The 57,671-nt window shown below is 39.4% G+C and carries 47 protein-coding genes and 1 other RNA gene (2 of these 48 cut by a window edge); 29 read left to right on the forward strand and 19 right to left on the reverse strand.

Annotation, left to right across the window (positions count from 1 at the left end):
* Window positions 1-222, reverse strand: the 5' portion of a protein-coding gene (locus ABEG20_RS01015; protein ID WP_406825562.1) for an alpha/beta hydrolase-fold protein. It extends 897 nt beyond the left edge of the window; only the first 222 of its 1,119 coding nucleotides appear in the window; its start codon is at window positions 220-222; its stop codon lies beyond the left edge, outside the window.
* A gap of 260 nt (window positions 223-482) precedes the next feature.
* Complete coding sequence (locus tag ABEG20_RS01020; RefSeq protein WP_406825563.1) at window positions 483-1,073, reverse strand: GIN domain-containing protein; 591 nt, start codon at window positions 1,071-1,073, stop codon at window positions 483-485.
* A 387-nt stretch (window positions 1,074-1,460) separates the two neighbouring features.
* Here ABEG20_RS01020 and ssrA point away from each other — a divergent pair.
* From ssrA to ABEG20_RS01035, 3 genes are all read left to right on the forward strand, one after another.
* Window positions 1,461-1,827, forward strand: a transfer-messenger RNA (tmRNA) gene (gene ssrA / locus ABEG20_RS01025).
* A gap of 389 nt (window positions 1,828-2,216) precedes the next feature.
* Window positions 2,217-3,023, forward strand: a complete 807-nt coding sequence (locus ABEG20_RS01030) for a type IV toxin-antitoxin system AbiEi family antitoxin (protein WP_406825564.1) — start codon at window positions 2,217-2,219, stop codon at window positions 3,021-3,023.
* Entirely contained in the window at window positions 3,020-3,802 is a 783-nt protein-coding gene (locus ABEG20_RS01035; RefSeq protein WP_406825565.1) for a nucleotidyl transferase AbiEii/AbiGii toxin family protein, read from the forward strand. The genes ABEG20_RS01030 and ABEG20_RS01035 overlap by 4 nt, the downstream gene beginning before the upstream one ends.
* A gap of 312 nt (window positions 3,803-4,114) precedes the next feature.
* On the opposite strand, the gene ABEG20_RS01040 is transcribed toward ABEG20_RS01035, so the two are convergent.
* Complete coding sequence (locus ABEG20_RS01040) at window positions 4,115-4,981, reverse strand: SDR family oxidoreductase (protein ID WP_406825566.1); 867 nt, start codon at window positions 4,979-4,981, stop codon at window positions 4,115-4,117.
* 112 nt (window positions 4,982-5,093) lie between these two features.
* Here ABEG20_RS01040 and ABEG20_RS01045 point away from each other — a divergent pair, with 112 nt between their 5' ends.
* The 13 genes from ABEG20_RS01045 to ABEG20_RS01105 all read left to right on the forward strand — a co-directional run bounded on the left by ABEG20_RS01045 (window position 5,094) and on the right by ABEG20_RS01105 (window position 24,470).
* Window positions 5,094-5,429 (forward strand): winged helix-turn-helix transcriptional regulator, encoded by a 336-nt coding sequence (locus ABEG20_RS01045; protein WP_406825567.1) that lies wholly within the window; start codon window positions 5,094-5,096, stop codon window positions 5,427-5,429.
* Between the two features lie 156 nt (window positions 5,430-5,585).
* A complete protein-coding gene (gene katG, locus ABEG20_RS01050; protein WP_406825568.1) occupies window positions 5,586-7,862 on the forward strand; it encodes a catalase/peroxidase HPI in 2,277 nt (758 codons plus the stop codon).
* Between the two features lie 910 nt (window positions 7,863-8,772).
* Window positions 8,773-11,973 carry a SusC/RagA family TonB-linked outer membrane protein gene (locus tag ABEG20_RS01055; protein ID WP_406825569.1) on the forward strand — a complete coding sequence of 1,067 codons (3,201 nt, stop codon included), beginning with the start codon at window positions 8,773-8,775 and terminating at the stop codon, window positions 11,971-11,973.
* Window positions 11,974-11,999: 26 nt separating this feature from the next.
* Window positions 12,000-13,556, forward strand: a complete 1,557-nt coding sequence (locus ABEG20_RS01060) for a RagB/SusD family nutrient uptake outer membrane protein (protein WP_406825570.1) — start codon at window positions 12,000-12,002, stop codon at window positions 13,554-13,556.
* A gap of 414 nt (window positions 13,557-13,970) precedes the next feature.
* On the forward strand, window positions 13,971-14,468 hold the full coding sequence (locus ABEG20_RS01065) for a phosphoheptose isomerase (RefSeq protein ID WP_025142534.1): 498 nt from the start codon (window positions 13,971-13,973) through the stop codon (window positions 14,466-14,468).
* Between the two features lie 141 nt (window positions 14,469-14,609).
* A complete protein-coding gene (locus ABEG20_RS01070) occupies window positions 14,610-15,338 on the forward strand; it encodes an acyl-CoA desaturase (protein WP_406825571.1) in 729 nt (242 codons plus the stop codon).
* A 469-nt stretch (window positions 15,339-15,807) separates the two neighbouring features.
* Window positions 15,808-16,137, forward strand: coding sequence for a DUF1475 family protein (locus ABEG20_RS01075; protein ID WP_406825572.1), 330 nt, complete (start codon window positions 15,808-15,810; stop codon window positions 16,135-16,137).
* 84 nt (window positions 16,138-16,221) lie between these two features.
* Window positions 16,222-17,031 carry a DUF1295 domain-containing protein gene (locus ABEG20_RS01080; RefSeq protein ID WP_406825573.1) on the forward strand — a complete coding sequence of 270 codons (810 nt, stop codon included), beginning with the start codon at window positions 16,222-16,224 and terminating at the stop codon, window positions 17,029-17,031.
* Window positions 17,032-17,146: 115 nt separating this feature from the next.
* A complete protein-coding gene (locus ABEG20_RS01085; RefSeq protein WP_406825574.1) occupies window positions 17,147-18,178 on the forward strand; it encodes an SAM-dependent methyltransferase in 1,032 nt (343 codons plus the stop codon).
* 100 nt (window positions 18,179-18,278) lie between these two features.
* The gene (locus ABEG20_RS01090; RefSeq protein WP_406825575.1) at window positions 18,279-19,523 is read left to right on the forward strand and encodes an NAD(P)/FAD-dependent oxidoreductase; all 1,245 of its coding nucleotides are present in this window, start codon (window positions 18,279-18,281) and stop codon (window positions 19,521-19,523) included.
* A 247-nt stretch (window positions 19,524-19,770) separates the two neighbouring features.
* Window positions 19,771-20,583, forward strand: a complete 813-nt coding sequence (locus tag ABEG20_RS01095; protein ID WP_406825576.1) for a DUF1365 domain-containing protein — start codon at window positions 19,771-19,773, stop codon at window positions 20,581-20,583.
* 10 nt (window positions 20,584-20,593) lie between these two features.
* Window positions 20,594-21,832: a class I SAM-dependent methyltransferase gene (locus ABEG20_RS01100; protein ID WP_406825577.1), complete on the forward strand. Its 1,239-nt coding sequence runs from the start codon at window positions 20,594-20,596 to the stop codon at window positions 21,830-21,832.
* A 193-nt stretch (window positions 21,833-22,025) separates the two neighbouring features.
* Window positions 22,026-24,470 carry a TonB-dependent receptor domain-containing protein gene (locus ABEG20_RS01105; protein ID WP_406825578.1) on the forward strand — a complete coding sequence of 815 codons (2,445 nt, stop codon included), beginning with the start codon at window positions 22,026-22,028 and terminating at the stop codon, window positions 24,468-24,470.
* 360 nt (window positions 24,471-24,830) lie between these two features.
* On the opposite strand, the gene ABEG20_RS01110 is transcribed toward ABEG20_RS01105, so the two are convergent.
* Both ABEG20_RS01110 and ABEG20_RS01115 read right to left on the reverse strand, forming a co-directional pair.
* Window positions 24,831-25,034 carry a DUF2683 family protein gene (locus tag ABEG20_RS01110; protein ID WP_406825579.1) on the reverse strand — a complete coding sequence of 68 codons (204 nt, stop codon included), beginning with the start codon at window positions 25,032-25,034 and terminating at the stop codon, window positions 24,831-24,833.
* Window positions 25,035-25,140: 106 nt separating this feature from the next.
* The gene (locus ABEG20_RS01115; protein WP_406825580.1) at window positions 25,141-26,775 is read right to left on the reverse strand and encodes an ABC transporter substrate-binding protein; all 1,635 of its coding nucleotides are present in this window, start codon (window positions 26,773-26,775) and stop codon (window positions 25,141-25,143) included.
* A 46-nt stretch (window positions 26,776-26,821) separates the two neighbouring features.
* Here ABEG20_RS01115 and ABEG20_RS01120 point away from each other — a divergent pair, with 46 nt between their 5' ends.
* Window positions 26,822-27,274 (forward strand): hypothetical protein, encoded by a 453-nt coding sequence (locus tag ABEG20_RS01120; protein WP_406825581.1) that lies wholly within the window; start codon window positions 26,822-26,824, stop codon window positions 27,272-27,274.
* 305 nt (window positions 27,275-27,579) lie between these two features.
* Here the strand turns inward: ABEG20_RS01120 and ABEG20_RS01125 are convergent, their stop codons facing one another.
* A complete protein-coding gene (locus ABEG20_RS01125; protein ID WP_406825582.1) occupies window positions 27,580-28,917 on the reverse strand; it encodes a sigma-54-dependent transcriptional regulator in 1,338 nt (445 codons plus the stop codon).
* 283 nt (window positions 28,918-29,200) lie between these two features.
* Between ABEG20_RS01125 and ABEG20_RS01130 the strand changes: the two genes are divergently transcribed.
* From ABEG20_RS01130 to ABEG20_RS01160, 7 genes are all read left to right on the forward strand, one after another.
* On the forward strand, window positions 29,201-29,812 hold the full coding sequence (locus ABEG20_RS01130) for an N-acetyltransferase (protein ID WP_406825583.1): 612 nt from the start codon (window positions 29,201-29,203) through the stop codon (window positions 29,810-29,812).
* Window positions 29,813-29,821: 9 nt separating this feature from the next.
* The gene (locus tag ABEG20_RS01135; RefSeq protein ID WP_406825584.1) at window positions 29,822-30,928 is read left to right on the forward strand and encodes a M20/M25/M40 family metallo-hydrolase; all 1,107 of its coding nucleotides are present in this window, start codon (window positions 29,822-29,824) and stop codon (window positions 30,926-30,928) included.
* 93 nt (window positions 30,929-31,021) lie between these two features.
* The gene (locus ABEG20_RS01140) at window positions 31,022-33,490 is read left to right on the forward strand and encodes a PIG-L family deacetylase (protein WP_406825585.1); all 2,469 of its coding nucleotides are present in this window, start codon (window positions 31,022-31,024) and stop codon (window positions 33,488-33,490) included.
* A gap of 100 nt (window positions 33,491-33,590) precedes the next feature.
* Window positions 33,591-35,282: a sodium:solute symporter gene (locus ABEG20_RS01145; protein WP_406825586.1), complete on the forward strand. Its 1,692-nt coding sequence runs from the start codon at window positions 33,591-33,593 to the stop codon at window positions 35,280-35,282.
* A gap of 212 nt (window positions 35,283-35,494) precedes the next feature.
* Complete coding sequence (locus ABEG20_RS01150) at window positions 35,495-36,013, forward strand: DUF2911 domain-containing protein (RefSeq protein WP_406825587.1); 519 nt, start codon at window positions 35,495-35,497, stop codon at window positions 36,011-36,013.
* Window positions 36,014-36,531: 518 nt separating this feature from the next.
* Complete coding sequence (locus ABEG20_RS01155; protein WP_406825588.1) at window positions 36,532-38,616, forward strand: glycoside hydrolase domain-containing protein; 2,085 nt, start codon at window positions 36,532-36,534, stop codon at window positions 38,614-38,616.
* A 70-nt stretch (window positions 38,617-38,686) separates the two neighbouring features.
* A complete protein-coding gene (locus ABEG20_RS01160; protein ID WP_090499394.1) occupies window positions 38,687-38,878 on the forward strand; it encodes a hypothetical protein in 192 nt (63 codons plus the stop codon).
* A 217-nt stretch (window positions 38,879-39,095) separates the two neighbouring features.
* Here ABEG20_RS01160 and ABEG20_RS01165 read toward each other — a convergent pair whose 3' ends face one another.
* Window positions 39,096-39,755: a hypothetical protein gene (locus ABEG20_RS01165; protein ID WP_406825589.1), complete on the reverse strand. Its 660-nt coding sequence runs from the start codon at window positions 39,753-39,755 to the stop codon at window positions 39,096-39,098.
* A gap of 105 nt (window positions 39,756-39,860) precedes the next feature.
* Between ABEG20_RS01165 and ABEG20_RS01170 the strand changes: the two genes are divergently transcribed.
* The gene (locus tag ABEG20_RS01170; RefSeq protein WP_406825590.1) at window positions 39,861-40,322 is read left to right on the forward strand and encodes an NUDIX domain-containing protein; all 462 of its coding nucleotides are present in this window, start codon (window positions 39,861-39,863) and stop codon (window positions 40,320-40,322) included.
* Here ABEG20_RS01170 and ABEG20_RS01175 read toward each other — a convergent pair.
* Window positions 40,311-41,414: a DNA alkylation repair protein gene (locus ABEG20_RS01175; protein ID WP_406825591.1), complete on the reverse strand. Its 1,104-nt coding sequence runs from the start codon at window positions 41,412-41,414 to the stop codon at window positions 40,311-40,313. The genes ABEG20_RS01170 and ABEG20_RS01175 overlap by 12 nt on opposite strands.
* Window positions 41,415-41,587: 173 nt before the next feature.
* On the opposite strand from ABEG20_RS01175, the gene ABEG20_RS01180 reads away from it, so the two are divergent.
* Window positions 41,588-42,442 (forward strand): NAD(P)-dependent oxidoreductase, encoded by an 855-nt coding sequence (locus ABEG20_RS01180; RefSeq protein ID WP_406825592.1) that lies wholly within the window; start codon window positions 41,588-41,590, stop codon window positions 42,440-42,442.
* A gap of 261 nt (window positions 42,443-42,703) precedes the next feature.
* On the opposite strand, the gene ABEG20_RS01185 is transcribed toward ABEG20_RS01180, so the two are convergent.
* Genes ABEG20_RS01185 through ABEG20_RS01195 form a run of 3 tightly spaced genes read right to left on the reverse strand, consistent with a single transcriptional unit; the run spans window position 42,704 to window position 44,611 of the window.
* Window positions 42,704-43,105, reverse strand: a complete 402-nt coding sequence (locus tag ABEG20_RS01185; RefSeq protein WP_406825593.1) for a DUF1634 domain-containing protein — start codon at window positions 43,103-43,105, stop codon at window positions 42,704-42,706.
* A 10-nt stretch (window positions 43,106-43,115) separates the two neighbouring features.
* Window positions 43,116-43,949: a sulfite exporter TauE/SafE family protein gene (locus ABEG20_RS01190; RefSeq protein WP_406825594.1), complete on the reverse strand. Its 834-nt coding sequence runs from the start codon at window positions 43,947-43,949 to the stop codon at window positions 43,116-43,118.
* Window positions 43,950-43,960: 11 nt separating this feature from the next.
* A complete protein-coding gene (locus tag ABEG20_RS01195) occupies window positions 43,961-44,611 on the reverse strand; it encodes a FadR/GntR family transcriptional regulator (protein WP_406825595.1) in 651 nt (216 codons plus the stop codon).
* Between the two features lie 287 nt (window positions 44,612-44,898).
* Here ABEG20_RS01195 and ABEG20_RS01200 point away from each other — a divergent pair, with 287 nt between their 5' ends.
* Genes ABEG20_RS01200 through ABEG20_RS01210 form a run of 3 tightly spaced genes read left to right on the forward strand, consistent with a single transcriptional unit; the run spans window position 44,899 to window position 49,690 of the window.
* A complete protein-coding gene (locus ABEG20_RS01200) occupies window positions 44,899-45,288 on the forward strand; it encodes a BlaI/MecI/CopY family transcriptional regulator (protein ID WP_406825596.1) in 390 nt (129 codons plus the stop codon).
* Between the two features lie 32 nt (window positions 45,289-45,320).
* Window positions 45,321-47,207 carry a M56 family metallopeptidase gene (locus ABEG20_RS01205; protein ID WP_406825597.1) on the forward strand — a complete coding sequence of 629 codons (1,887 nt, stop codon included), beginning with the start codon at window positions 45,321-45,323 and terminating at the stop codon, window positions 47,205-47,207.
* Window positions 47,208-47,242: 35 nt separating this feature from the next.
* Window positions 47,243-49,690: an outer membrane beta-barrel protein gene (locus tag ABEG20_RS01210; protein ID WP_406825598.1), complete on the forward strand. Its 2,448-nt coding sequence runs from the start codon at window positions 47,243-47,245 to the stop codon at window positions 49,688-49,690.
* A gap of 399 nt (window positions 49,691-50,089) precedes the next feature.
* Here ABEG20_RS01210 and ABEG20_RS01215 read toward each other — a convergent pair whose 3' ends face one another.
* The 8 genes from ABEG20_RS01215 to ABEG20_RS01250 all read right to left on the reverse strand — a co-directional run.
* Window positions 50,090-51,379: a gluconate:H+ symporter gene (locus tag ABEG20_RS01215; RefSeq protein WP_406825599.1), complete on the reverse strand. Its 1,290-nt coding sequence runs from the start codon at window positions 51,377-51,379 to the stop codon at window positions 50,090-50,092.
* A gap of 50 nt (window positions 51,380-51,429) precedes the next feature.
* Window positions 51,430-51,612, reverse strand: coding sequence for a hypothetical protein (locus tag ABEG20_RS01220; protein WP_406825600.1), 183 nt, complete (start codon window positions 51,610-51,612; stop codon window positions 51,430-51,432).
* A 281-nt stretch (window positions 51,613-51,893) separates the two neighbouring features.
* The gene (locus tag ABEG20_RS01225; protein WP_406825601.1) at window positions 51,894-52,868 is read right to left on the reverse strand and encodes an HlyD family secretion protein; all 975 of its coding nucleotides are present in this window, start codon (window positions 52,866-52,868) and stop codon (window positions 51,894-51,896) included.
* Window positions 52,856-53,176 (reverse strand): biotin/lipoyl-binding protein, encoded by a 321-nt coding sequence (locus ABEG20_RS01230; protein ID WP_406825602.1) that lies wholly within the window; start codon window positions 53,174-53,176, stop codon window positions 52,856-52,858. The genes ABEG20_RS01225 and ABEG20_RS01230 overlap by 13 nt, the downstream gene beginning before the upstream one ends.
* An 11-nt stretch (window positions 53,177-53,187) precedes the next feature.
* A complete protein-coding gene (locus ABEG20_RS01235) occupies window positions 53,188-55,395 on the reverse strand; it encodes a peptidase domain-containing ABC transporter (RefSeq protein ID WP_406825603.1) in 2,208 nt (735 codons plus the stop codon).
* A 49-nt stretch (window positions 55,396-55,444) separates the two neighbouring features.
* A complete protein-coding gene (locus ABEG20_RS01240) occupies window positions 55,445-56,839 on the reverse strand; it encodes a thioredoxin-like domain-containing protein (protein WP_406825604.1) in 1,395 nt (464 codons plus the stop codon).
* Window positions 56,840-56,900: 61 nt separating this feature from the next.
* The gene (locus tag ABEG20_RS01245; protein ID WP_406825605.1) at window positions 56,901-57,098 is read right to left on the reverse strand and encodes a bacteriocin-like protein; all 198 of its coding nucleotides are present in this window, start codon (window positions 57,096-57,098) and stop codon (window positions 56,901-56,903) included.
* Between the two features lie 148 nt (window positions 57,099-57,246).
* Window positions 57,247-57,671: the 3' end of a vitamin K epoxide reductase family protein gene (locus ABEG20_RS01250; RefSeq protein ID WP_406825606.1), read on the reverse strand. The gene runs 1,027 nt beyond the window's last position; the window shows 425 of its 1,452 coding nt (coding positions 1,028-1,452); its start codon lies off the right edge, out of view; it ends in the stop codon at window positions 57,247-57,249.

The raw sequence follows: 57,671 nt of genomic DNA on the forward strand, positions 1-57,671 counted from the left end.
TCCTCCCAGACCAAGACTTACCCGGATGCTATCTGCCTGCGGCGCTTTAATGCGGAACCGCGCGTAACCTTGCGAATTGACCTGCGGGAACTCCTGTCCGGGCTGGTTGGTTACCGCAGGTTTAAAGTCTTCTGTAATCGCCACTGGGTTGGTTTGAGCCTGGCACATACCATAGTTAAGGCTTGCGCCCAGCGCGATTATCAAAAATTTGAATTTCATCATATTTGGTTGATTAAGTTGTTTAGTACGCCTTACCTTCTATATGAAACGTTAAGCAGATTTATTAAAGATAATTGATTCACTCATTTTAGGTTGCGCAGATTGTTTAGTTTTATAGCAGAAATGTTTAATGGTATTCGGATAATGTTTAGCAAATCTTTTGAAGGAACAAATTCTCTTCAATTATGCCAAATGTTCGGCTTTCTTGACCAACAAAAAAAGCGGCCTGTAAACAGACCGCCTGAACCAAAATATAATTCTATTTATTTGTTAAGTAGGGCTAATGCATTCTCTGTGTTTAAGCTGGTTTTGGTATTCGTGGCAACAAATTTGTCCATTGTCAACTTTTGTCCCTTGCCCATTACCAGCATATGGTCATTGGTTGAGCCGCTTAAGGTTAAGTCAGCCTGATCTTCAATTACGGTATACAATCCTTCAGTCTGTGAGGTTAAGTTCAGTGATGCATTTCCGCTCAGAAAAACCTGCAGGTATTGCGTATTAATTTTACCCTGTGTTTTTACTTTAGCATGATCCATGGCATGGATGCGGTAAATATCATTTACGTAAATGGTCAGTTTCGCTGTGCTGTTATCCAGAGCGGTAATCTCTAAACCATCTCCGCTTTGCATAACCTTAACTTTTCCCGTATTTTCATCTGCATAGCTAATTCCCGTACGTTTCCCCTGTATAATGGTCAGCTCTACATTTCCTTTTACTTTAATGCGTTTGAAGCTCAATACCTTTGAAGCATGAACTGGGTTGATGGTTTCAGTTGCATGAGCTGATAATACTGCAGAAGTAGATAATACCAATGCTAAAGATGATGCGAATAATGTTTTGAATAAAGTTTTCATATGCTTTAAGTTTTAATTTTTTATAATGTTTTATATTGATTGTTCTGATATTAAGACGTGCAGGCACCGGAAACGTTTCAGCGTAAATCGTAGCATTATACCAGCTTGGGAAGCTGATCGACCAACGCCTGTAATTTAAAGACAAAAAGAGGATTGTCGCTGTGGATTTTTCGCGGTTTTCTTTCTTTGAATAGATGATTATATTTCTTTTTTGCCAGTGAGGATGAGTTTTATGGTTGCCTGTGTGGTTAAGCCTTTCCGTTTGGGCAATAATCAAATCGATGTTGATCCGGAGCATAGCTTTATATAGACGATAAAGGGAATTGTGATTCTACGCAGTTTTTAGTATATTTGTGGTCTGGTATTTGTATCAGAAAAACTTTCTCCGGGGCCGTTCTTGGATTTGACGGGGTGGCGAAAGTTATGTTAGCATGCAGTGCGTTGTTCGGAGAGCACTTAAAGTGAACGATCAAATTTTAGTTGGCGAAAATACTTACGCCTTAGCTGCCTAGTTTAGAACTAGCTTAGCTTTTGTCCCTCTAACTGCTGCATTGTTGGGTTAGAACCTGGGGCATCGAAACAACAAAGCTGGCTTTAAGGAGATGCGACTTAAAGTGAGATCAAGTATCTAAGGATTTAAATAAGGTCGGTTTTCAGCCCGTTTATTTCCCGAAAATCAACTGAAAAATAAGCATGTAGAAGGTATAATTTATCTCACAACTGGACAAGGGTTCGACTCCCTTCGGCTCCACTAAAAAAACCGAACCCTAAAAGTTCGGTTTTTTTATTTATATGTAATAATGTTAATTAATTGATTTTCAGTGTATTGTTTCTTTGTTGAGACAGCCAGGGTTCGGATCCATCGAATTCCCAAATAAGCGTCCAAAGAGCAAAATAAGCTATTAATAAACTGTTATATAGTGACTCGTATCATATTAATCAAATTGCAACTCTTTTATAAACTGTTCAAATTTTGTATCAAAATCAGGACTCATTTTTATGATAGAAAATAATGCAAATATTTTGTCTAGCTGTATACATATAAGAATTGTAGCAATTAAAACTTGTTTTAAATTAAATAATAATTAAGTTTACATCTGCAAAAAGGGATAGTTAACATCCCTTTTGTCAAACAAAAACTTAATGATGCGGCAATCCGGTTACTTAGAAGACTTTATTAATGACCTGCGTTCCAATGGAAAGTATGCCTTTTCATTGACGGAGGTACGGAACAAGTTTGCACAATCAGATGAGGCGATTAAGAAGGCGCTACAGCGGCTTAAAAAGAAGAAAGAAATTGCCTTGATAAGAAATGGGTTTTATGTAGTCATCACTCCTGAATATCGGCTTAAGGGCATTCTTCCTCCATCCTTATTTGTTTCAGAGCTGATGAAGTTTTTAGAGAAAGAGTATTACGTTGGCTTATTAAATGCAGCCGCTTATTATGGAGCCGCACACCAGCAGCCGCAATCTTTTTCGGTAATCACAATGAAACCAACCTTAAGGAATATCAATAATGACAACCTGAAAATAAATTTCTACATAAAAAAGGAATGGGCAAAAAGTGATATTGTTCAAAAAAAAGTTGACACAGGATATATAAAAGTATCATCTCCGGAATTAACCGCTTTGGACTTGGTTAATTATTTTGAACAGGCTGGCGGTCTTAATAGGGTTGCAACAGTGTTGGAAGAACTCTGTGAAAGTATAGATGCTGATAAAATGCTTGACATAGCAAAACGTTATTCTCCTGTAACTGCTGTTCAACGTTTAGGCTTTCTGCTAGAAGAGATTTTGAATATACGGGATTTAACCGAACCAATAAAAGATTATTTAAAAACGGTGAATTATTTCCCGATACTATTAAGACCGCAAAAGGAAAAGCCCGAGATGGTAACCGGTAACGACTGGAAAGTTGTACAAAATTTAGAAATAGAAACAGATTTATGATTCCACAGGCATATATAACAGCATGGCGTAAGAAAGCTCCCTGGCAGGAGGATTTCCAGGTAGAACAAGATCTGATTATTGAGCGGGCTTTAATGGCAATATATAGCAATGAATATTTAAAAGAGAGATTGGCATTTAGAGGTGGAACGGCATTACATAAATTATATCTTTCACCGGCCGCAAGGTATTCTGAAGATATCGATTTAGTGCAAATCACAGCTGAACCATTCGGGCCAATTATGGATAAGCTTCGTGATGTATTATCTTTCCTGGGTGATAAACCAATACGTAAACAAAAACAACACAATAACACATTGGTATACCGCTTTGATTCAGAAGGAGGAATTCCATTGAGATTAAAGGTCGAAGTTAATTGCCGTGAACATCATACCATTTTTGGTATTAAGGGTGTAAAATATGCTATGCAGTCTGAATGGTATAAAGGTGAGGTTTCAATACCTTCGTATCAGTTAGCAAAGTTATTGGGCACTAAAATGCGTGCGCTCTATCAAAGACGAAAAGGAAGAGATCTATTTGATATGTGGTTTGCGATAACCCAAGGTAATGTCGACCCAATGGCAATTATTGAAGCATGGGAATTTTACATGAGGGAAGAGGGTAATAATGTAACAAAGAAAGAATTTCTGGAAAATATGGAAAAGAAAATCTCAGATCAAGATTTCTTGGGAGATATGGAAGGGTTGTTAAGACCTAGTCTATCTTTTAAGGTTTCTGAAGCTTACAAATTTGTAAAAGCAGAGTTGCTGGAAAAGATATAAAATGAACAAAAAACGATAGATGTGCCTTAAGTACAAAGCTGGCTTTAAGGGGATACGACTTAAAGTGATACAAAGTATCTAAGGTTATAAATAAAATAAGGTCGGTTTTCAGCCCGTTTATTTCCCGAAAATCAACTGAAAAATAAGCATGTAGAAGGTATAATTTATCTCACAACTGGACAAGGGTTCGACTCCCTTCGGCTCCACCACGAATCCTCATCAATTGATGGGGATTTTGTTTTTTTAAAGCTTTTATTGCTCGGCCATGAGACCAACCAATAAGAGCTTCAATATAATATTTACGGCTATTAATTAACCGTATATTTTTTGTAAAAAATCTTTTAAACTGGTCGGATTTCTGCCTAATAGTTGCTTTACATCACTTTTATGGGTATCGAATTCTCCGTTAGCAATTGCTCCGGAGAACCTCGCAATGTACGCTGCATCATCCTTAGAAAGACCGCTCTGTATAAGCTGCGCAATGTATGAGCTGATCTCAGGTTGGTGATAAGTGATCTTTTTTCTGGTAACATCTGATAGTAGGTCTGCTATCTCCGCGAAAGAGAAAGCGGTTTCTGCGGCGATGACATATTCTTTGTTTTCGTGGCAAGGAGTAGTGAGTATAACAGCTATCGCTTCAGCCATTTCTGCTATAGGCAAAAAGGGCGTTTTGCCGTCTCCTGCAGGGATGGAAATACCATTGTTTAATATATCCTTTCCAGAAAGAAATGGAATCATGTCAGCATACATGGTATTATTCATTAAAGTATAAGGAATGGCCATTTGCTTAAGATAATCAGCTGTGTATGCGTGATAATTAACTTCCTCACCCATTACACTTTGCTGTAAGTTTTTCATTTCAAAGCTCGTATAGATCGTATGGCTAATACCTGTTTCCTTGGCTGCATTGATAACATTTTTGTGCTGCTCAAACCTTTTGGGAATAGGTGATGACGAAGATATAAGTAGCAGCTTTTCCACGTTCTGCAAGGCCCTTTTTAAAGACTCAAAATCCTGATAGTCGCCAATTTTTATTTGAATTCCTTTTGATTGCAATTCTACCGACTTAGTTTCATCTCTTACCAATGCAGTAATATCGTTTGGGGATACTCCTCTGTTCAATAATGTATTAATGGTTGCTTTGCCTAAATTACCTGTAGCACCGGTTACTAAAATCATATTTTTTGTTTAAGATTAATTACTTTTGTGATGTAAAGAAACAAATATTGATTTTGAAAAGTTACCCTTGCCATTGATAACAAGACAAAAAGTGGTAACCTAAAAGTGACTAATGGAAAATGAATTAGATCATGCAGACTGTCCTGTTACAGCAACCATAGCGCTTTTTGGAGGGCGGTGGAAACTGCCCATTTTATATATACTTTCAAAAAATACCAGGCGATTTGGCGAAATCCAGGTAAGGATACCTGCAATTTCAAAAAAGGTGTTAACCAATCAATTGAGAGAACTAGAAGCTGATGGCCTGATCAGCAGGACACAGTATAAGGAGCTGCCTCCCCGGGTAGACTATACACTCACTGATTTTGGAAAAACCCTTTGCCCGTTGTTGATTGATATAGCAGCCTGGCAAAGGAAAAGTATTGACACGCTTACGAAGGTGAAATAAAGCTCCCATAAAATCCCTGAGCCATCAGCTTAATAGATTCTAACTATTTCATTATAGAATTAAATGATTGTGATTAGTTATTTCTATTCTTTAATTTTAATCATCGGTTAATTTTTAATAACAGATCAGATTTTTACTAACAAAATATTATACATAATGGAAAAAGAATCGAACGATATCAGCAAATGCCCGTTCCATAACGGCAGCATGAAGAGTAATGTAGCAGGTGGCGGAACCAGAAATGGAGATTGGTGGCCCAAACAGTTAAAGTTGAGTATTTTACGTCAGCATTCCAGCTTATCTAACCCAATGGATGACGGATTTGATTATGCTGAGGCTTTTAAAAGTTTAGATCTCGCTGCCTTGAAAGCAGACCTTCATGCACTGATGACTGATTCGCAGGATTGGTGGCCGGCAGATTTTGGTCACTATGGCGGTTTGTTTATCCGCATGGCCTGGCACAGTGCCGGTACTTACCGGGTGGGCGATGGCCGGGGAGGTGCTGGTGCCGGCTTACAGCGTTTTGCTCCGCTTAACAGCTGGCCAGACAATGTGAGTCTTGATAAAGCCCGCAGGTTACTTTGGCCGATTAAACAAAAATACGGTCGCAAAATTTCGTGGGCGGATTTAATGATCTTAACCGGGAATGTTGCCTTAGAATCGATGGGTTTTAAAACCTTTGGTTTTGCCGGTGGCCGTGAGGATGTTTGGGAAGCTGATGAGTCGGTATATTGGGGTTCGGAGACCACCTGGTTGGGTGGCGATCTTCGTTATGGGCATGGTTCTGATGGTGCAGATAAAGCACACGGCGTGGTGGTTACAGATGATGATGCTGATGGTGATGTACACTCGCGTAATTTAGAAAAACCACTTGCAGCCGTGCAGATGGGATTAATATATGTAAATCCTGAAGGACCGGATGGTAATCCTGACCCGATTCTTGCCGCTAAAGATATTCGTGATACTTTTGGTCGCATGGCTATGGATGATGAAGAAACGGTAGCCTTGATTGCAGGTGGGCATACTTTTGGTAAAACCCATGGGGCTGCTTCAGCAGATCATGTGGGCAAAGAGCCTGAAGCTGCCGGTATCGAGAGCCAGGGTTTTGGATGGAGCAACAGTTATGGTTCTGGTAAAGGTGCTGATGCGATTACGAGTGGATTAGAAGTGATCTGGACCACTACACCAACACAATGGAGCAATAATTTTTTCGAAAATCTTTTTGGATTTGAATGGGAATTGACAAAAAGTCCTGCTGGCGCACATCAGTGGAAAGCGATCAATGCAGATGCCATTATTCCTGATGCTTTTGATGGATCGAAAAAACACCTGCCAACCATGCTAACCACCGATCTTTCTTTAAGATTCGACCCTGCTTATGAAAAAATATCAAGACGTTTCCTGGAAAATCCTGATCAGTTTGCGGATGCATTTGCAAGAGCATGGTTTAAATTAACCCACCGTGATATGGGGCCAGTAGCACGTTACCTGGGACCAGAGGTACCACAGGAAGAATTGCTATGGCAGGATCCGATACCTGCTGTTGATCATGTATTAATCAACGAAAATGATGTTGCTGCACTGAAAGCAAAAGTATTGGCTTCCGGATTGAGTGTTTCAGAACTGGTTTCTACGGCATGGGCTTCTGCCTCTACCTTCCGTGGTTCTGATAAACGCGGTGGTGCTAATGGCGCAAGGATCCGTTTGGCGCCGCAAAAAGATTGGGCCGTTAACAATCCACCGCAATTGCAAAAAGTGCTGGGTGTATTGGAAGGAATTCAAAATGAATTTAATGCAGCACAACTTGATGGCAAAAAAGTATCATTGGCCGATTTAATTGTGTTGGCAGGTGTTGCTGCAGTAGAAAAAGCGGCTACCGATGCCGGACATTCAGTTATGGTACCATTTACACCTGGCCGGATGGATGCTTCGCAAGCGCAGACTGACATAGAATCTTTTGGTTATTTAGAGCCGGCCGCTGATGGTTTCCGTAACTATCGTAAATCTAAATCTCCGGTTCCTACTGAAGAATTCCTGATTGATAAAGCTCAGCTACTTACTTTAACAGCACCTGAATTAACGGTACTAGTAGGTGGTTTGCGTGCAATGGATGCTAATTTCGATGGGTCTAAAAATGGCGTGCTGACTACAAAACCAGGTCAGCTGACCAACGACTTCTTTGTCAATTTATTAGATATGGAAACCGCCTGGAAAGCCATTGCGGATGATAAGGAGCTATATATGGGAATCAGCCGTTCAACTGGTCAGCCAAAATGGACCGCAACCCGTGCCGATCTGGTATTTGGTTCTAACGCAGAGCTTAGGGCAATTGCTGAGGTTTATGCCAGTGCTGATGCACAAGATAAATTTGTGAAAGACTTTGTGGCTACCTGGAATAAAGTCATGAATTTAGATCGTTTTGATTTAAATTAATTAGAAATACAAAGCAAATTTATAAAGAGGCTGTATTGTAGATTGTAATTCACTTCGGTTTGTCACGTTGAGCCTGTCGAAACGCCTTTTAGGTCATTTAAAACAAGCCCTTCGACAAGCTCAGGATGACAATTCTATCTATAATACCGCCTCTTTAATTTATATTATCACATTTTTATCATTGGTCTGATACCAATATCACTTTGCAGTATCTGCTTTTCCATCACCCAAATAAAAAATATTAAAATATTTTTTATTTGTAAAAACAATTCTCAAACTGATTTGTCTTATAAGCTCATTAGTTTGTTTGGTTTAGTTTTATTCTGTGGATGCAAATAAAACAAAATAATTGGCCTCATAGAAATATGAGGCTTTCTAGTTTATATATGGTGCTGTTACAATCGCATCATTATCGATGTTGAATCATTTCTTCTTCACGAAAATTAATAGAGTTTATCTTGATCAGTTAATTTTTTTTATCGAATTCTTGAAAATATGTCTAAATATTTGAATGATAGCTGTTTAGTGTATAGCTGTTTTTTATTTTTCTGGATTATTCACTCAAAAATTTCAGTTTTTGTCAAAGTAATTATACTGTAATTTAAGTTGTACGCAAATGTATTTCTAGTATTCTAAATATTATTCTTCATTTTGTGATAAAATATCTAATATTGACTTGATAAAACGATTTATCAGTAACCAAATATGACGGTGAGCTCAGGCATTTATTTCGTTTCGCTAGCAATTTATGTCTTTGTATTTTAGATTGCTGTAGTTGTAATCCATTTGTATAGGATCTTCGATCACGCAAAAGTTTACTCAAAGCCTGCCGATTGTAAGGAATGATGAATCGCTTTCGCTGCTGGCAGCTGATTATACTATTAACTAACCAATTACTAAACCTAAACCAATGAAAATTAATCTACTTAAGATTTCAGGGCTTGCTGTGCTTTTAGTGCTCAATAGTCCTGCTTTTTCGATGAATCCGGTTGTTGAAAAACCCGAGGGGTTTTCCGGCCCAGATATGCCTTTGGCGCATATCCAAAACAGAAAGGTAATTACAGGAACCGTGTTGGACGAAAAAAACATGCCTATTCCGGGAGTTGGCATCAAAAACATTTCGTCAGGTAAAACCGCTGTAACTGATGACACTGGTAAGTTCAGCATTGAAGCCAATACAAACGACGTAATCCGTTTCTCTTATATAGGCTATCAAAATAAAGATGTTACTGTGGGCAGTGAAGCTAACATCAGCGTTAAAATGGCGCCCGCCGAAGCCAACAAGCTAGATGAAGTGGTGGTGATTGGTTATGGGTCGGTGAAAAAAACAGACCTAACAGGATCTGTTGGTGTGGTTAAAGCAAGTGAACTTCAGGAACGTCCGTCTTCATCATTAAACCAGGCATTAGCCGGCCGTATTTCTGGTGTGCAGGTAAATACCAACTCTGGTAGACCGGGCGGGCAGACGAATATCAAAATCCGTGGATTTAGTTCAATTAATACAAGTAACAATCCGCTTTATGTAGTAGATGGTGTGGCTTTGCCGGTAGGGTCGCAAACACAGAATAGTAACGCTATCGATTACATTAACCCAAGCGATATCGCTTCAGTAGAGGTACTAAAGGATGCTTCTTCGACGGCCATCTACGGTGCAAGGGGCGCAAACGGGGTAATTTTAATTACCACTAAAAAAGGTACAGCAAATCTTCAACGCATTACCTATGATGCGGATTTTGGTATCAATACCCTGGCAGCACACCATGTTAAGATGCTTGATGCTTACGAGTATGTTAAAGTACAGGACCTGGCTTACGAAAATATCAAAGTTTACGATCCGGTAGGTTGGGCAGCAGGCAGTTATGCCTCCACACCTGTTCCCAAAGCCGCCAGGATTGCCTTGCCGCAATTTTTTGACAGCAATGGAAATCCATTATATAATACTGACTGGTTAAAAGAATCTACTCAGAATAAACTTTCACAAAATCACCAGCTGGGTTTTACAGGTGGAAACGAAAACAGCACTTATGGTGTTTTTGCAGGCTATCGCGATGACCAGGGGCTTTTACTAAATTCTTATTTAAAACGTTATTCGGGCCGGTTTAATTTTGATAGTAAAATTAAACCATGGTTAAAGGTTGGCGGTAATTTGAGCTACAATAACCAAAATGAAAACATTGTTGATCAAGGTACGGGCGGCTTAAATTCAGTGCGTATGATAACAGAAGCATTCCCTTTTCTGCCCATTAAACTGGCAGATGGCAAGTGGGGCGATAATAAGCTGATTCCATGGGCAGAAGGAGGCTCCAATCCGGTACACATTTTAACTGATCAAAAATATGGTATGGTTACCCAAACTGCTTTGGGGAGTATTTATTCTACCATTAGCTTTAGCAAAGATTTAGAGTTCCGTACCCAGTTAGGGGCCAATATTGTAAGCCGTAACATTAACGAATACAATGCGAAACAATTATACGGGATCTCTGATGGACAGAATGGAACGGCAAATGTAACCAACGATCGGGAAACCTTCTGGTCATTAGAAAACTATTTAACCTATAACAAACGTTTTGCCGAATCGCATGCCATTAATGCTTTATTGGGGATCTCCTGGCAGGCGACCAACTTCTTCAGCAATACCAGCCATGCCGAGAATTTTGTAACCGATTTTTATGGAAACAATAACATGGGCTCCGGAAGTAAATCGATTACAGTAGGTTCCAGCCGGAACAGATCAGCTTTTAACTCTTATTTCGGAAGATTAAACTATGCTTTTAAAGATAAATACCTGGTTACTTTTACCGGTAGGGTAGATGGATCATCCAAATTCGGAGATAACCATAAATTCGCCTTTTTCCCTTCGGCAGCATTGGCCTGGAAAGCCTCAGACGAAGATTTTCTTAAAGGAAACAAAACCATCTCTAACTTAAAACTAAGAACCAGTTATGGTTTAAGTGGTAACTCAGAGCTTCCTGCCTATCAGTCGCTCGCTACATTGGTGAATAATGCTGCTATTATTAACGATAGCAGGGTAACGGGCATTGGTATCGGCAGGTTGGCCAATCCGGACCTGGTTTGGGAAAAAACAGCACAGGTTGATGCAGGTTTAGAATTAGGCTTGTTTAACAACCGCATTAATTTAGAGGCTGATCTTTATTATAGAAAAACAACCGATATGTTATTGGATGCCCCGGTTCCGCGTACCACAGGGTATTCAGTAATCAGAAAAAATATCGGGTCAATGCAGAACAAAGGTTTAGATTTAGGAATCAATACGGTAAACATACAAACAGACAATTTTACCTGGAAAACCAGCTTCAATATCTCCCTTAACCGCAACAAAGTACTTTCTTTGGCCACTCCTGATGATATTTTTGGGGTGGGTAATCCAAATTTCACCAACCAGACGGGTATTATCAGGGTTGGTGAGCCAGTGGGGTCTTTCTGGGGATTGGTACGTTTAGGTACCTGGAGCGAGGCTGAAAGAGCAGAAGCTGCCAAATTTGTGAGTTACCGTGGTGGTAAAACCTTGCTTCCCGGAGATATTAAATATTTAGATGTAAACGGAGACCACGCCATTACAGATGCAGACCGTCAGATTATTGGGAATGGAACACCGAAAGGCTGGGGGTCGTTAGGTAACTCCTTTCGTTATAAAAACTTAGAGCTGATTGTAGAACTTCAATATTCTTATGGTAATGATGTGTTGAATATGACCCATCATTCAGGTGAAGACAGACAGGTACAGGCCAATAGTTTTGCCAGCGTACTAAATGCCTGGACACCTCAGAATCAAAATACACCAATTGCCGCCATCAGAGATCAGTCTGCCGGATATGTAACTAACGTAGATACCCATTGGTTAGAAGACGGTTCTTTCATCCGTGGAAAAAACCTTTTACTGGGTTATACTTTTGATAAAACACTTGTCGAAAAATTACGCTTAAGCAAACTCCGTGTTTATGCATCTGTCCAGAATTTCTTCCTGGCCACCAAATATACCGGTAACGATCCTGAGGTAACTACTTATGGAAACGCATTTGCACAAGGTCAGACATTTTTCGATTATCCAAAGCCAACTACTTTCATGGTAGGTTTAAACATTGGATTATAAACATTAACCAACTAAAGGATATTAACATGAGAATAAACATAAAAAATATCGCTGTTTTATTGTTGCTAAGCAGCGCTATCATCGGGAATTCGGGATGTAAGAAGTTTTTGGATGAATCAGATCCTACTAATCTTTCGCCCGATAATTTTTATACTTTACCAGAACATGCAGAAGCAGGTATTGCTGCGGTTTATGCAGAGCTTCGGTTTATAGGGAACGGTGCCGGTATTTATTCCAGTAACTGGCAGATGCTGGATGCACCAACCGGCATACAATCTACCGAAACCGCACAAAACTCCGATCTGAACAATTTATATTCACTCATTTATGACGGTACAAACCTGCATGTTAACCAGAACTGGAACGGATTTTATAAAGTAATAGCACAGGCCAACCTCGTATTGGATAAGGTGCCGGGCATTAACCCGATGGATAATGCGCAGAAAAAAAGAATTTTGGGAGAGGCTGCTTTCATCAGGGCCTGGGCCTATTTTTACCTGGTGCGTTTATGGGGAGATGTGCCTTTAATTACCAAACCGATTACCAGTCCTAATGATCCCAATTTTGCTCCTTCACGTACGCCACAGGAACAGGTTTACAAATTGATTGTTGACGATCTGATTGCCGCAGAAGCGGCTGGTTTGCCGTTTATGGATGCCAGTGGACGTGTTTCTACAGCAGCAATTAAATCTGAATTGGCAAAAGTATATTTAACCATGGCCGGGCAACCCCTTAACAAAGGAGCAGCTTATTATAAATTAGCTGCAGATAAAGCCAAAGAGGTAATCGATTATTCAACGGGGAACCCATCATCACTTGGATTGTTCGCTAATTATGGAGCCCTGCACGATGCAAAGAATGACAATAAAGTAGAGCATTTATTCGGAATCCAGTACAATGATGCTGCCGGATCTGGTAACCCCCTGCAGTCATCTTATTTACCCCTACACCAGCCATTGGTTTCTAAAATTGATGGGATTGGAACGGCTATTCCAACCACAAGTTTTTATGGTTCGTATGAGGCAGGAGATTTAAGGGCTAAAAACAGAGAAGGTTATTTCTTTACTGATTATTATACCGATGGATTTAAAATGCCGCTGGTTAACCGTGGTAAACCTTATATTTTTAAACACTTTGATCTGATTGCAAATGGAACACTAGGCGTGGAGGGAACCAGCAGGAGCGATTTGAACATTCCACAGATTCGTTATGCCGAAACCTTATTAATTTATGCCGAAGCACAAAACAGGGCGGATGGTAGTCCGAATGTTGCTGCCTATGCTGCGATAAACACCATACGAAAAAGAGCGCAACTGGCTGATCTTGCAGGTTTGAGCCAAACACAGTTTGAAGAAGCCGTGTGGAGAGAACGCTGGCACGAGCTGTGTTACGAAGGCATTATCTGGTTTGATATGGTCCGCTTGCGTAAAGTGTATAATGAAACCACCAATGGTTTTGATAATTTTGTTGGTCACATTAATCAAAGTGTAAACCAACCTTTGCAAACCAAACATTTATTGTTTCCGATTCCTACTCCGGAAATCAAAAATAACCCGAATCTAACTCCGAATCCAGGTTATTAACAATAGTATTTTTCTAATGGTCGGTGTCACGCCGACCATCAATAATTTTTAATAACAGCGGGTGCCTGATACATTGATGCATCCGTTGCTGTTTTTTTTCTAATGGTTGGTGTCACACCGACCATCAATAATAAATTAATCACATTATCAGCAGTGTTCATAATGAAGATTTGTCCAACACTTAGTAACCATCACTACAAAATTTATCAGTCTGTAATAATCAATAATTGCCACTGCTAAACAGCTTATACATGGATTTTAAGGCAATTCATGAACTGTGTTTGAAAAATAAAGGACGGGAAAGAGATTTTTTAATTTATTAGGCTTATTTTTGCAGCAAATTATAGAACCACACAGGAGATCAACAAATTCCTGTGCACCTCGACAATCATTAGAAAAGTTAATATTTTATCAATGACAAACGACAAAAAAGAAATATTCGAAAGCGTAGCACAACGTTTAAAAATTGAAGGTTTTAATGTAGTAAACCGCGATGAAACCCGTCCTTGGGGTGGTTTCTTTGTAATAGATGAAGCGCAGGCGCAACAATTTGCCGATACTTATTTTGATGGATTAAATGTTGAAGACCTTAAAATTGGTGGTAAATTAAGTCCGAAAATTTTAATCGTTGCACCGAATACACGTTTATCTTGGCAATACCACCACCGCAGGGCAGAAATCTGGCAAGTGGTTACCGGCACGGTTGGCATCAAAACCAGCCAGACTGACGAAGAAGGCGAAGTAAAAAAATATGCACCAAAAGACCAGATTAAATTACAGCAAGGTGAACGTCACCGTTTAATTGGTTTAGAAGATTGGGGAGTAGTTGCTGAGATTTGGCAGCATACCGATGCTTCAAACCCATCAGATGAAAGCGATATCGTACGTGTTCAAGACGATTTCGGTAGATAATAAATAATCAAAATAGCATCCTGTTCTATATAGTAGCGCAGGATGCTTCTTCTCTAAACGTTTAAGCCAGCTAGCTTAGTTTTCGCATCACGGAAACTAAACGCTTCTAAAATACGTTTATATAGTATACAAATTCCATACATGATCATCCTCATTTTTTTTCTTTGCCATTGGTTTTTATCCCTGTTTAGCCAAACCTTTTTCCTTCACCGTTACTCTTCACATAAGATGTTTAAAATGGAGCTGTTTTGGGAAAGGTTTTTCTACCTGATATTACTGATTTCGCAAGGTTCATCATTTTTAAACCCCAGGGCTTATGCCATTCTGCATCGGATGCACCATGCCTATAGCGACACAGAAAAAGACCCACATTCTCCACATTTTTTTAAGGATGTTTTCGGGATGATGATTGCAACGAAAAACATGTATATGAATTACCTGAAATATAAAATACAGCCGGAGCCGGCTTTTCAGGGAAATTATCCTGAATGGCCACTGGTGGATAAGATTGGAAATTCGTGGGCCTGGAGAATCGCTTGCGGGCTGTTTTATATTGGTTTTTACGTTGCTTTTGCCAATTACTGGTGGATGTATTTATTATTACCGGTCCACTTTTTAATGGGACCGCTACACGGCGCAATTGTAAACTGGTGTGGACATAAATATGGTTATGCTAACCATGATAATGATGATCATAGCAAAAACTCTTTACCCTGGGATTTTTTATTAATGGGTGAGCTTTTTCAGAACAACCACCACAAAAAACCGAACAGTCCGAATTTTGCTACCAAATGGTGGGAATTTGATCCGACCTATCCGGTTATGAAAGTATTGCACTGGATGAAAATTATTAAAATTAGAAAAGTTTAAAGTTAAAAGACCAAAGCAGAAAGAATTTGAGTTCTCTTGTCGATTTCTCCTGCCATGGTCTGTGTCCCCACAGACCATCATTTTATTTTTTTTCAGTAGCCTAAATAGATCCGTTTTAGCCACGGAAATACGGATTTAATAGATTTCCTTTCCTGCACTGTTTTGTGTTAGCTAAACCTGACAGTAGCGAAAATCCTTTTTGTTCGCAGTAACCTTACCTATACTGTCATGCTGAGGCATGAAGCATCTGCAGCCTATGAAATGGATACTTCATCACAGCATAACAGCACCTCAAAAAGATTGAAGCGAATGGCAGGACTGTCACAACCGATAAAAACTGGACCCTGCTTTTCAGATAATAACGCATTTGTTTTTGCCACGGAAACACGGAGTATCTGCATTAATCAAATCTTTTTTGCCTACCTTAACGTATATATTCCCATCTGTTTTAAAAAAATAAAATCATCCGATGATCAAGTTCCTCAAAATCATTTTCGCTGCTCTGTTAGTTTTTATGTGTTATAAAGTAATCAGCACTTCGTTGGAAAGTAACCTGTTCGAGCAATGGGATTTTCTGGGTAGTATACCCTGGATGCGTGCTACACTTTGGGATTTTTACGCTAACATTTTCATTATCACGTTGTGGATGTTTTATAAAGAAAAAAGCATTATTCTTAAAATCTCTATTGCCGTTTTGTTCGTATGTTTAGGCAGTATAGCAACCTTAGCTTATGTTTTAGTGCATTTATTCAAACTAAAAGATGGCGAAGGTGTTAAAGAATTGCTGGTAAAAAGGTAGAAGGCAAAAGGTGTAAGGCTGAAGGTGAAAACCTAAAGTAGAATGCATTTCCTTAAACCTTATGCCCTAAACCTTAAACCTTTTATGGATTACAAACATCTACTATTTATCGCGCTCATGTCTTTAATTGCCTGCTGCTTCATTATGGCCATGGTTTGGCTTTGGGCAAAGAAAATTAAAAATGCCGGTGTGGTTGATGTTTTCTGGGCACTAAATTTCCCTGTAATTACGGTCATCACATTTTTTTTAGCTGATGGTTACGATCCCCGGAAAATTTTAATCTGCGGTATGTTTCTATTAGCCGAGTTACGCTTGGGCATTCATCTTTGGCAACGTGTTATTGGCCATTTAGATGAAGAAGAGGGCAGGTATGTGCAATTGCGTAAAGAATGGGGAGAAAAAGCCGACCGCAATTTCTTTGTTTTTTTTCAGTTTCAGGCCATATCCAATGTAATACTGGCCATTCCATTTTTCATTATCACTGCAAATCAGTCGCAGGCCATTTCCTTTTTAGAATATGCAGGGGCACTGGTTTGGGTAATTGCTTTTTTTGGAGAAATGATTGCCGACAGACAGCTTGCTGCTTTTAAGAAAGATCCAAGCAACAGGGGGAAAGTGTGCGATAGTGGTTTATGGTACTACAGCCGTCACCCAAACTATTTTTTTGAGTGGCTTACCTGGATGGGTTATTTCATTTTTGCGTTGGCATCTCCATGGGGTATTTTGGCTGTTATTAGTCCGGCGGTTATTCTGTACTTATTAACCAGGGTTACCGGTGTGCCGAACAATGAAGAACAAAACCTGAGGAGCAAACCTATCGCTTATAAAAGATACCAGGAAACAACGAGTGCCTTTTTTCCTTGGGGGAAAAAGGATGGAAAAAGGAAAAAGTAATACGGATGAGGGCCTTACAATTTGCAAAACCATCAGCCAATTTACATCGTACATTAAGCATTTTCAATAATAAATTATCCATTAACCATCTTACATTATTCCATCTTACATTTACATGTGGTACGATAAACTTTTAGAAAACGACAAACTTCCGGATACGGCCTTGCGTATCGGCATCAGAAAATTGTGCAAACAGCGCCTGGATGATGAAACACTTGGCGATGAAGAATTGCAGCAGGAAAAATTTATGGACCTGGTTGCAGAGCTGAAGCAGTCGCCGATTGCGGTAAATACAGCCGATGCCAATGAACAGCATTATGAACTGCCAACCGAATTTTTTCAGTACTGCTTAGGCAAGAATCTAAAGTACAGCAGCGGTTATTGGAAACCGGGAGTTAAAGATATTGATACCTCGGAAGAAGATATGCTAGCCTTAACGTGTAAGAGGGCTGATTTACAAAATAGACAGAATGTTTTGGAACTGGGTTGTGGCTGGGGGTCGCTTTCATTGTATATGGCAGCTAAATTTCCGGAGAGCACTTTTACGGTGGTTTCGAATTCTGCAACCCAAAAAATCTTTATCGATGAAACTGCAAAGCAGCGAGGAATCCAGAACTTAACGGTTTTAACCGCCGATATGAACACCTTTACCATTGCCGATACATTTGATAGGGTGGTATCTGTAGAAATGTTTGAGCACATGCGCAACTATAAATTTTTACTCAACAAAGTTGCTTCCTTTTTGAAACCTGACGGAAAACTGTTTGTGCATATTTTTACGCACAAAACCCTGGCATACAAGTTTGAGGTGATTGATGAAACCGATTGGATGAGTAAATACTTTTTTACAGGTGGGATTATGCCCGCTAATCACTTGTTTTTCTACTTCAACGACGACCTCAAAATCGATAAACATTGGGTGGTAAATGGAACTAACTATGGCAAAACTGCTGAAGCGTGGTTAAGTAATATGGACAAGCATAAAAAAGAAATCATGCCTATTTTAGAAACTACTTATGGCAAAGATCAGGCGGTGAAATGGTGGGTATACTGGAGGTTGTTTTACATGTCGTGTGCCGAACTGTTCAATTACAATAAAGGAAACGAATGGATGGTTTGCCATTATTTATTCGAAAAGAATAAATAATGTAAGAGGTAAGGATGTAAGATGGATAATGGAGGTAGCGATATACCCATCATCTGTCTTACATCATCCATTTTCCATATCACATATTACATTTTCCATCATGAAAACACTCGCCATTATCGGCTCAGGAATAGCAGGCATGGGTTGTGCCCATAAACTGCAGCATCAATACGACATTACTCTTTTCGAAGAGCTCGATTATATTGGTGGCCATACCAATACCATTACGCTCGAAGAAGATGGACAGCCCATTTACCTGGATAGTGGTTTTATGGTTTTTAACTATCAGACCTATCCAAACCTGACAGAAATGTTTGCGGAGATTGATGCCCCGGTAATGAAGACTGATATGTCTTTCAGTGTGCAGTTTCTGCCTAAAAAGTTAGAATACAGCGGTTCGAGCCTGAACCATCTTTTTGCACAGCGGAAAAACCTGTTTAATATTTCTTATCTAAAAATGTTGATGCAGATAAACCGCTTCAACAAGCAAAGCGTAGAGATTTTGGATAAGCCTGAATATCAGGATTATTCGATCGGGCAGTTTTTTAAAGCCTTTGGTTATAGTGAGGATATGCTTTGGCAGTACCTCATCCCGATGAGTGCTGCAGTGTGGAGTGCGCCGATGGAACAGATTCTGGATTTCCCGGCGGTTACGTTAATCCGTTTCTTTAAAAATCACGGTTTTTTGGGGTTGGATACCCAGCATCAATGGTATACGCTGCAAAATGGCAGTCAGGCTTACCGAGAAAAACTAATTGCACCATTCCGCGACAGAATCAAAATCAACAACAAAATTGTTTCCGTAAAACGATTAGAGAATGGTAAAGTTGAAGTGGAAAATCAAAAGGGCGAGAAATTCGAATTTGATAAAGTAATTATGGCCAGCCATGCCGACCAGACTTTTGAAATTGTAAAAGATAAAACAGCTTTAGAAACTGAACTCCTTTCTAAATTTAAATACCAGCTCAACAAAGCCGTGGTACATACTGATGAAAAGCAGATGCCCGAAACCAGACTGGCCTGGAGCAGCTGGAATTACCGGGTTGAAAAACAGGGCGATAAATTATTGCCCAGTACCATTTACTGGATGAATAATTTACAGGGCGTTTCTAAAAAACAGAATTATTTTGTTTCTATTAATCCTACCGAAACTTTAAATCCGGATAAAGTCATTAAAGAAATCGATTATCACCATCCTTTGTTCGATGTTCCGGCCATGCTGGCGCAGGAACAATTGCACAAGCTAAATGAGACCGGCCCGATATACTATTGCGGTAGTTATTTTAAATATGGTTTTCATGAAGATGCGTATAAAAGTGCTGTGGATTTATGCAGAGAACTATAGCGTAGTTACGTCATTCCCAACTTGATTGGGAACCACGTAGTGCTCATCGAAGATAATCGTAATGCTTTTAGCCCACCTTGTAAATTGTATTAAGATTTCCGCCTGCACGGGAATGATGGATCGTTTATCATAATTTGTCATCCTGAATGCAATGAAGGATCTTTTATAAAGATTCTTCGCTGCGCTCAGAATGACAATATATTAAGAGTGACAAATCAATAATAAAATTTTGTAAATTGTAATATTAATGCAAATCAACTCAAACATCTACACCGCAAAAGTGATGCACCATCGCCTGGCGCCCAAAAAACATTCTTTTTGGTATAGTGTGTATATGTTTTACATCGATCTGGATGAGTTGGATTTGCTTGCAAAGAAACTACACTGGTTCAGCCGCAATAAATTTAACCTCTTTTCTTTTCGTGATGCCGAACATCTTCAGTTGCCAAAAGAAAATCCTGATCAAAATAAAAATACAAGGCAGCATGTAGAAGCTTATTTAAAAGAAAATGGTGTTGACGGCAGCAGGCTTAAAATAAAACTGCTGACCAACCTCAATGTGTTGGGCTACAACTTTAATCCTGTTTCCTTTTATTATTGTTTCGATGAGAAAGAAAATCCGGTATGTTGCGTGGCTGAAATCAGTAATACTTACCGGGAAATGAAACTTTTTTTCTTTGGAAAAGAGGAATTGCATGGTGATACCTTTAAAAAAATCACTACTAAATATTTTTATGTTTCGCCGTTTATTGACCACGACGATTCTTTTGATTTTAAGTTAAAAGTGCCGGATAATAAACTGGATATTAAAATTGATGATATTGATAAGCATGGCAACCGCTTTTTTATCAGTACTTTAATAGGAGAGAAAAAGCCATTAACAAATGCTGCCTTACTTCGCTGTTTTTTTTCAATACCCTTAATTCCGTTGCAGATAATGGGTATGATCCACTGGCAGGCGCTTAAACTTTGGATCAAAAAAATACCTTTTCATCCAAAAGCCAAAAACCCTGAGTTGCAACGCAACGTATATAAACCCTATAAACCACAAGTTAAATAGATTAAAGATTATGAATACGCTTACCGCTACCAAAACATCAAAAGGTTTTTTCGAAAGGGCTGTGCTGAGCGCACTTTCTAAAATGACATTAGGCAAATTGGAACTTTCGTTGCCAAACGGCGAAACAGTGATTTTTGGAAACGGTGAACATAAAATTGAAGCACATATTCAGGTTAACCATCCCGATTTTTTTAAATCCATCGCACTTTATGGTGATATTGGTTTTGGTGAAGGCTATACCTCGGGTTTGTGGGATACCACAAATATTACCAACGTGATTAAATGGGTAATCCTTAATATTGAAAATGCGCCTTCGGTTACCGGGAGCAAGGTGAAATCCGTTGCGCTGAATATTTTCAAGTGGGTAAATAAAATTTATCATGTACGCAGGGCCAATACTTTGGCCGGATCTCAGAAAAATATATCGGAGCATTACGACCTGAACAATGATTTCTTTGCTACTTTTCTGGATAAAACCATGACCTATTCAAGCGGTTACTTCAACCAGGAAGGTTTAAGTTTAGAAGAATCGCAATACGCCAAATACGATCGCCTGGCGAGGCAGTTAAAGATTCAGGCAACAGACCACGTGCTGGAGATTGGAAGCGGTTGGGGAGGTAATGCCATTTTTTTAGCCAAAAATTATGGCTGTAAAGTTACCTCTGTTACCATTTCCAAAGAACAGCAAAAATTGGCGATGGAGCGTGTACAAGCAGAAGGACTGTCTGATAAGGTTTCGGTTATAATTCAGGATTACCGAAAAATTGAAGGTACTTTTGATAAAATCGTATCCATCGAAATGCTGGAGGCCGTAGGACACCAATATTTGGAAACCTATTTCAAAAAATGCCAGGAATTATTAAAACCCGATGGGATTTTTGCTTTCCAGGTCATTACTTCTCCCGATTGTAGGTATGATAAATTGAGAAGTGGTGTAGACTGGATTCAGAAGCATATTTTTCCGGGTTCGCTTTTACCTTCGGTAGCAGCCATAAATAAAGCTATAAATGAAACCGGTGATTTAACCATGGTTGATTTGAAAGATATGGGTTTGGATTATGCCCGTACACTTCATTTATGGTTCCTTGAATTCAATAAAAACCTCAATAAAGTAAAAGCCCTGGGCTTTGATGAAACCTTTATCCGCAAATGGAACTATTACCTGAATTATTGCGAAGCCGCTTTTGCCATGCGGAATATTAATGTCATGCAAATGGTTTATTCCAGACCTAACAATATTTCGAGGTAGGGAGGATGTGAAATGGAAGATGTAAGATGGGGAATGTGAAAATCCCATCTTACATTTTACTTTTTCCATATTCTTTTACCGATAAAAGTAAGGGCTTCGCCGGGTAATTAATAGAGTTGATGTAAAAAGTATAGCGTATTATTGTAACAAAATGCAATTTGCGCAGACTAATTACCAAATACAAACTCTTGAAATGAAAAAACTTTTACTATTATCCTTTATCCTTGGAATATTTTTTAATGCACATGCCCAGTTTCCTACTGGTGGACTCGGCGGAGCACCTAAAAAATCCACTGTTACCGGAAGGATCACTGCCACGATACTCGATTCACTAACTAAAAAGCCAATTGATTACGCAACGGTTTCTTTGATTAAGGTAAAAGACAATAAATCGGTAAATGGTGGCGTAACCGATGAGAAAGGAAAACTAAGCTTACAGAATGTTTCTCCTGATTCGTACAAACTGTTGATTGGTTTTATGGGCTATAAAACAAAATCTGTTTTGGTTACCACCACACCTTCTAAACCTGATAATAATATAGGTACAATTTATATTTCCGGATCAGAAAATACTTTGGCCGATGTACAGGTGCAGGGTACTAAAGCCATGATCGAAAATAAGGTAGACCGCATGGTGTACAACGCAGAGGCTGACGGAACAAATGCCGGTGGCGATGCGACTGATGTGATGCGTAAAGTGCCCATGTTATCAGTGGATGCCAATGGTGATGTTCAACTGCGTGGTGCGGCTGTAAGGGTATTGATCAATGGAAAACCTTCTGGTACCATGGCTGCCAGTGTCTCCGATGCCTTAAAAATGATCCCTGCCGAGCAGATTAAAAGTGTGGAGGTAATTACCAGCCCGTCGGCTAAATACGATGCGGAAGGTTCTGGCGGTATCATCAACATTATTACCAAAAAATCGAATGCACAAGGCGTAAGTGGTTCGGTAAATGCATCGGCTGGTACCCGACAAAACAATGGTGCTTTTAATCTAACGGCAAAAACAGGCCGTTTAAGTGTCAATACCAGTCTGGGTTCTAACTTTGCTTATGCACAAGATTCAAGAGTGGTAATTGTGAACAACACGCAATTAAATGCTGGTGGTTTTAATAACATTTCTCAGGATGGAGTCTCAAAATGGAGCCGCAACGGACTTAACGGAAGTTTAGGTTTAGATTATGATTTTAATGCCTACAACAACATCAGTACGAATGTTAAACTTAACCGTTTCTCTAATGGCGGTCCGGGTTCGGCTACTTATATTATAAACAATTTGCCGGCTACCAATATCAGTAACATGGATATGACGCGGAGCAATATGGACTGGAACGTAGATTATAAGAAAACGAGTAAAAAAGAAGGTGAGGAGTTTACCATTTCTGGTCAGCTTTCTACCGGACGGACACCTACAAGCTTTAGCAACCTGTTAACTTCGGCAGCTTTTCCGAATGGCGTGCTCACAGCCAGCGATAATACAGCTAAGAACAACGAATATACCGGACAAACAGATTATACCTATCCATTCACAAAATCGACTATTTTAGAAGTGGGTGCCAAAGGTATATTCCGTAATGTAAAAAGTCAGTATGGCTCATCAGACCGGGATTTTGATTACAACCAGGACGTAGCCGCAGCTTATGGGGTAATCAGTTTCGATATTACCAAGAAAATTAAATTTAAAGGTGGCGTAAGGGCTGAATACACTAAAATAGATTTTAATACCCTAACCAACGGTACAGAAAAAAACGATTATTTTAACTTATTCCCAAGCTTTATTGTTTCTCAAACTTTAAAGAAAGGTGGAACTGTTAAATTTAGCTATAACCGCAGGGTGCAGAGACCAAGTGAAAATTACTTAAATCCATTCAGAAATGAAAGTGATCAATTTAATATTCAACAGGGAAATCCGCAGTTAAGCCCGGAGTTAAGTCAGAATTTTGAATTGGGTTATTCAACTTTTGTTAAAGGGTCGGTAATTAATGCTTCTGTTTTCTATCGTCGTACAGGAGGAGTAATAGAAAGCTCGATATCTCCTATCACTGAAAATAATGTAACTAAAGTATTATCATCTTTTATCAATGTAGGTACTGCACAAACTTATGGCGTTAACCTTTTTGGGTCATACAATCCAAAACCAAAATGGACTTTGATGAGTAATATATCTGCCAATACTTACGAGGTAACCAACAATGCAACCAATATTAGTACGGGTACATTTCTAAACTATAGTATTTTTGGACGTTCGGCTTACGGTTTCGGTAAAGGCTATAATTTCGAGCTGTTTGGTGTGGCCACTTCAGCACGCAGAACCTACCAGGGTAAAACAGATCCTTTCTATTTTTATGGTGCATCAATTAAAAAGGATATCTTAAACAAAAAAGGAAGTATAGGTATTAACACATTAAACCCTTTTACCAAGAACCTGCATATCAAGACTGAAAACAATTCAATCAATCCGTTGGGCACGGTTTACCAAAGTAGCAATATTTATTATCCATTGCGTTCTTTCGGTATTAACTTTAGTTATTCTTTCGGTAAGCTTAAGTTTACCGAGAAGAAAAAGATTAAAAATGATGATGTGAAGCAAGATCAGCAGCAAGGCGGTATGGGTGGAATACAACAACAGCAACAATAAAACCAATATAATTAAATAAATAGTTCAGGCCTCCCGATCAAAACGGGAGGTTTTTTATTTAATTTTTGCTTAGATACTTAGCGGTTCCTGCAGAGTATTCCAGAAAAATAAGATGTGGATAGAATTATTAGTGACGCGATAAAAGATTGAAGTTTGTTTTGTAATCAGACCAATCCTAACATTTGCCTCGAATGAAGACTCTTTAAACATGTATGGTTGTTCCGAAATTAATTTTATTGTTTTTTTCTGTTTTTTTGATAAACTTATCAGCAGCATGATCGCCAAACCTTTGTTGTATGAAAAGATAAACTGACGTAATTGTTTCTTTCGCTCTTTTTGTATAAAAAATACTTAGAGCCATTATTTGCCAATCATTTCCTTTATACCTTTATATGGTGTTAGATCACCGGAATCGGCTTGCTGTAAAGATTCTTTAATGCCTTCTTTTACCGCCTCAGGGATTAGCTCACTCTTTTGTTCAAAAGTGATTTTCATAGCTTTAATTACTGCTTTTAAAGCCGTAAGCTGTTCTTTATTTTCAGGGTAAACAATTAATGCATCCATACTCAAAATTAAAGATAATTATTGCCATTAACAATAAAGCCTGGTTATTATCCAATCAAACAAATGTTATTCTTAGAATGAAAATGCACAACAATGTTTAACTTTTTCAAATTTTTCTTACCCTTTTTAAAATCATCAGGCTTAGTGGATTAAAAGAATAGCCGCTAATATTATTCTGCAGCATTACAACCGACTGATCGTAGAATAAAGGGACAACCGGAGCATAATCCATTACCATCTGGTCCATTTTTCGGTATAGCTCAAATCGTTTTTCGTTATTGGTTTCATAGTAACTTTTCTCGAACAGCTGATCAAACTCTTTATTATAGAAAGCGGTATAATTTGGTCCGTAAGGGACTTTGTTTTTGGAGTAGAACATGGAAAGGAAATTCTCGCCATCACCGTAATCGGCCAGCCAGGAACCGCGAAAAAAGTTGACGCTGTTTTTGGACATCAGATCCCTGAGGCTGGCGCTTGGACTGACATCAATTTTAGTTTTAATACCTACTGCAGTAAGCTGGCCCTGAATAAATTCGATCAGATCTTTATAAGTTGTAGTGGTGTTTAAGGTTACTTCTGTCATACCTTTTCCTTCCGGGAAACCAGCTTCCGCTAAAAGTTTGGCTGCCAGTTTTGGGTTGTAGGCATATCCACGAACAGCCAGGCTATCGAAACCAGGCATACCTTTAGGAATAAAACCAGATGTAGCCGAAACACCAATGCCATTTCTCAGGTATTTAATCAAACGGTCGCGGTCTATGGCGTAATTAATGGCCTGCCTGATTTTTTTTAAGCGCAACGGCGAGTTCTTTACAATAGAAAGATTGGTGTCAACCAAAATACCAACATATTCAGTGCACAGGTAGGGGCTTTTGGTCAATGTAAACTTCCCTTTATATTTTGAGGTCATTTTTCCGCTTTTAGTTAGGATATCATCGCGGTAACTGCCATCTACATTATAGTAAAAATCGAGATCCTTTTTCAGGAAACTCATAAAACCACTTTGTTTATCGGTAATGAAACTTGCTTTTATGGCATCAAGATAAGGCAGTGCCGTTCCTTTGGCATCTTTCTCAAAATAATGGTCGTTTTTTAAAAGGACCAGTATTTCGCCTTCCTTCCAGTATTTAAATCTAAAGGGGCCGGTACCCACCGGATGGCTCCTGAAATCTTTACCATAGTGTTCTACCACCTCTTTGGGTACAACAGAGCAATATTGGGTAGTGAGCAAACTCATAAAGGGTGGGAAAGGGCGTACCAGTTTAATCTGGAAAGTAGAATCGTTCAGCGCAATAAAATTGCTGTTGTCCTTTACTTTATCGCTAAAAATCCATCCACCTGATGAGGCTACTTTTGGGTCGATTAACCGGTAAAAACTATAGACAAAATCACTTGCCACTACTTTTCGGCCTTTTCCGTTTTTAAAGATGGGGTCGTCATGAAAGTAAACATCGCTGCGCAGGTTAAAAGTATAGGTAAGTGCATCTTCCGAAACCACCCAGCTTTTGGCTATGCACGGAAGCGTTTGAAGGGATGAATCGATCTGTACCAAACCATTAAAAATCTGGTTGGTCATCCAGATGGCGTTTTGGTTTCGTGCAAAAGCCGGATCAATTGAGGTTAAACCCTGATCAAGGTTGATGTTGAATACTTTTTTGTCGCGATGAGCAGCATTCTCCTTACATGAAACGAAGATGATTACATAAAAAAACCAAAATATATACTTAAATGAGCCTCTCATGCGATCAGGAATGTTATTTTTGCACAAATTAATAAATTTAATGCAGATGTCTTTTTTAAACGAATTATTTATTGGCCTCGATGAAGCTAAACAGGAAGAATTGCAGGAGCGTTTAGATCTGGTTGAACATAAGATTAAATTTATGGATAAAGTGCCGGTAGCCTGTATAGATACCGGTAATTATCCAGGCTATCTTTTGTCAGAAGAAATTGCATTGGCAGGAGGCATGTTAGAAACCGATGTTTTAAGCGCCGTTTTCATCATTTATTATCAGCCGGGCAAAACGCTTACTGATTTAATGCGGGAAGTCCCTTCTGTATTAGATGCCGATTGGCCAGCCGTAAAAAATAACCGGATAATTCTATTGAACGATGATGTAGAACGCGAGCGTAATGCGGAAAACGCCGTTTCCCTGATAGAAGATATTGCTGAGATGTTGCATCCGGGGTCCTTTATTTTCGGCCACGAAGGTGATAAGTGGATCAGGTTTGGCGCTTAGGCTGATGTAAAATGGATGACGGAAGAGGGATGATGGATAATACCATTCTCACCCAAATCTTCAACTTTCCCAATTTCAATGCTTGTGCTCGTTTCCAGAACGATGCTTAGCATACCATTTTCACCAGAGCCGGTGTTAACTGAATTTAATCCGTTGTAAGATTTGCAACGTTGCAACATCCAACTTTGAGCTTTTCAATTTATCGGCTAAATAGAGTTTCTATTAGATTATAATATCTGACATTACGAGTATTGTATGGCCAGGTTTATGCATCATAAACCATCCGCCTCGCCACCTTCCTGCCCTCAAAACTCCTTAATCTGATACTCTTCTATTTTTCTGTAGAGTGTGGTTAAACCGATTCCCAATAACCTCGAAGTTTCCGTTTTGTTCCCTTTGGTATGGATCAGAACCCTTTGAATGTGCTGCTTTTCTATTTGCTGCAGGTTATAATCATTTTCTATTGGGGTAAATTCAAAGAATTCTGGCGGGAGGGCAGTTGCACTTAACACATCGCCATCTGATAAAATAACCAAACGCTCGATGATATTTTTTAACTCACGGATATTTCCTTTCCAACTATGGCTGCTCAATATGGATAAAATTTTATCATCCATTTTGGGTGCCGATCGATTTACCTTATTGGCAAATTCTTTCAGGTAGTAGGCAGCTAAAGCAGGAATATCGGCTTTACGCTCGCGGAGCGGAGGCAAAGTGATCGTAAAAACAGAAAGGCGGTAATACAGATCAGATCGGAATTTTCCTGATAATGCATCGGTTTTTAAATCTTTATTGGTGGCGGCTAAAATGCGCACGTTTACCTGTTGGGTTTGCGTATCGCCTACTTTGATAAAAGTCTGGCTTTCCAGAACACGCAATAATTTGGCCTGTAAATCGAGGTTCATCTCACCAATTTCATCTAGTAGCAAAGTGCCACCATTGGCTTCTTCCAATAATCCTTTCTTGTCTTTATGGGCACCTGTAAAGGCTCCGGCTTTATACCCGAATAGTTCGCTTTCCAATAAATCAGGACTAAAACCGCTACAGTTTAAGGCCACAAATGGTTTTGTCGCTCTGAGGCTTTCATAATGGATAGACTGTGCAAAAACTTCTTTTCCTGTTCCGGTTTCGCCAAGTAATAAAACTGTAGTATCCGTTTTGCTTACTTTTTTTGCCAGATCAATAGCTTCTTTTAGTGCTTTAGACTGCCCAATAATCGTTTCAAAGCTATGTTTCCTGGCGATTTTGTTTTCGAGATCAGAAACCCTGCGCTGCAGATTGGATTTATCCATTGCTTTGTATAAAAGCGGGATGATTTTCTCATTATCGTCGCCTTTTACGAGATAATCAAATGCACCGTTTTTTATAGCCAAAACCCCATCAGCAATGGTTCCGTAAGCAGTGAGATTGATAATTTCTACGTAGGGTTTTATGGCCTTAATATCTTTCACCAGCGCAACGCCATTTACATCCGGAAGCTTTACATCACTGATGACAATACTTACATCATTACTTTTTAAAAGTTTGAGTCCTTCTTTTCCGGTATTGGCCTGTAAGGTTTTAAAGCCTTCCAACTCTATAATCCTGGAGAGTAAACTGCAAATTTTCTTTTCATCATCAATAATGAGGACCATCCCATTCATAGGTTAAAATTATGCTGCAATATTAACAATAAATATACCGAATAATTAACGTTTGTAATAATTCGGTCTTTCCGGTTTAGCTCAAAACTCAATTGATGAAGCAGGGAACAAAAATAACTTTTCAATATGATAAAAAGCCTTTCAAAATGGTAGGATCCTATTTATGCTTAGCCTGGTTTTATTTTTGTTTTTTAAATTTTAATGCTGATAAACAGTGTTTTATGTTTTTTATCTCTCTCTGGGTATCGCTTTTGGTAACTGGCAGATATGAAATTTTATTAAAATGAACAATTCAATAATTTTTGTCAGGATAGCAACCAGCGCAGATGCAAAATATGCAGATGAAATTGTAGCAGAAACACAAAGCTCCGCATTGTTAAGGGGTTCAGGCATTGCGAAAAGAACACCTGCTTCTGTTGTCGAAAAAATAAACGCCGGGAAAGCCGTTATTGCCGTAACTGCTGCTGGCGAATGGGTTGGCTTTTCTTATCTAGAAAGCTGGCAGAAAAATACCTTCATTTCCAATTCAGGGTTAATTGTTGCGCCTAAATTTAGAAACTCGGGTGTTGCCAAAAGCATTAAAAACCGGATTTTTGGTCTATCCCGTCGCTTGTATCCCGAAGCCAAAATATTTAGCATTACCTCTGGCGCAGCCATTATGAAAATGAACAGTCAGCTGGGGTTCGAGCCCGTAACCTTTGCACAAATTACCCAGGATAATGCCTTTTGGGAAGGTTGCAAAAGCTGTGTTAACTATGGTATCCTCGAAAGCAAAAATAAAAGTAACTGCTTATGTACGGCCATGTTGTTTAGCCCGGCACATATCGATCAAATTATCGCCAGTGCAGAAAATACCCTAAAATTGAAACAATACCTAAACCTTAAAAGCATTTAATACATCGCTATGAATACTGTAGTCAAACAACTGAACATCAGCCACCCTGATTTAAATCAATTATATAACGAAGCCATAGAACTTTTATCTGCTTTAATCGCCATACCATCTTTTAGTGGCGCAGAGCAGGGAACTGCCAATGAAATAGAAGCGCACCTGGCTAAACATGGCATTAATACCATCCGCAAAAACAACAATGTATGGTGTTACAATAAGTATTTCGACCAGGCAAAACCAACTATCCTGCTCAACTCGCACCACGATACCGTAAAACCAAATGGGCAATATACATTAGATCCTTTCCGTGCCATTGTTGATGATGAAAAAATACATGGCTTAGGCAGTAACGACGCAGGTGCTTCATTGGTGTCGCTTATTTCTACCTTTATTTATTTTTACGAATCGACTGATCTTGCTTTCAATTTGTGTTTGGCAGCTACTGGCGAAGAAGAAAATTCGGGCTTAAATGGCATCAGGAGTATATTGAGTGATCTTAAACCCATTTCTTTTGCCATAGTTGGCGAACCAACAGGCATGCAAATGGCCATTGCCGAAAAAGGTTCGATGGTAATTGATTGTATAGCCAAAGGCAGATCAGGACATGCCGCACGCGAAGAGGGCGATAATGCCATTTATAAAGCCATTACAGATATCGATTGGTTTTCACATTTCCAGTTTCCGATTGAAGACCATTCACCTGCTCCGGTAAAAATGACTGTTACAGAAATAAGTGCAGGTTTGCAACATAATATTGTGCCGGGAGAATGCCATTTTACGGTCGATATCCGTTTCGATCACAATTATACCCCCCGTGAGATCCTGAACGTCATCATCAACCACACCATAAGCAGTTTTAATGTACGCCCTAATGTGCTCCATCCTTCCAACATCGATGTATTACATCCGCTGGTCGTGGCCGGACAGGCACTTGGCAGGAAAACCTATGTTTCCCCTACCAGTTCCGATCAGGGTTGGCTTACGATGCCCTCCGTTAAAATGGGACCGGGAGAATCAGCCAGATCGCATACCGCTGATGAGTTTGTATTGATTGAAGAAATTGAAGAAGGGATCACACTGTATATCCATCTGCTCGAATCTGTTTCTGAAAGATTGTAATGCAGAGAAACGCCATTTTTTGTACCTTTTTCGTTTCGGAGGCACTAAAATAAAAGCATTTTGAGCATATTTGAATTTCGCAAAACAAATAGTATGTTCAAAAGATTAACTGTCCTATTTACCCTATGCTTAACGGTAATGTGCTGTGCGGCGCAACAGGTTCGCCCGGCAAAATCTTCCGAGATTTACAGAGAACTCAAAACCTTAAAACACCTGCCCAAGGTTTTGTATCTGGCAGCCCATCCGGATGATGAAAATACGGGTTTACTGTCGTGGTTAATTAACGATCAGCATGTAGAAACTGCTTATTTGTCGCTTACCAGGGGAGATGGCGGGCAAAATCTTTTGGGTACCGAACAAGGCGCCGCATTAGGCCTGATCAGAACACACGAACTTTTGGAAGCCCGTAGATTAGACGGTGCGCAACAATTTTTTACCAGGGCAATTGATTTCGGATTTTCGAAGAATACCAACGACACTTTTAAACAGTGGGATGCCGATAGCATTACGGCCGATGTGGTTTGGGTGATCAGAAAATTCAGGCCTGATGTGATTATCTGCCGTTTCCCGCCTACCGCTGCTGCGGGCCACGGACAACATGCCGCTTCTGCAGTTGTTGCAGAAAAGGCTTTTAGAGCTGCCGCCGATAAAAATATGTTTCCCAACCAGCTGAAATATGTTTCCGTTTGGCAGCCAAAAAGATTGTTATGGAATACCTTTAGGTTTGGTGGTGTGAATACAACAGCTGAAAATCAATTAAAGGTAGCCGTTGGCCAGTACGATGCTCAATTGGGGATGGGTTACGGCGAGTTGGCTGGCTTAAGCAGAAGTTTGCATAAAAGCCAGGGCGCAGGAACACAGTCTGTGGCCGGTGTACGATCCGAATATTTTGTCAATGTTTTGGGTGATCCTGCAAAGCGAACACTATTTGATGGATTAAACCTCAACTGGTCGGAAAAAGGAATTGGTGATATTGATGAACTGATTGATATTATACTATTATCTTTTAATTACAACCAGCCTGATAAAAGCCTGCACGGACTGTTGATGCTAAGAAAAAAAATTGCAGAATTGCAGGATGTTGCATTAAGAAAGGATAAACTGGCGGCTATTGATAACATTATTTTAAGCAGTGCTGGTTTTATGGGAGAGGTGATCACCAATCAGCCTGAAGCAATTGCGGGCAGTAGCTATAATTTCCGTTTAAACCTCATCTCAAGATCGGCTACACCAGTAAAGGTAGAAAGTGTAAACTGGTTAAACCAAACGGATAAACTGAACAGGAGTCTATCCAACGATTCACTGATTACCATAGAACGTAAAATCCAGATTCCGGCAGATGCTGCACCTACCGAACCTTATTGGCTGGCTAAACCAGCAAAAGATGCTGCGACTTTTAGTGTTGCCAACGATACCTTAATCGGATTACCTGAAATGCGGTCGCCTCTTAATGTGTTATTGTCACTGAAGATTGAAAATGAAAAATTTGAGATTAAACTGCCCTTATCTTATAAAAAATTAGATCCCGTTAAAGGTGACGTTGTAGAAGCCCTGCGGATTATTCCACCACTTGATCTGAGTTTTGCCGAGCCTGTTTATTTTGCTAAAGATAAAGAAGCGTTAAGTGTTACACTCCGTTTAAGAGCAAATAAAAACATCAATTATGGTAAAGTGAGTTTTAAGATTGGTAATCAGGTGATAAAAACCTTCCAGGGGATCAATTTGTCAGAGAATACCATCACCACCAAAGATTTTCTGATCCCGGTTGAAGATCTGGCCAAAATAAAAACCAGTCAGAATAAGCTTGAAGCTGTTTTCTCATCAGAAGCGAATGAATATTCTAAAGGTCAGGTATTGATCCAATATCCGCATTTACCAACCTTGCAGTATTTTGTGCCCGCTACCACCTGGCTGATCAAAGGCGATGTGAAGGTACTGGCCAAAAAGATTGGATATATTGAAGGAGCAGGCGATTTAATTCCTGAATTTTTAAGACAGGCTGGTTTGCAGGTAAATGTACTTAATGAAGCCGACATCCTAAATGCAGCAAAACTGGCCACTTATGATGCCGTGGTAACGGGTGTAAGGGTGATCAATACTGAAAAAAGGATTAAAAACTGGCAAACTGCATTGCGTAATTATGTAGAAAATGGCGGAACCATTGTAATGCAGTATAATACCACACAGGATATGGCGCTTCAGGATTTCGGTATTTATCCGTTTAGCATTAGTGGAAAAAGGGTAACTGAAGAAAATGCGGAAGTTAAATTTTTAAAACCTGAGCATAAATTGCTGAATTATCCAAATAAAATCACTGCTGAAGATTTCAAAGGCTGGGTGCAGGAAAGGGGCGCTTACTTTCCTGATCAATGGGATCCTAAATATGAACCACTTTTCGAAATGCATGATGCCGGTGAGGAACCGCTTCAGGGATCAACCCTATATGCCAAATATGGTAAAGGCAACTTCATTTATACGCCGCTGGCATTTTTTAGACAATTGCCTGCCGGAAATGTTGGCGCAGCCAGGTTGTTTTTCAACTTTTTATCGGCCGGGAAGTAATGAAAAACCAATTTAAAAACTGGAATACCTGGTACATCCTTTTAGCGCTTGCACTGGTATTTCAGCTTCTATTTTATTACCTGTTTACTAGATTTTGGGCATGAGTAATATTGATTGGGCCGTACTGATATTTACTTTGCTCGCTGTGGTAACCTATGGTGTGTTTATTGGTCGCGGGCAAAAAAGTAATGTTTCCTATTTAAAGGCCGATAATAAAATGCCCTGGTACATTGTGTTGCTGGGTATTATGGCTACACAGGCCAGTGCCATTACTTTTTTATCGGCGCCGGGGCAGGCTTATACCGATGGTATGCGCTTTGTACAGTATTATTTCGGTCTGCCCTTGGCCATGATTGTCATCTGTATTACTTTCATCCCGATTTTTCAACGGCTAAATGTTTATACAGCTTACGAATACCTGGAGAATCGTTTTGATAAAAAAACGAGAGTATTAACTTCATTGCTTTTCCTTTTTTCACGGGGATTATCAACCGGTATCAGTATTTATGCACCAAGTATTATCCTCTCCAGTGTTTTAAACTGGAATATTTATTTAACCAATATCCTTACCGGGGGGATTTTATTGATTTATACTTACGTTGGTGGCGCAAAAGCAATTGCACATACGCAAAAATTACAATTCTTAATTATTCTCGGTACCATGGCCTTTGCCGCCTACCTGCTGGTACAAAATATGCCCAACGGAATCGGATTTAAAGACGCGCTTTACCTGGCTGGAAAATCGGGTAAACTGAATGTAATTACCACCGATTTCGATTGGAAGGATAAATATAATATCTGGAGCGGTTTAATTGGCGGATTTTTTCTGGCGCTTTCTTACTTCGGTACAGATCAGAGCCAGGTTGGAAGATACATTACCGCAAAAGACAATACCAATGCCAAAATGGGATTACTGCTAAACGGATTGGTTAAAATCCCGATGCAGTTTGCGATCCTCTTAATCGGCGCATTATTATTTGCTTTTTTTGCTTTAAAACCGGCCCCTATTTATTTTAACGAACGGTCTTATCAACATTTAAAGGAAACGCAGCCTCAGCAGGCTGCAACTTTTGAAAAAGAACACCTTGCATTAGCAAAGAAATTTAATCAGCAATCAAGAAACATCCTTGCAGAAAAGGAAAAGCAATCACCAGCTTTAAATGCTTCAATAGCAGATTTTAAATTGACCCAAAAACAGGTAAAGGAACTGCATGGCAGGGTGGAAGAGGCCATCAACAAATCGAATGATAATGCCGAGAAAACCGATACCAATTATATCTTTTTATATTTTGTAAAAAATACCCTTCCGGTCGGCATGATCGGTCTGCTTTTCGCCGTCATATTTCTGGCCAGCTGGGGTTCTATTTCAGCAGCGTTAAATTCGTTGGCAGCCTGTTCCCTAAAAGATGTACACCTCATTTTTGGTAAAAAAGAAGTAGATGAAGAAACGGAATTAAAATATAGTCGTTTGCATACTTTAGCCTGGGGCATATTTTCAATTGCAGTGGCTATGTTTGCTACACAAATGGGTTCGCTAATTGAAGCCGTTAATGTATTGGGTTCACTTTTTTATGGACCAATTCTAGGAATTTTCTTAGTGGCTTTTTATTTTAAAAAGATTAACGGCTCCCTGGTTTTTATTGCAGCCATCCTTGCAGAAATTGTGGTAGTTGCTATTTATGAGTTCGATATCGTTTCATTCCTCTGGCTCAATGTAATCGGTGCAGCAGCAGTAGTTTTTTTTTCAATTATAGGTTTATGGTTTCAAAAACCAAAGGGAATAGTAACCTAATGAGCGTAACTGTACCTCATGGTTTCGCCCGGCTACGGATTAGCGCATAGGTAAACCTCTCCGATTTATTTATCTGCACTAAGTTGTTAACTCATTCGAATTTATATCGCCCTTACGTCATTCCCATATCAATTTCTTCAAGGTTATTGTTTTATCGTGCTAAAGCCATAAATTCGTAAAATAAAAACAACAAAACAGATAAATATAATACTATGAAAACGATGATTAAATCAATTGCATTGCTGTTCACGGCAATTACCATTTCAGCAAGTGCAATGGCACAGGATGCGCAGCCTAAACCAAGTCCGGCGGCAACCGCAACAGGAAAAGTTAAAGGTGCAACCATAACCATTAACTACAGCAGTCCGGCGGTAAAAGGACGTAAAATCTGGGGTGGTTTAGAAGCCTTTGACAAAGTATGGCGTGCAGGTGCAAATGAGGCTACTACTTTTGAGACCGATAAAGATATTATGGTTGAAGGTAAACCTTTGGCAGCAGGAAAATACAGCTTCTTTTTAATCCCTAAAGAAAGCGGAACGTGGACAGCTATTTTCAACAAAGAACCTAAACAATGGGGCGCTTACAAATACGAAGAAGCTAAAGATGCTTTACGTGTTGAAGTGAAAACCAAAGCTTTAAAAGCTACACAAGAGCGTTTGGTTTATAAAATTACCAAAAGTGGTTTTGCTTTAGAATGGGATAAAATTTCTGTTCCGGTTACTATTAAATAGTAAGATAAAATTATTGAGAGCCGTCCCAGTTTAAAAATTGGGACGGCTTTTTTTATGTCCTTTTTTTTAAAATTGCTGTGTAATAATTCTTGCCAGCCTTAGTACCCGCTCATTTTAGCCGTTGGCGTCTCATCGAACGAAATAGAACTTGGAAATGAGCAGGCAGTGGTTCTTAGCGGTGTGCAGTCCCGCTATTCATTTCAAGTCCTCGCTGCACTCCGGGCTTTACATTTCTATCGGGTTTATGAACAAAGGTTTTGCCTATTGCAACCAGAGAAATGGAATGCTCTTATAGCCATATAGCCCCGGTTGAAGTTTTTACCCTGCAGCAGCGAGGTACGAGGCAGCGAAGCGTAAAAGCGTAAAACGGGAAGGCATTTCTTATCTTGTACAGTCCTTGCGCTCCAAAACACCTATTGTTAAAGCTTTTCTACCCTCTTTGTAAAGAACCTAACACATAATACCTACTTCATGTTAAAATGTTATTTTAGGCCGAATTACAAACCAGCACCCCTATAATGAAGTTTCCCGTTAAATTATTGGCCTTATTGCCGCTTCTTTCATTAAACGTTTTAGCGCAACAAAAAACACAGAATTTCTCTGTTAAAACTGCGAAACCTGTTGACCAGGTGAATGTTTTTCTAGGCTCTTCTGCCGATCATGGCCAGATGTCGCCAGCTGCATCAGCTCCTTTCAGCATGTTGAGCATAGGCCCTCAAACTTATCCTAAAACGCATACAGGCTACGAATACATGGCGAAGAAGTTTGAAGGTTTTACGCATAACCGTTTCGAGGGCGTGGGCTGTCAGGGTTCGGGTGGTAATATTTTTATCAAACCGTTTTTAGGCACTGATCCGGCAGCGTCTGATCTGATCAAGGTTTCTGAAAAAGCTAATCCGGGTTACTATGAAGTTGGTTTTGAAAATAAAATTAAAGCTAGTTTTACGGTACTCGGCAAAGCGGGCAAGCATGCTTACCAATTTCCGAAAGGAGCAAAAGGTTTTTATCTCGATTTGGGTTATGCTTTTAATGGTGCTTTTGTAGCCGAATCGCATGAAGTAAACGGCAATGCCATAAGTGGATGGATTACCTCGAAAACAACCTGTGGCGTAGGTAAATACAAGCTATTTTATTACATGGAAATTGGAGATGATGTATCATGGAAAGTAATCGGCGATCATAAAATGATTGCCATGCTCAAAGGAGAGGTGACTTCGGTAGGAATCAATATTGCACTATCTTCCGTAAGTGTCGAAGCTGCAAAAAATTCTATCAATAAAAATCCATTTAATATGGTAAAAGAACAAAGCAAGGCCGATTGGAATACAAATCTTTCTAAAATTGCCGTAAATGGCGATCTGGAAAGTGCAAAGCTATTTTACTCACTTTTATATCGTACGATGCAGTCGCCTTATGTTATCTCTGAGGCCGATGGAACATACCGCAATACAAAGGGTGAAATTCAGAAGAATAAAGAAATCCGCTATAATGGTTGGGCCATCTGGGACAATTACCGTACGCAGTTACCCTTGCTGTCTTTAATTGAGCAGGATAAGTATGCCGGAATGGTGAGTTCTATTGCTGACCTCTATAATTCGGGTAAAAAAGATTATGCCGGGCAGAATGAACCCTCAAACACTGTGCGTTCGGAACATGCCATTGTGGTTTTGCTTGATGCTTACCGTAAAGGTTATCCGGTAGATTTTAGCAAAATTGCCGATTCATTAGTGAAAGAGGTAAATGGACTCGATTATAAATCGCCGGATAAGGCTTTAGAGTCTAGTTACGATAACTGGGCACTCGCAGAAATCTTCAAGATTTTAAAGAATAAAGAGAGATCAGATTTTTATCTGGAGAAAGCGCTTGAATACAAAAAATATTGGAGCAAGGATTTTAAGGATATGGCCAAAAATGATGTAGACCGGATGCAGGCCCGTGGTTTATACCAGGGTACCATTTGGCAATACCGGTGGTTTGTACCCTATGATTTTAAAGGATTGATTGAATTAGATGGAGGAGAGAAATCCTATCTGGCCAAACTTGATGATTTTTTTGCCCGTGATTTATATAACCATGCCAACGAACCGGATTTACAGGTTCCATTGATGTATAATGTTACCAGGTCTGGTTATAAATCGCAGTATTGGATGCATCAACTGGCGGCTGATACTGTCATTCAGAACTACTTTAACGATAATAGCCGTGGAATTGGCAGTTACATCGGCAAAATTTACAGAAACCAGCCAAAAGCCTATCTGCGTACAATGGACGACGATGCCGGAGCGATGAGTGCCTGGTACGTTTTCGCGGCGAGCGGTTTTTCTCCTGCCTGTGTGGGCTGGCCAGTATATTATTTAAACGTGCCTTTGTTTCCATTTCTAACTTATAACCTGCCGAAAGGAAAAACGTTTACGATCGAAACGGAAAATTTTGGGGCAAAAAATAAATATATTAAGGCCGTTTTCCTCAACGGAAAGCCTTTCAAAAAGAACTATATCACACAGGAAGATATTAATACCGGAGGACAGTTAAAAATCGTGGCATCAGCAGTTCCAATTAAAATTTCTGATACCGAAAACTGGATTTCGGATCTTACAAAATAATTTCAAAAATTAACAAAATATGGCAAACTAAATCTCATAATTACTGTTGTTCTAGTATAAATTCAAGATCATGGCACCTTTAAAATTAAGCGAAGAACAACATGCTACATTAAGCAATAGAAACACATTAGAACAAGTTAACGAGCAACCTTTAGAACTTCACCCAGAAGCTTATAAAGTAAAAGGCCCATCGCCTGACAAGATGAAGACGGTATCGTCATCATTAAGGAACTATGCTCACGGTTTGTACGGATTGTTGTAAAACGTTCCCAATAAATCCTCTTCATAACATATGATATAGAGCAGCAGACTTAAAAAGTCAGCTGCTTTTTTATTAGATTTGAAAGAAGTCAAGTTTCAAAAACTTGACTTCTTTATATATATAAGCATAGTGTAATAAGAGGCTGATGTATACGCGATCAGTTTTGAGTTATATTAACATTTATCATAAATTTTAAAAACTTTCGATTCTATAGCGACTATTCGATTTGATATTTATTGGTGTAGAAATACTGACTTTGAATCTGATGTTGTTTAGTGAAACTATCTTTACCACCAAAAAAATCTAATATTTCTTCTCTTTGCAAAATTGTCTTTTTCTCAGATAGTATAGTTTGATAGGAAGACCATTTGTAACTTTTGAATTCTTTATAGATACCGTGCTTTAATACATTTGCATGGATATAAATAACCAATTGATACAAATGTTGTTCATCAACAATTCTTACTCTTCGAAAAGGGTTTACAAATAAAGATCCAGACCTACCATTTTTCTTATTAAATGCCATGGCATAAGCAATGAAAAAGTCCTTCATCTGAAATTCAACAGCTTCACTATAGCATATTTCATTAGCCAGATATTTTTTCTGATGTGTTTTTAAGGAATCCGTACTTAAAGATTTTAAATACGATTTAAGTTCATCCGAACTTGTGCTTTTTATCAAAAAATGGACATGATTGTCTATTAAAATATAAGAATAGGTCTTTAAGTAGCCTATAGAATATTTTGCATATTTGAGCAGAAAATATAACCTGTTAGCATCGTCTTTAAATAGTTTTGACCCGGTAACAGACTTACATATGATATGCATGAATCCATTTTCAACAAAATCTTCAATGTATTTTTCATTAATTGGCATAAATGAATTTATTGATTTTTTTTAACGTAATCAATCTTATTAATTAATTTGAAAGAAGTCAAGTTTTTTAAACTTGACTTCTTTGGATACAATATATACCTAAATATGATGAAACAAAGTGCCGGCATATTGCTTTTCAGGAGAAAAAGTCAGCAGATAGATTTTTTTCTGGTTCATCCCGGTGGGCCATTCTTTGCCAAAAAGGATCTAGGCTTTTGGACTGTGCCAAAAGGGGAATTAAATGAGGACGAAGATGCTTTAACGGCTGCCATCCGCGAATTTAAAGAGGAAACTGGGCAGGGCTTGGCTGGCGATTTCATTGAATTAACCCCTGTGGTGCAAAAGGGAGGTAAAAAAGTGTTATGCTGGGCAGCAGAAGGAGATCTTGATCCTTCAACCATTGTTAGCAATACCTTCGAAATAGAATGGCCGCCACGATCGGGTAAAAAACAAAGTTTTGCAGAAATAGACAAAGCCGGTTGGTTTACTTACGCTGATGCCGTTATCCATATTAACGAAAAGCAGATTGCTTTGCTTGATGAATTAAAATCAAAGTTAAGCCGTTAATTCGAAGTGTAAAATGTCCTTTTCGGCACCGTTAATAATGATCGAGAGCTGATGGTCACCTAAATGAAATTTACGTGTGGTAATCAGTACAAACTTTTGTTTTCTGACGATGTTTGTAGTTGCGCCGGCAGGGTAAATCCTTTCCGATATTTTATATACTTTTTTGGTGTTCTGCCCATGTTGCTTTTTATAATAAATGGCATATTCCAGCCTCACTTTTTGTTCAGCAGGATTGCTATTAAGAATAGTAAACGAAAACTCCAGGCTTTCGCCAATCCTGATTTGGGGCGTTAAGATTTTGAAGTCTTTTAATAAAATCCCTGCATCATCTAAACCATAGTGTTTAAGGATATCGGTGTGACCTTGTTTAAGTAATGTGCGACTGCCGTGTTTAATAATGGCAGCTGTTTCGGCTCCCAAACCCGACCAGTTTTTAGCCATATTTAAAACAACCTCAGGATGATCTTTTGCAATATCATTTAAGCTGTTGGCAACACTCCGTCTTACATATGCTGATGGATCTGTTTTAAGATTTTCCAGTATCGGTAAAATGGATGTCGGGTCTTTTTTCAGAAATGGAATACCCATGGCCCAAGGTAAACGTGGTCTGCTGCCCTCGCTGGCTAGTCTTCTTACTTTATGGCTTTCATGCAGCGACCATTTCTGCATCCTTAAAATCATGTCATTCCCATATTTCAAGATAAAAGGACGAACGGCAAATTCACAACTCACAAATTGTGTCACAAATTCCAGCGCCTCTACAGAACTTTCTAAATCATCAATGCCATAGGTTTCTATATAATCAGGTAAAAACATATAAGCCAGTCCATCCTCTCCAATACCCTGTATCCTTAATTGTTCAATTGTTTTTTTGATGAGCACGATCGTTTGAAGATAGTCTTCGGGTAAAAAATCATGTAACACACTGGTCGTATGTTTCATTCGCTCTTTGAGTTCCTTGGATTCAAATTCAGGAATAAAAACCGCTTTAATAAATTTTTCTTTATCAAATTCTGGGATGCTAACTGTCAAGGCATTGCTTAGCCGTTCGTAAAAAGCAGGAGAATACAAGTTTTTCAGTGGGGTGGCCATATCTGCGGATTGCTGAGTTTGTTTTAAATTTTTATGACGCGGCTAATTTACTAATTTTATTAGTATTTTGGTGTTTTGAAGTTGAAATAAATCATTTTGCAGTAGTATTTTACCAAATGCAAATCATTTCAGCTTTTTCTTTATCACATTTGTTTATTGTAAAAAACAAAGATATGAACACAACTAAAATAGGTTGGATTGGCTTGGGCAATATGGGGATCCCAATGGCAGAACAATTGGTAAAAGCTGATTATTCAGTTATCATATATAACAGGAGTAAGGATAAAGAAGCGGCTTTGAAAGAAATGGGTGCATCAACTGCCGAAACACCTCAAGAGTTGATCAAAGCTACGGAAGTGATAGTTATTATGGTAGCTGATGATGCTGCCATTGAGCAGATTTTTAACGGAGCAGAAGGCCTTTTCAGCGCAGAAATTTCAGGCAAAATCATAATTAATATGAGTACCGTTTCTCCTGCTATTTCAAAAGAAATGGCCATTATGTGTAAAAAAAGAGGAGCGGAATATTTAGATGCTCCGGTTTCTGGAAGTGTGAAACAGGCCGAAACCGGTCTGCTGGTGATTATGGTGGGGGGTGATGAAGCTGCTTTTGAACAGGTAAAACCTATACTCGAAAAAATAGGTAAAATGGCTGTACGCCTGGGCGATACTGGTGCAGGTAATGTGGCTAAACTGGCCATTAATTCACTATTGGCTTTGTATACGCAAGGTTTGGCTGAAACCGTAGTATTTGCCAATCAACAGGGAATTAAAACTGAAGATCTGCTTAATCTGGTCAATAATGGCGCTATAGCTAACACCTTCACCAAAATTAAAGGCGATGCCATTATAGCCAATAACTATAAGCCTGCTTTTGCGCTTAAACATATTGTAAAAGATTTAAACCTGGCCAAAGCAATCGGACTTGATTCACCTTTAGCTAAAACCGCATTAAATACTTTTGAGGCAGCAACCGCCAAATATGGAGAGGAAGATTTAATTTCCGTAATTAAACATATTAAAGAGTAAAGAGCGCTTTTTAATGCTAAAGGGATAACCATAGGAGGTTTTGATGCTTTCTTATGGTTATTTTTATTTGAATAATTTAATCTACTTATCTACTGGTTATCGCGTTGTTGAGATAAGAGTTTGAGGAGGTTTTGCTGTGTTTTACCTATGAGCCTTTGACCAGTAAATCTTTAATTACTTGCTTATTGACAAAATGGAATAATCCGTTTGTATATATCGGCCTTTTGATGAGTTTCATGTATGTCGTATAAATATGGGAGGCTATATTTTTAATCCGCCAAAAGTGCTGCCTAAAATTATGGCTAGTACAATTAAGGTGATTACAACATATAATTTATCCTTTTCAAGTATAAAAGCAAACAAAGAGAATATGATGCGCATAATAGGGGTAATGATTAGTAGTAATACGCCGAACTGAATAATGGCCATTGGCTTAAAAGTAAAAAGCCCCATAAAAATCCCATCGAAAGTGATGAATTCATTTTCTTCACCTTTAAAGATATGGTAATCGGGCCGGACTTGTGCACCGTTTTGCGCCAAAAAAAGTATGCCGCCCAATAAAACCACCAGGCTGGCGGTGATTACACCAAACCTTAAAAGTTTGCCTACAATTTTTTCTACATCGCGGTCTTGGATAAGGTGTGTTGAGATGATATTTTTCATTTTATTTAACTTAAAATTTGTGGAGATAGCCATTGTAAATCATTTCCAGCGCAACGAAAGTAATGGCAATACAGAAAATAATCCTTAAAGTAGAGGGGTTGATTCTGGTTAATAATTTCGCTCCTGTAAATGCTCCGCCCAATACACCTAGCACTACGGGGAAAGCAATTCCCGGATCCATATAACCGCGTTGCAGGTAAACTACAGCACTGGCTGCTGCGGTAACACCGATCATGAAATTACTGGTGGTTGTACTTACCTTAAAAGGAATTTTCATGGCCGTATCCATGGCTAATACCTTTAACGCACCCGAACCAATCCCCAACAAACCCGACATTACGCCAGCTACCGTCATGATGGAAAAGCCTGCACCAACATTTTTAAGCTTATACTCAACCGGGCCTGTTGGTGTGGGGTAGCTGCTGTTGAGTTTCAATACAGCTGAAAGTTTACTGCCCTCTGTTAACGCTTCCTGGTTTTTTTTCCTTAAGGTCATCGCAGCAGAGAAAAGCAAAACACAGCCGAAAAGAATAGCTATAGTATTTGTAGGTGTATAAATGGCGATTAATGCACCAACTACTGCGCCCACGGTTGTTGCAATTTCCAAAAACATACCTAAGCGGATATTGGTAATCCCTTCTTTTATATACGCACTTGCGGCACCAGATGAATTGGCGATAGAAGCAAGTAATGCTGCACCTATGGCGTAGCGGATATCGACATGAAAAACAAGCGTAAGCAGGGGAATTACAACTACTCCACCGCCGAGTCCGGTTAAGGAGCCCACAAGCCCTGCAAGGTATGCCCCGAGGAGTAAAATGAGGGTAAAAGTTAAAATTGACATGATTTTATAATTTAATGATTGTTGTTCAATATGGTTTTGATGATTTCGCGGGCAGCATCAGCATTCCTGTTATTGATGGCCTCAAACAATGCTTCATGCAGGTGGTGGCTCATGGCGAAATGAGTGATGCCAGATGGTGCGCGTTTAGCAAAAAAATCGCGGATGATTACCGTAAAGCTTTCGTAAAGATCACGCAGTACATGGTTGCCAGATGCGTGGGCAATAGCCAGGTGGAATGCAATATCGGCATTGGCACATTCAGTTCTCGATTCGCTTTGGATGGCTGATTTTCGTTTTTCAAGTGTCTTACTAATTGTCTCCAGGTCTGATTCTGTGCGGTTTTTAGTGGCTAAATGAACAATTTCCTGCTCGAGCAAAGCCCGTACCTGGTTAATTTCTTCAAAATCAGCACTTCTCAAACGTTGCTCAATAGGCTCGCTGGGGGTGGCGTTAACTTTTGTTCCAAAACCTTGCTGCACGGTGAGGATGCCTGATAAGGTGAGCGATTTTATGGCTTCCCGAACGGTAGAGCGGCCAACACCATATAATTCCATTAAGGCGGGCTCGGATGGAATTTTTTCTCCTACCTTAAACTTGCCTTCTTTAATGTCGTTCCTGATTTTGGTGGATATTTGCTCGAAAAGTCTGCTTTCTTTTTTCATAATATGAAATCAATGATACAAACATACGATGTTTATTTTAAACATCAGATGTTTTTTGTCTGCATAAAATCATTTTATTTTCGAAGCGTTTGTTATGCTTTACTTCAAAATATGCTTCACCATAGATGATTACTTTCCGGCCAAATCCAAGATAAAAGAATCACATTATGCAGATGAAAAGATGTTTTTGATCTTTAATTTTCTTTAAATCAGTTACTTATTTAAATAAATAAAAAAATAATTAACCTAATATTTGTGTCGTACGAAATTTATCGTACCTTTAAAATATGAAAAGTAATCAAGCTGAAAATAATCTGCCCGAACCAACTAAAGCTGAATTGGAAATTCTTCAGGTGTTGTGGGAATTTGGGCCATCAACCGTTCGGTTTGTAAATGATAAGCTGAATGAACTCAGGGAGGTTAACTATACTTCTACTTTGAAACAGATGCAGATCTTAGCCGAAAAAGGGATTTTAAAACGTGATGAAAGCCAAATGAAACACATTTATATTCCGGTTGAAGCAGAAGAAAAAACCAAAGTACAGTTGTTAGACCGTTTCGTAAACACGTTATATAAAGGTTCTGCATCGAAGTTGATGATGCAGCTTTTGGGGAACGAAAAAACATCAAAAAAGGAAATCGAAGAGATTAAGCGGCTATTGGATAGCATGGACTAATTAACCAGAACAAAAGCTAAAGAACCACCATAATGGAATTTAAATTAATCAATCTTTTGCCCGATAACTGGCTTCATGCCCTGGGCGCTACCTTGTTCCACTCTTTGTGGCTTGGTGTAATGTTAGCTTTGCTAGCCGGTTTGATCATGTTTAGTACCCGTAAGGCAAGTGCTACGTGGCGTTATAACCTGCTTACGGTATGTTTAGCTTTGTTTGTTGTGTCAATAGGTATCACTTTCTTTCAGGAGCTTCAACAACCGGTTAATCGAGGGCAGTCGCAGACTATTCATCAAATCGGAATTAACCTGCCAAAGGCCATTGGAGATCAGCAAGCGGTTACAAATGTACAGCAAGATATGTATTCTGGACTCAACAGAATCCTCTCCTTATGGAATGCTTATGCCTATCAGATTGTATTGGTATGGTTCCTGATCATCTGTGGAAAAAGTATCCAGTTAATGGTGGGTTTAAATGGCGTGTATCACCTGCGTAATCATAAAACTTACGCTGCAGGTAAAAAATGGGACGAGAAATTAAATGAACTGGCTAAAAAGCTGGGTTTAAGCCAACAGGTTAAGCTGATGCAATCAGGTATTGCCCAGGTACCCATGGTAGCAGGGCATTTTAAGCCTTTAATTCTCATTCCTCTAGGTTTGCTCAACGGGTTATCCAACGCCGAAGTAGAAGCCATTCTCTCTCATGAGCTGGCCCACATCAAACGGAAAGATTACCTGGTTAATATATTGCAAAGTTTCATCGAAATTGTATTTTTCTTTAATCCGGCGGTACTCTGGGTATCGCAATTAATAAAAACAGAACGTGAGCATTGCTGTGATGATTTGGCCATCGCCTGTGTAAACGATCGCAAAAACTACGTTCAGGCCCTTATTGTATGTCAGGAGTTTAAGCAGCGTGCACCTGCTTACGCCATGGCCATGAGCGGCACTAAAGGTAGCCTGCTGCAAAGAGCAAGCAGGATGTTATTCAATACCAATTCAACTTTAAACAAAATGGAAAAAACTATATTAACCATCGCCCTGGTATCGGTAGTGGTTTGCACTGCTGCATTTAAAAATATTGGCCATGCAAAAACAGTTACCAGAAAAGAAATATCCACTACAGTGGTAACCTTACAGGATACAACCAGGAAAAAGGCTAAGCCTGCAGAAGGAAAATCTGCAGACCAAATGGAAAAGGAGATCAATGCAAAGGTAGAAAGCCAGCTAAAAAAGATGAATGAAAAACAACAGCTGCCAGAAACGAAGGAAGATAGAAAGTCCAGGCAAGCGGATGAAAAAGCATGGCTGGACGATGTAAGGCAGGCTCAGCAAGATGCAAAGCAAGCTGTTATCGATGCTAAACAAGCTGAAGTGGATCGTAAACAGGCCATAGTTGACGCTAAAGTAGCCGAAAATGACAGGCAGCAAGCCATTATTGATGCCAAACAAGCTGTCGAAGATGCAAAAGAATATCAGAAGCAGGCAAAAGAGTATAAATCATATGGTTATGCAATGGTGCCAGGGACACCTCGTGTGCCCAGAACACCTAAAGTGCCCCGCGCCGCATATGCTGTGCCTGCAGTACCAGCAGTACCCGCTATACCTGCTTCCCCTGCCATGCCTCCAGCACCAGCTGTTTATGGCGAAAAAGGCACCACAAAAACCAGTTCACAGCGTACTGTTACTTCAAAAACAGTAACCAATGGCGATGGCCGCGATTATACCAATGCAATCAATCAGGAACTGATGAAAGATGGCATCATCAGCAGTACCAATAAACTGTCATACAAACTTAATAAAGACGAACTGATCGTAAATGGGGTGAAACAAAGTGCCGAAGTTCAGCAAAAGTACAAAAAGCGCTTTTTAAAGAATGATAAACACTCGCTGATGTATAATTTCCAGATTGAAAATAACTAAAATCAATTTCTAAAAGCGCTAATCCAATTCACATCATGAAATTTAAGATCATGGCTTTTTTAGCCGTATGGATGAATATTGCCCTAACCTTTGCCCAAGCCCAATCCCCTCAATCCAGAATTTATGGCCATGTATTGGATGCCGAAGGAAAAAATATAGAATTTGCTACAGTGGCCCTACTCAGAGATTCTGTATTGGTTAAAACTACTTTTACGGAAAAGGATGGACTGTTCAGTTTTGATCAGCCAGGTTATGGAAAATTTCTGATTAAAATATCAGTGGTCGGATCGCCCATATACCAAACCGATACGTTGATGCTAACCGCAGGCCATGCCGTTATTGCATTGCCCGATATCAAAATCAAAACCGGAGCAACCAATTTAAAGGAGGTGACCGTTTCGGGGCAGAAAGCTTTTGTTGAGCGGAAGATAGACCGTACCGTTGTTAATGTAGATGCCTTGATTTCTAATGCAGGTACAACAGCATTAGATGTGCTAAGCAAATCACCTGGCATTAACGTAGATCAGAACGGAGTGATATCATTGAAGGGAAAAAATGGCGTAACCATTTTTATTGATGATAAACCGACTTATTTATCGGGTTCGGATCTGGAGAACTATTTGCGTTCCTTGCCTTCCTCTTCGCTTGATCAGATTGAACTGATGACCAATCCACCGGCTAAATACGATGCTGCAGGTAATGGCGGTGTAATTAACATTAAAACCAAGAAAACCAAAGCCGCTGGATTTAACGGAGGGGTTAATCTAAGTTTAAACCAGGGCGAGTTAAGCCGTTCGAACAACAGTTTCAACTTTAATTACCGAAAAGATAAGGTTAATGTTTTTGGCAACCTGAGCTACAATTTAAACAATAGCTTTACTGATCTTGATCTGAACCGGAAATATAAAAATGCTGATGGTAGTGCCAAATCCTACTTTAATCAAAATTCTTATTTCCGCAGGCATGGCAACACCTTTAACCTGAAAACGGGTGTTGATTATTATGCTTCAGAACGTACTACATGGGGTATAGTACTTACAGGCATGAACAGGATTTCCAAACAGGTGAACAACAATACCAGTAATCTGTCCAACGCCTCCATGCAGTTAGATTCGGTTATCAAGGCCGAAAATATCGACCAGATTAAATACCAAAATGCAGGGGTAAACTTAAATTACAGGCATAAATTTAAGCAGGCAGGACGAGAGTTAACCTTTGATGCAGATTACCTGCTTTACCGCAACCAAACAGATCAGACCTATTATAATTTCAGTTACCTGCCCAATGGCACATTAAAATATCAGGACATATTAACGGGTAACCTGCCGTCTAATATTGATATCTATACCGCTAAAATGGATTATTCGCATCCACTGGAAAACAAGTGGAAGCTGGATGCAGGCGCTAAAGCCGCTTATACCAAAACGGATAACATAGCCGATTATGCTAATACCGCAAACGGAAAAACAAGCGCTGATTATGAAAAGAGCAATCACTTTTTATATCAGGAGAATATTAATGCGGTTTACCTGAACATGAGCAGGGAAGGGAAGCGTTTTTCGCTTCAGGCAGGCTTGAGGTATGAAAATACGGTTTCTAACGGGCATCAGTTAGGAAATCTGATCAAACCTGATTCCACTTTTAAGAGAACTTATAACAGTTTGTTCCCAACGCTTTATTTCTCTTATAAGCTTGATACGGCAGGGAATAACGAACTCGGGCTGAATTATGGAAGAAGGATTGATCGTCCTTATTATCAGGATCTTAATCCGTTCTTTTCTCCATTAGATAAATTTACCTATTATGTTGGTAATCCTTTTTTAAAACCTTCTTTTACACAAAGCATCGAACTTTCTCATACCTACAAAAGTAAGGTGACGACAACATTGAGTTACAGCTGGGTGAGAGACGAAGTGAACGAAACCATCGAAATTTTAAATGGCACCTATTACAGCAGACCCGCTAATGTGGGCAAAACAAGGGTAGCTAATGTTTCGGTGAATGCAGAAATCGACATCACGAAATGGGCAAAATTAAATGCCTACATGGAGTTTGGCAAAATCACGTCGAAAACAGATTTTTATACTGGTTTTTTGGTGACCAATGGCAGTTATTTTAGAACAAATCCTAATGTACAGTTTAAAATCAGTCAGACATGGAATGCAGAGCTGAACATGAGCTATCAGAGTAAACTTTCCAATGTCCAGTTTTTACTGGGTTCGGTGCATGAGTTTGGCGCAGCTATGCAGAAAAAGCTTTCGGCTAAAAGTACTTTGAAGTTAACTGCAAATGACATCTTTAGAACCCGGATCTACAATGGGATAATTAATAACCTTGCGGCTACAGAAGCTGGTTGGAGAAACAGGCAAGATTCCAGGAACTTTGTTTTAAGTTATAGCTATCGTTTTGGAAAGACCTTTTCTTCTCCTGAAAAACACGAATCTTCTGGTGCCGATGCAGAAAAAAACAGGGTGAAGAATTAATGGTTTTTTTGGAATACAATCTTTCGGATAAATCCATAGCTTCCTGAAGCGTTGTTCGCTTACTGGTGCTATGGGTATTAAAAGTTGACAACTCTACTTGCCTGTTGCTTTAATTCTATGAAAGACCGGATAAGGCAGTCTGTCGGGTTTATTTTACCTGGGATAGCAGCAGTGTTTAAGCGATCTAAACCCGATCGGAGCGGGATGCCGATTTTTTCGATCGGCAGAAGCGGGAGCGGGGCTGTTTTAACCTACAAGCTTCTGCAACTGCTTTTTAAAAAAAATCATACCAATTTGTTTTCATCCTAACTGTGCATGATATATCGGATTCATCTATAGACTATTGAAGAGTTGTCAACTTATTTGCAACATGGCTATTACAGTTGACAACTCTATTTTCTACATAAACTGATTCAAAACCAGTACCCCAGCAAGCCCCAAAACCGAAACCAAACTTTCCATCATGGTCCAGGTGCTGAAAGTTTCCTTAAGACCGAGGTTAAAATATTCCTTAAACATCCAGAAACCGGTATCGTTTACGTGCGAAAACATCAAACTTCCGGCACCGACTGATAATACCATTAATTCTGGTGATGCGCCGGGGCCAATTAAGGGAAGTACCATACCCGAAGCTGTTAATGCGGCCACTGTTGCTGATCCCAGTGTTATCCGAAGTGAGGCCGTAATTAACCATGCGAGTAGCAATGGCGATAAATTTAAACCTCCGGTAAGCTGTTTCACCGTTTCGCCCATCCCGCTATCAATCAAGATCTGTTTAAAGGCACCGCCGGCTCCGATAATCAGGATAATCATCGCAATACTTTTAACCCCTTCGGCACAAGATTCCATGGCTTTTGTAATGGAGGTCTTTTGGAGTGCCAGCGCAATAATAACCGAAATTAACAGGGCTGCTGTAGGATCGGCCAAAAATATAAAGAGTGGTTTACCGATATAATCTAACCTGATGCTACTCCCAATGGTTCCGGCGATGATTAAGAATACCGGCAGCAATGCCGTAATAAAACTCCTTGAAGCAGACGGAAGGTTTTCTTCTTCATCCATGTTAAAATTGTGAACCGTTACCAATTGATTTCGTTTGAGAATCAATCGAGGAAAGTAAATTCCCGCAATAACTGCAATAGGTATGCTTAAAATTAAGCCATAAATTAATGTTTTACCAATATCGGCATGGAAAATTCCGGCCAAAGCAACAGGTCCGGGGTGAGGGGGAAGAAAACCATGTGTGACCGAAAGGGCAGTAGCCATGGGGATACCAATGTATAATTTGGATAGCCCTGTAGTTGCTGAAATGGCAAAAACCAAAGGGATTAACACCACGAAGCCGGCATTGTAAAATAAAGGAATTCCCACTAAAAGGCCAGTTAACAGCACGGCCCACTGAATGTTTTTTTTGCCAAAAGCTCCGATTAAAATGAAAACGATTTTTTTGGCCGATCCGCTATCTTCAATCAATTTGCCCATCATCGCGCCGAGGGCCAAAACCATTACCATGCTGCCCAATGTACTGCCGATCCCGTTACTAATGGAGTTCATTACTTTGGTAGCGGGCATTCCTAACAAAAGACCAGTAGTAATTGCCACAGCGATAAGGGCAATCATAGGGTTAATCTTTTTTAAGATCAATACAAAAAGCAACAGAATACCGAGAAGTAGGGTCAATAAAGACATTTGGCTAGAACTATTTGGTAATATGATTAAATATAGGCTTTTAACCTCAATTATTTTTTAACCGTAATGGTTCTTCCCGTAACGAGGTTAAATTCGTAAATCCGGTATAGGCCATCATCTTTTACTTCTATGCTTTCTACCAGTCCGGTTTTACTGAAAGTATCGGTAACCATATCTCCGATTTTAACATCCTGAAGAATATCGCTCGGTGTATCGCTGTTTAATCTGATCATGATGTAAAAGTATCGATTATTAATAAAACTTGAAGATTGTTTTAATACACTGAAAGGCAGTGCAGCCCTTCGTGAATAACATTTTATTGATTGCCAAACAGATGCCGGCCAAGATGGTTATTAATAACCTGAGCCGGTTTATAATTCCTGTTAAAGATTGGTCAATCAAAAGAAAAATATATTTAATTACCTTATTCCAGATACACAATCTAATAAACGGCCTTGTGCAATGCGTTGGAATCTACATTATGCTCGCTCTCTCCCGAGTCTTTAACAAAAACTTATTTATTATTCAGCATTTTTGTAATATTTCTAAAAAACCGTTGTAGCAGTGAACTCTCCTCGGTAATAATTTCAGCATCGGCCTGCATCCCGTTCTTCAAGGTTATCTTGCGATCGGGATCTTTATTCTCAAAATGTTCGAAGCTTACTTTTGCAATAAATACACTGTCTCGGTAGGCGACGTCTGCAATATAGGCGAGTTTTCCCCTGATCATCCCATATTGTTCATAGGGATAACTATGCAATTTAACCAGAGTATACGCGCCCATTTTTATTTTTCCCATGTTATATTGAGGAATCTGTACTTCTCCAAAAAAATCAGTATTACCAGGATTGATAACAAAAACTTCCTGACCTGACTGCACATTTTGATTTTCTTGGACGATGCCTGCAAAGCTTACTTTTCCGGCAACAGGAGCAACTAAAATATGCTGCATCATCCAGGTATTACTTTCGGTAATGCATTGATTTAGTGCCTGAACAAACTTGGCCTGCTCCTCCGATATCGTATGTCGCAAATCTAAAAGTTCTTTCTCTTTGGCAGTGTATGTCCCAGAATTATTGAGCATGGCTGTTTCACTCTGCTGTAAAGGGTATTTTGAAGCTAAATATTTGTTTTCCTGCTGGACGAACTCGCTTCTTGAAATGACCTTGCTTTTATATAGTTTCTGATAGGCTTTGTATTCTTCCTCTTGATTCGCATATTCCAGTTGCTGTATTTTTTGCTGCTGTAGTATCTGACTGTTCAATTTCTTGATATCGCTAAGTTCTCGTTCGAGAAATGACATGCGATTAAGATAGTAACCATTTTTGGTGGTAGCCTGGTACTGAAGGTACTGTTGGTAGAAATTCTGGTAACTGCCCTGTATTTCACCGAGATTGAGCGCTTCGGGTAAAACGATTGCTTCGCGATTACACTTCAAGACCTTTGATTGTACATCCTTTAGCTCGTGGTTTAACTTCAATATGTCCATGGCACTTGCAGTACTTCAAAGTAGGCTAAGGACTGTCCAGCCGCTACAGCTTGTCCTTCTGTAACAAGTAGGGTAGTTAGCTTTCCGGTTTGTCTGGCGAGAACTGGTTTTGGAGCGTTAAGGCAATTGACTTTCAGACTAGTTTTAACGACGTCAGGATAATTGATAAATGATGATAGTAAAATTATACTTCCCAAAATACCGAATACCAAGGTAATTCCCCAACGTAAAATCCAGGATGGTAACGCTGTAATGATTTCATGTACTTCTTCACTATTAATTTCTCGTTCTGATATGTTCTCTGGCATGTTTTAAAATTTTAGTTTCCTAGCTCGAGCTGGTTTTTGACCAACTTATAATATTCACCCCTACTTTTAGACAACTCAGCGTGTGTACCTTGTTCTATAATCATGCCCTTATCAAGGACTACGATATGATCAGCATTTTTCACCGTGCTTAAACGGTGTGCCACAACCACAACAGTCCGTCCCTTAAAAAATCCTTCCAGATTTTCCATAATCACTTTTTCGTTAATCGCATCGAGTGCGTTGGTGGCTTCATCAAAGAAGATATAGCTAGGGTCTTTATAAATGGCCCGGGCAATCAAAATCCGCTGACGCTGGCCCTGGCTGATCCCGTTACCTTCCACTCCGATTTTCGTATTTAAACCCAAAGGCAGATTTTCTATGAAGTCTGTGATATTGGCCATTTCAATAGCGTGTTTAAGTTTTTTTAGATCAGGGTATTCATCTCCCGCAGCAATATTTTTGGCGATACTGTCCGAAAAGATAAAGCCATCCTGCATCACTACGCCACACAGACTGCGCCAATAACGAAAACTGATCTGGTTAAGATAACTATTCCCGACTTTTATGTCTCCTTTTCCCGGTTCATAAAAACGTAGCAAGAGTTTCAAAATGGTTGTTTTACCGCTGCCGCTCATCCCCACTATCGCGGTGGTTTTTCCTTCTGGTATATTAAGGTCTATTTTGGATAAAACAGGCTCATTGCCTGCACCAGGATAAGTAAAGGTTAAGTTCTGAAGGGAAATGCCCTTATCAAAAGACAGTTCTTTAATGAAAGTTTTGCCCACCGGTTCTTCATCATCCATTTCCCGGATCTCATTGAGCCGCTCCAGAGATATTTTTGCATCCTGCAGTTGTTGAATAAAACCGAGCAGCTGTTCAATGGGGCTGTTTAACTGGCCAATAATATACTGCACCGCCATCATGGCCCCCAATGTTAACTGCCCATCTATTACAGATTTGGCTACCAAAAAAGTAATCACAATATTTTTCCCCTCGTTGATAAAGAACGTACCTGCCTGCTGGTACTGGCTCAACTTCAGGCTCTTGATATTGAAACGAAAAAGACCGGCCTGTAGCCGTTCCCATTCCCAGCGTTTCTGTTGCTCGCAGTTATTAAGCTTAATTTCCTGCATACCGTTTATTAGCTGCACGATAGAACTCTGGTTCTTCGACGAAATATCAAACCGTTTAAAATCCAGTGTCCGGCGCTTCCTTAAAAAAAGGATTACCCAAAGGCTGTACAGCACACTGCTCACGATAAAAATAATGAAGATGCTTACATTATAATATGCTAATACAACACCAAATACTATGAGATTAAATAATGAAAAAACCACTGTAAGTGTAGATCCTGTTAAGAAATTTTCAATCCTTTTCTGGTCGCTCATCCGTTGCAGAATATCACCGGTCATCTTACTATCGAAGAAGCTCATTGGCAATTTCATTAGCTTAATCAAAAAGTCGGTCAGTATCGAAATATTGATTCTGGTACTGATGTGCAATAGTATCCATGAACGGATAAAATCTACACTCATCCTGCCGATAAAAAGCATAGTCTGGGCAATAAGGATGATGTAAATAAAATTCAGGTTACGGGTATTGATCCCGATATCTACCACAGATTGAGTGAGAAAAGGTAAGACCAGTTGTAATAGGCTACCTACTCCAAGGCCTACAAAAAGCTGGACGATAAGCTGTTTATACCTATATAGGTATTTAAGCAGATAACTTAAGTTTAAGTCTACGTTTTTATCTCCTTCTGTAATATAAAAATCAGGAGTTGGAGAAAGCATCAGTAGAATTCCATTGTTCCTGTCTTCTCCTGTGCCGGTCGCCCAGCCTCTGGCAAACTCTTCTTGTGTATATTTAATCCGTCCCTTTGAGGGGTCTGAAACGTAATAGAAACACCGTCCCTTTTGGGAGCCCCTAGTTTTAATCTTATAGAGAACCACAAAATGGTTATGATTCCAGTGTGCAATAGCCGGTAATTCGATCTCTCTAAGCTGCTCTATGTCAATCTGGGCGCCTGTAGTCCTGAAACCTACTTTTTCAGCTGCTTCACTGAGTCCAAGTAAGGTAACACCTTCACGGTTAATACCACTGATATACCGGAGCCGTTGTAAGCTGAAATTTTTACCATAGTATTTAGCGATCATGCGTAGTGAAGTAGGCCCACAATCAGCCTGATCGGGTTGTGTATAATGAGGAAAGATTTTCAATGGATATTCTTCTAAATTTCTACGGCACTTAAGGATAAACTTTAATCTTCTAATTCTTTAGCAATTTTTCAATCTCTAGCTTTAGTATGGCTTCACTCGGCCTTGGCGCATCAGGCAAAACAATCTGACCGGATTTACTGATGAGCAGATAACGTGGGATGGAAGTGATTTTAAGATCACGCGCCAGCTTGGCCTCAAAGTCACCTTCAGCCAGAAAACTGTTTCCTTCAGGAAGTTTCAAACTCGCGGCACTGCTTTTCCAATCTGCTTGTTTCTCATCAAGCGATAAATAAATAAAAGTAATGGCCTTATTGGTATACTGCTTTCTTAATAGATGAGATGCTGGCATTTCTGCTTTGCAAGGGGCACACCAACTGGCCCATAAATCAACATAAACAACTTTTCCCTTGTTTTGGGTAATCAGATTTGCCCATGTAGACTTATTGCCTTTGGTATTAATCAGTACAGTAGCGGTATTGGTAGACGCCTTTTTTGCATTTACCCCGTTTTGATAATACTCAGATACTTTAGCCCTGTACAGGCTTCGGGGATAGTTGATACTGTACTGCTTTACATAGTTTCCTGCTACTTCAACCGATAACTTGCCTTCTCTAATTAACATTATTAAACGGTAAGCCAATAAAAATTCCTTATCCCCGCCAGTAAAATGCTTGGTTATTAAACTACTTACCACTGAATATTTTTTTTCATTGATAGCGCTGGTTAATAAATAACTTAAATTAACTAATGCAAGTTGGTACTGCTTGTTGTTTATTGCAGATGGATACGCTATAAGTTCTCGTTTAAGTTCATCAAAATCCTTAGCGTATTCTTTAACCGAAAGCGCACTTATGGTTTCTGATTTTCTACATAAGGTAAGTATGTCCTGTATCAGTACGCCACTGAATAGTGATCTGCAATACTGGGTAAATGCATCCGATAGCTTATACCTAGCTCCATAATCTTTCAGATATTTAAGCCGGGCCTGATGCATCGCCCTGATTTTTAGCTCGCGCTGCTGCTTGCTCATTTCTTTTTTAAAGTCTGGCGGACATGTAAATGGAATCCGAATGGGCCCAATTTCCTTAATAAGCCTCGCAAAAAAGAGAAATTCGTCATTCTGAACTTTAGTATATTTTTTATTGGTGCGGGTTACAGTTGTTGCACTCGCGCCTTTTATTTTTCTTAGCACAAGCGTGTCACCTGGATTGACCAGGTAACAATTTTGGCTGGATTCTGCTTCTACAAGTAAGACAGGTTTATCAATTGTAATAACCTCGGTGCCTTTAATTCCAAAATATGGATGGCCCATCGCCACTTCATCTGTGTAATAAAAATTATATTCCGATTGCTTATCTCCATTACCTAGCTTAAGTATGAGATTCTGTGCAAACGAATTCAAACAGATAAATGATAAAAGTAACAGTGATAGTGTTCGTTTCATAGGAGGGTATTTTTTTAAATATAAAAAAATAGAGCCGAGATTTATCGGCCCTATTTTTGGTTTACGACATCAATGCTTCTTCTCTTGATTTATGGCATGAATCACAGCACCATTTTTCTCCTGCGCCTGCGCCACCTGATGCCTCTGACGAACTCATTCCGCAAGTACTGCTTGACCAGTCAGCATTATGGATACAACAAGATCCGCTACCCACTACATTTTTCATTTCTGCTTTGCTCAATGTTTTGAAATTTTTCATTTTGTTTTTCGATTTGATTAAATATTTATTTTGTGCTGTGCATTCACGTAGAACAACTTTAACGGCAAAAGTTTTATAACATCATGCAGGTTACCTGACCGCCCGTTTGCAACCGCACGCTCAATCATTGTACAATATTTTATTACTCTTAACCTGAAATCAGGTACCGGAGGTCTTCTACACGGTAAGGATCTGGAAGCTTATAGCCATTGACCAGGATGGTCGGTGTCAGAATAACGCCTACCATATCGCACCATGCTTTCTGCCTAAAAGGGATATCTTCTGTGCCTGGAATGGTACCAATAGGGAACCTGACTGACCAGGAGTCATATTTTCTTTTAGGGTCTTTGTACCAATCCTCCAACGCCTTCTGTACATGGTCACCTTGGTCCGAATATGCAATAGTTGTTACATGCTGCTGAAACTTTACAGCCGGATCATCCTCTTCCGCGGAGGTTGCAAAAACCAATTTAAACTGCAAATCAGAATTATAATAAAGTAGGTCTTCCATTACGCGGTGTGCCGCCGCACATGGTTCGCAAAAGGGATTGCTGATAACCGTAATGATGTTTT

Origin of the sequence: Pedobacter sp. KACC 23697, from assembly GCF_045348445.1 — a bacterium.
Taxonomy (GTDB): Bacteria; Bacteroidota; Bacteroidia; order Sphingobacteriales; family Sphingobacteriaceae; genus Pedobacter.

What these genes read in the sequence shown, in the direction of transcription:
- ABEG20_RS01020 (WP_406825563.1), bottom strand. Translation starts at nt 1,073, where the DNA reads ATGAAAACTTTATTCAAAACATTATTCGCATCATCTTTAGCATTGGTA.
- ABEG20_RS01030 (WP_406825564.1), top strand. Translation starts at nt 2,217, where the DNA reads ATGATGCGGCAATCCGGTTACTTAGAAGACTTTATTAATGACCTGCGT.
- ABEG20_RS01035 (WP_406825565.1), top strand. Translation starts at nt 3,020, where the DNA reads ATGATTCCACAGGCATATATAACAGCATGGCGTAAGAAAGCTCCCTGG.
- ABEG20_RS01040 (WP_406825566.1), bottom strand. Translation starts at nt 4,981, where the DNA reads ATGATTTTAGTAACCGGTGCTACAGGTAATTTAGGCAAAGCAACCATT.
- ABEG20_RS01045 (WP_406825567.1), top strand. Translation starts at nt 5,094, where the DNA reads ATGGAAAATGAATTAGATCATGCAGACTGTCCTGTTACAGCAACCATA.
- katG (WP_406825568.1), top strand. Translation starts at nt 5,586, where the DNA reads ATGGAAAAAGAATCGAACGATATCAGCAAATGCCCGTTCCATAACGGC.
- ABEG20_RS01055 (WP_406825569.1), top strand. Translation starts at nt 8,773, where the DNA reads ATGAAAATTAATCTACTTAAGATTTCAGGGCTTGCTGTGCTTTTAGTG.
- ABEG20_RS01060 (WP_406825570.1), top strand. Translation starts at nt 12,000, where the DNA reads ATGAGAATAAACATAAAAAATATCGCTGTTTTATTGTTGCTAAGCAGC.
- ABEG20_RS01065 (WP_025142534.1), top strand. Translation starts at nt 13,971, where the DNA reads ATGACAAACGACAAAAAAGAAATATTCGAAAGCGTAGCACAACGTTTA.
- ABEG20_RS01070 (WP_406825571.1), top strand. Translation starts at nt 14,610, where the DNA reads ATGATCATCCTCATTTTTTTTCTTTGCCATTGGTTTTTATCCCTGTTT.
- ABEG20_RS01075 (WP_406825572.1), top strand. Translation starts at nt 15,808, where the DNA reads ATGATCAAGTTCCTCAAAATCATTTTCGCTGCTCTGTTAGTTTTTATG.
- ABEG20_RS01080 (WP_406825573.1), top strand. Translation starts at nt 16,222, where the DNA reads ATGGATTACAAACATCTACTATTTATCGCGCTCATGTCTTTAATTGCC.
- ABEG20_RS01085 (WP_406825574.1), top strand. Translation starts at nt 17,147, where the DNA reads ATGTGGTACGATAAACTTTTAGAAAACGACAAACTTCCGGATACGGCC.
- ABEG20_RS01090 (WP_406825575.1), top strand. Translation starts at nt 18,279, where the DNA reads ATGAAAACACTCGCCATTATCGGCTCAGGAATAGCAGGCATGGGTTGT.
- ABEG20_RS01095 (WP_406825576.1), top strand. Translation starts at nt 19,771, where the DNA reads ATGCAAATCAACTCAAACATCTACACCGCAAAAGTGATGCACCATCGC.
- ABEG20_RS01100 (WP_406825577.1), top strand. Translation starts at nt 20,594, where the DNA reads ATGAATACGCTTACCGCTACCAAAACATCAAAAGGTTTTTTCGAAAGG.
- ABEG20_RS01105 (WP_406825578.1), top strand. Translation starts at nt 22,026, where the DNA reads ATGAAAAAACTTTTACTATTATCCTTTATCCTTGGAATATTTTTTAAT.
- ABEG20_RS01110 (WP_406825579.1), bottom strand. Translation starts at nt 25,034, where the DNA reads ATGGATGCATTAATTGTTTACCCTGAAAATAAAGAACAGCTTACGGCT.
- ABEG20_RS01115 (WP_406825580.1), bottom strand. Translation starts at nt 26,775, where the DNA reads ATGAGAGGCTCATTTAAGTATATATTTTGGTTTTTTTATGTAATCATC.
- ABEG20_RS01120 (WP_406825581.1), top strand. Translation starts at nt 26,822, where the DNA reads ATGTCTTTTTTAAACGAATTATTTATTGGCCTCGATGAAGCTAAACAG.
- ABEG20_RS01125 (WP_406825582.1), bottom strand. Translation starts at nt 28,917, where the DNA reads ATGAATGGGATGGTCCTCATTATTGATGATGAAAAGAAAATTTGCAGT.
- ABEG20_RS01130 (WP_406825583.1), top strand. Translation starts at nt 29,201, where the DNA reads ATGAACAATTCAATAATTTTTGTCAGGATAGCAACCAGCGCAGATGCA.
- ABEG20_RS01135 (WP_406825584.1), top strand. Translation starts at nt 29,822, where the DNA reads ATGAATACTGTAGTCAAACAACTGAACATCAGCCACCCTGATTTAAAT.
- ABEG20_RS01140 (WP_406825585.1), top strand. Translation starts at nt 31,022, where the DNA reads ATGTTCAAAAGATTAACTGTCCTATTTACCCTATGCTTAACGGTAATG.
- ABEG20_RS01145 (WP_406825586.1), top strand. Translation starts at nt 33,591, where the DNA reads ATGAGTAATATTGATTGGGCCGTACTGATATTTACTTTGCTCGCTGTG.
- ABEG20_RS01150 (WP_406825587.1), top strand. Translation starts at nt 35,495, where the DNA reads ATGAAAACGATGATTAAATCAATTGCATTGCTGTTCACGGCAATTACC.
- ABEG20_RS01155 (WP_406825588.1), top strand. Translation starts at nt 36,532, where the DNA reads ATGAAGTTTCCCGTTAAATTATTGGCCTTATTGCCGCTTCTTTCATTA.
- ABEG20_RS01160 (WP_090499394.1), top strand. Translation starts at nt 38,687, where the DNA reads ATGGCACCTTTAAAATTAAGCGAAGAACAACATGCTACATTAAGCAAT.
- ABEG20_RS01165 (WP_406825589.1), bottom strand. Translation starts at nt 39,755, where the DNA reads ATGCCAATTAATGAAAAATACATTGAAGATTTTGTTGAAAATGGATTC.
- ABEG20_RS01170 (WP_406825590.1), top strand. Translation starts at nt 39,861, where the DNA reads ATGATGAAACAAAGTGCCGGCATATTGCTTTTCAGGAGAAAAAGTCAG.
- ABEG20_RS01175 (WP_406825591.1), bottom strand. Translation starts at nt 41,414, where the DNA reads ATGGCCACCCCACTGAAAAACTTGTATTCTCCTGCTTTTTACGAACGG.
- ABEG20_RS01180 (WP_406825592.1), top strand. Translation starts at nt 41,588, where the DNA reads ATGAACACAACTAAAATAGGTTGGATTGGCTTGGGCAATATGGGGATC.
- ABEG20_RS01185 (WP_406825593.1), bottom strand. Translation starts at nt 43,105, where the DNA reads ATGAAAAATATCATCTCAACACACCTTATCCAAGACCGCGATGTAGAA.
- ABEG20_RS01190 (WP_406825594.1), bottom strand. Translation starts at nt 43,949, where the DNA reads ATGTCAATTTTAACTTTTACCCTCATTTTACTCCTCGGGGCATACCTT.
- ABEG20_RS01195 (WP_406825595.1), bottom strand. Translation starts at nt 44,611, where the DNA reads ATGAAAAAAGAAAGCAGACTTTTCGAGCAAATATCCACCAAAATCAGG.
- ABEG20_RS01200 (WP_406825596.1), top strand. Translation starts at nt 44,899, where the DNA reads ATGAAAAGTAATCAAGCTGAAAATAATCTGCCCGAACCAACTAAAGCT.
- ABEG20_RS01205 (WP_406825597.1), top strand. Translation starts at nt 45,321, where the DNA reads ATGGAATTTAAATTAATCAATCTTTTGCCCGATAACTGGCTTCATGCC.
- ABEG20_RS01210 (WP_406825598.1), top strand. Translation starts at nt 47,243, where the DNA reads ATGAAATTTAAGATCATGGCTTTTTTAGCCGTATGGATGAATATTGCC.
- ABEG20_RS01215 (WP_406825599.1), bottom strand. Translation starts at nt 51,379, where the DNA reads ATGTCTTTATTGACCCTACTTCTCGGTATTCTGTTGCTTTTTGTATTG.
- ABEG20_RS01220 (WP_406825600.1), bottom strand. Translation starts at nt 51,612, where the DNA reads ATGATCAGATTAAACAGCGATACACCGAGCGATATTCTTCAGGATGTT.
- ABEG20_RS01225 (WP_406825601.1), bottom strand. Translation starts at nt 52,868, where the DNA reads ATGGACATATTGAAGTTAAACCACGAGCTAAAGGATGTACAATCAAAG.
- ABEG20_RS01230 (WP_406825602.1), bottom strand. Translation starts at nt 53,176, where the DNA reads ATGCCAGAGAACATATCAGAACGAGAAATTAATAGTGAAGAAGTACAT.
- ABEG20_RS01240 (WP_406825604.1), bottom strand. Translation starts at nt 56,839, where the DNA reads ATGAAACGAACACTATCACTGTTACTTTTATCATTTATCTGTTTGAAT.
- ABEG20_RS01245 (WP_406825605.1), bottom strand. Translation starts at nt 57,098, where the DNA reads ATGAAAAATTTCAAAACATTGAGCAAAGCAGAAATGAAAAATGTAGTG.